Raw genomic sequence first — 56,190 nt, 5'->3', positions numbered from 1 at the left:
TCGCCGGACTCCGGCGTGAAGACCAGCGCGCCCTTGTCGGCCTTGCGCAGGCAGGCTCCGGACAGGAAACCGTCGAACGCCTTGCTCTTCATCATGTCCAGCACGTTGGTGCTGAGAAGCCGCATCTTTCTATGCATGACGGGGCTGGTCTCCGCTCTGGTGAACGGATCGCCGCAGGGCAACGGCATCGGTGAGCCAGGCGATCCACGGCTCCAGGCCATGGCCGGACTTCGCCGAAAGCTCCTGCACCGGAGTTCCCGGCCTCAGGGCATGGATCGCGGCGCGGGCGCGGCGGGCGTCGAACTCCGGCAGATGGACGGCCAGATCGGTCTTAGTGACGAGCACCCGGTCGGCCGCGCGGAACATCACCGGATATTTGGCCGGCTTGTCGTCCCCCTCGGTCACCGACAGCAACAGGACGTTGCTGTGCTGGCCGAGGTCGAAATTCGCCGGGCACACCAGATTGCCGACATTCTCGACGAACAGGATGTCGACGCCGCCCAGGTCGACTGCATGCAGCGCCTCGTGGACCATGTGAGCGTTGAGGTGGCAGGCGGTGCCCGTGACGATCTGGACGGCCGGCACGCCGTGGCGGCGGATGCGCTCGGCGTCGTTCTCGGTCTCCAGATCCCCTTCGATCACCGCCATCCGGATCCCCGGCGGCAGGGCGTGGATCGTCGCTTCCAGAAGGCTGGTCTTCCCGCTGCCCGGGGAGGACATGAGATTGACGACGAAGACCCCAGCCGTGTCGAAATGCTGCCGGTTGTGCGGCGCCGTATGGTCGTTCTCATGCAGCAGGTTTTCGAGAACCTCGATCGTGCGTCGGCCGTCGGCGGTCGATGCCAGCCGGTTGCCATCCTCGAACAGGTGGTGGTTGCCGGGGGGCACGGCGCATCCGCAATTGTCGCACATCGGTCGGGTCCTCGAAACTGGGGGTATCGGGTCGGGGGAACTGACGAGGGGCAGCGGCCCGCTTCGCGCTTATCCGGCCATCCCGTCGCTATGCTTGTGGCGGTGCTCATGGCAATGCTCGTGATGATGGGCATGGTGTCGGTGATGCCCATCATGATGGGCATGCCCGGAGAGCGGTTCCGGATCGCCGCCGAGCAGGTCGAGAAGGGCGGCCAGCGCATCGCCGGCCTGCGTCATGCGGGCCATCGCCTCCCGCAGGTTGGCGACGGCCTCCGGCCCGGTCTCGGCGGCGGCATCGAGCCAGCGCCGCATGTCCTCGACATGCCCGGCATTGTGCCCGATCCAGTGCGGGAGAATGACGCGCAAGCGGTCGCGCGTGTCGAAGGTGGCGGTCATGACGGGTCCTCCTCCAGATACACGTGGCCGGACAAGCAGTCTATCCTGCGGACTGAAAATCCAACCAGCGTTACCGTGTCTTCGAACAAAGGGAAAAGGGTGATTTCGCGACAATTCCCAGCATCGAGCTGGGCGATGTCACGGTGGATCGTCTCGCGGCCGTCCGCGTGACGGAGCGTGATCGTCATCTGGCACATGGCAGTTCCTGCGAGGCGATGAAGGCGACGAGCCGTTGCTTGATCGCCTTCACCTCGGTGACGGCAGCCGGGCTGACGTCATAGGCCGACACACCCTGCAGGTCAGCCTGTCGCACCGACGGGTCGAAGGACAGGAAGCCGAGCAGCCGGTCCGGGGGCAGGTTCCCGGCCATGAAGGCGCAGTCGTCCAGCCCCGTCACCTTGCTGCCGACGAAGGCGACGTGGCGGATGCCGATGTCGGCGGCGAGCCCCTCGATCTGCGCCGCCGTCTGCAGGCTGCGCCGGCCGGGTTCGACGACCACGACCAGCGCGTCCACCGATTCCGCGGTGGCGCGGCCGAGATGCTCGACCCCGGCCTCCATGTCCATGACCAGCGCGTCGTCCCGCTCGATCAGCAGATGCTTGACCAGGCTGCGGAGCAGCGTGTGTTCCGGGCAGACGCACCCCGAACCGCCATGGTCGACCGTTCCCATCAGCAGCAGGCGGACGCCGGCATGCGCGACGCTGAACCGGTCGGGCAGATCGTCCACCCGGGGGTTGAGGATGAACAGCGAGCCGTAGCCCGGAGCGGCCCCCGTCCGTTCGCGGGCGAGATCCTTCATGCGGGAAAAGGGCTGCACGCCGGCCAGCCGCTCCGCCGGCACGCCCAGCGCCGAGGCGAGGTTGGCGTCGGGATCGGCGTCGATGGCCAGCACCTTGCGCCCTTCCGCAGCGAAGGAGCGGGCCAACAGCCCGGCCAGCGTGGTTTTTCCGACACCGCCCTTGCCAGTGATTGCGACCTTCATGACGTCCTCCGGACCGGGGGGAGCGATGTCCCCCCGTCTTGTGGGTTTGGCCGGATCAGATGCCGAGCGCCTCGCGCCGCTCCTCGATGGCGCCGAGCAGCGTGTCGGCGGCGGCCTCCGGGTTGGGTTCGACGATGAAGTAGCCGCCGAACAGATCCGCGGCACCGCGGGTCAGCAGGTTGGTGACGACGGTCGAGCCGGTCACCTGCGGTACCGTGCCGATGTGGGTCGGCAGCCCGAGGCAGACGCTCCAGGTGCCGATGGCGACCGCCTTCTCGGACATCGCCTCGGGCGCGGAGGCGACCAGCGGCAACTCGTGCAGATCCACCCCCAGCCGGTCGGCGATCGCGGTGGCGACGGCGACGGCGCGGCTGTTGTCGACGCAGGAGCCCATGTGCAGCACCATCGGCAGCGGCCCGCCCAGCCCGGCGGCCTCGCCGACGGCGGTCAGCACCGCCTTCAGCGTGTCGCCCGCATAGGCGTCGGTCGCTTCCGGCGTCATCAGCCCGAGCTTGGCGAAGGCGCCGGCGCCACAGCCGGTCGCCAGCAGCAGCACGTTGTTCTTCGCCAGCCTCTTGGCGATGGTCTGGAAGCCGCCGTCCTGGGTGCTCTGGGTGTTGTTGCAGCCGGCGAACAGCGCGATGCCGCGGATGTTGCCGTTGACGATGTTGTCGACCAGCGGCTTCAGCGGGTCGTCCGGGTCGATCTTCGCCAGGGCGCCGATCACCGCCTCGGCGCTGAAGCCGACGACCGCCTTGCTGACCGCGCTGGAGATCCGGATGCGCTTGGGATCGCGCAGCGTGAAGGCGCCGATCGCCATGTCGACGATCGTCCGGGCGGTCTCCTCGGCATGCTCCTCATGGAAGCTGACATGGGTGGCGCCCGGCATCTTGTTCTCGTCCATGGTGGTGACGAGCCGGGTGTGGAAGCATTCGGCCACTTCGCCCAGCGACGGCATGATGCACTGCACGTCCACCACCATGGCGTCGAGCGCGCCGGTCAGGATCGCCAGTTCCTGCGACAGGTAGTTGGTGGCGAGCGGCACGCCGTGGCGCAGCATCACCTCGTTGCCGCTGCAGCAGATGCCGACGATGTTGATGCCGTCGCGGGCGCCGGCCGCCCTGGCCTTGTCCTGCATGGTGCGGGCGACGTCGCAGATGACCTCGCTCAGCAGCGGGTTGTGGCCGTTGACCGCGATGTTGACGCTGTCCTTGCGGATGACGCCCAGGTTGGCGGTGGTCACCACCGGCTGCGGCGTGCCGAACATCGCGTCGGACAATTCGGTCGCCAGACACATGCCGGTGAAGTCGGCGAGCGCGCCCTTGATGCCGCCGAGAACCACGTTCGTTGGGTCGGCGTCGCAGCCGACCGAGGTGCGCGCCATGATCTGGGCGACGGTGGCGTCGATGTTGTGCGGCAGCACGTCGAGCGCCCGCAGCTTGTCGACCCGCTTCTTCGGCAGGCTCGACGTGATCCAGTTGCAGGCTTGGTGGTGGTCCTGGTTCCGGTAGTCCTCCAGGGTCAGCGTCGCCACGTCGTAGGCGATGGGGCCGATGGCGCGCCCCTCGGTCGCGACGCCCAGCCGGTTGGCGACGGCGGTCAGCTTGGCCTCGTCGCGGATCCGGTAGGCCGGCAGTTCGTTGCGGCCGACCCGCTGCATGGCGAGCGCGATGTGCCGGCCATGTTCGGAATGGCCGGCGGCGCCGGCGGCCATCATGCGGCTGAGGTTGCGGGCGACGATGGTGTCGCGGTCGGCGCCGCAGATGCCGCGCTGCGGCCCCTTGCCGAAGGGGTCGATGCGGCACGGCCCCTTCCAGCAGATGCGGCAGCAGACGCCGAGCGAGCCGAACCCGCATTGCGGCTGCTGGGTGGCGTGGCGGTCCCACACGGTCGGAATGTCGGCCGCCGCCGCGACGGTGCAGAGTTCGGCGGCTGCGGGGTCGCAGGAATTGCAGGAGGTGCAGGAGCTCATGGAAAGGCCCTCGGCATGTGGCGATGGGAATGGGCGAGTTCGCGGGCGCGGGCCTGGATCAACGCCTTGCGGTAGTCTTCCAGATTGACGAGCTGGATCGCCCTGGTGGGGCAGGCGGCGACGCAGGCCGGATCGCCGTTGCCGGTGTCCGCCCGCCAGGATTCGCAGAGGTCGCATTTCAGCGCGACGCCACGGTTGGTCGGATCGTCGCCGCCGCGATGGCGGTCCGCCTGCACGGTGATGACGCCGAACGGGCAGACCATCACGCACAGCTTGCAGCCGACGCAGTTCTCCTCGACGATCTTCACCTGCCCGTCGGCCTGCCGGCAGGCGCCGGTCGGACAGACATGGGCGCAGGGCGCATCCTCGCACTGGCGGCACTGCATCGGCATCATGACGCCGTCGGCGACGATCACGGTGTTGCGCGGATGCAGAGGCAGGTTCAGCGCGACCGCCTCGTTCAGGGTGTGTCCGTCGCTGTGCGCCACCGCGCAGGCCAGTTCACAGCTGTGACAGCCGAGGCAGCGCTGGGCGTCCGCATAGATGATGGCATTCTCTTTTGGCGAGCTCATGCCTTGGGCCCTTTCCTGATTCTTGTCTTTCCGGTTTCCGGCCACTTGCCGGCCGGCCATTTCCCGGAGGCTAGGTCTCGAAGCTTTCGATGCGCAGTTCCTGGCCGCTCAGGATCGACAGGTCCCCGCCGCCGCAATCGGGGCAGTGGAAACGGAAGCGCTCCACCTCGAACTGCGCGCCGCAGCCGCCGCACCGGGCGCGCACCGGGACATGGTCGATGACCAGCTCCGCCCCCTCGGCGCAACTTCCCTCCGCGAACAGCTCGAAGCAGCCGCGGAGCTGTCCGGGCTCCACCGCCGTCAGCCGCCCGACCCTCAGGGTGACCCGCTTCACGGCCGTGACGCCGTGGCTGGCCGCCTGCTCGAGAAGGATTTCCATGAGACTGCTGACGATGGCCATCTCGTGCATGGTGCCGCCGCTTTCCGTCTGAACCTGAGGGGCAGGTTAGTGGCGGTCGGACAACGCGTCTGTCGGCCCCCTGACAGTTCCGGGGCGCGAGGCGGCCAAAACCGGCGCCGCGTCAATCCGCCACGGGCCGGAAGCGGCGTGGATGCGCGAACCGCCGTCCCGGCTGTCGGGCACCTGACAGACGGTCGCCGCCCCCGGTCCTAAAGTCCGGCCATACGCAATCGAGGCGCAGACGAAGAGGCTGGCCGATGGTTTATCAAAGCGCGATGGACGCCACGCTGCTGGCGTGGCTCGGCGCGGCCCTGCTCCTTGGCGGAGAGGTGCTGGCGCTGGCGCACTACAGGAATCTGCCGCGGGCACTGGCGTTGTCCGCCCTCGCGGAGACCGGATATGTGCTGCTCGGCCTCGGGGTCGGCGGCGCTGCCGGCGATACCGGCGCGATCCTGCATTTCGGTTTCCAGGCGGTCATGCGCGGCCTGGTGGTCGTGGCGGCCTGGTCGCTGATCCGCCGCAGCGGCGCCACCACGCTGGACGGGCTGGCCGGCTGCGGCGCGCGCTTCCCGCTGGCGGCGCTGCTGTTCGGCTTCGGCCTGTTCTCCGTGATGGGGCTGTCGCCCTTCAAGGGATCGTTCAGCAAGTTCCTCATCCTCTATGCCGCCATCGAGCGGGGGGACTGGCTGCTCGCCGCGGCCGGCACGCTCGCGAGCATGATCGCGGCCGCCTACTACGTCCTCATCATCCACGGGGTCTGCCTGACCAGGCCGTCCATCGACGCAGTTCCCGCCGCCACCGACCCGGAGGCGGAGCGCGGGACCGCCTGGACCGTCCCGGTCATGGCGGGGCTGGCGGCGCTCACCGTGGTCATGAGCCTGTGGCCCGAGCCGTTCCTGCATCTGGCGGAACGGCTCGCCGGTGCCGGCGGCGATGCGATCCCGGAATTCGAGGGACCGTGGTCGGCGCTGGTGCTGCTGCCCTATCTCGGCGGCTTCGCGCTCTACGGCGTCGGCCGCTTCAACGTCCGGGCGCGGGACTGGCTGGCGGTGCTGCTGGCGCTCGCCACCGCCGCCGCGGCGTGGAGCGCGCCCGACCTCGACCCGCTGTCGCGGCTGTTCGCCCTGCTGTTCGCCGGGATCGGCCTCGCGGTGACGGTCTATTCCACCGCCTACATGAAGCGGGACGGGAATGCCGGACGCTACTGGCTGCTGCTGTTCCTGATGATCGGCTCGCTGCTGGGCGTGGCGACGGCGCATGAGCTGGGCAATTTCTACGTCTTCTGGGAGCTGATGACCTGGACCTCCTATCTGCTGGTCATCCACGAGCAGACGGGCAAGGCGCTGCGGGCCGGCTTCATCTATTTCCTGATCTGCGCCTCGGGCGCCTACGTGATGCATTTCGGCATCCTGCTGCTGCATGCCGAACTCGGCACCTTCGCCATGGCGGAGATCGCCGCCCGCATCGGCGAGCTGCCGCCGACGGTCGGCGCGCTGGCCGCCTTCGCCTTCCTGACCGCCTTCGCGGCCAAGGCCGGGCTGGTGCCGCTGCATTCCTGGCTGCCGGAGGCGCATCCGGTCGCACCGTCCTCCATCTCCGCGCCGATGTCGGGCATCCTGACCAAGGCCGGCCTGTTCGGGATCGCCAAGATCCTGCTGCTGGTGTTCGGGGCCGGCGCGCTGGAGCGCTTCGGCGCCGTGTCGCTCGACATCGGCGCGGCGGTCAGCGTGCTCGGCTGCCTCACCCTGGTCTATGGCGAGGCGATGGCGGTCCGCGAGCGGACGGTGAAACGGATGCTCGCCTACTCCACCCTCGCGCAGATCGGCGAGATCGCCGCGATCCTCGGGCTCGGCACCCATCTCGCCCTGACCGGCGCCCTGATGCACATCGCCAACCACGCGGTGATGAAGAGCCTGCTGTTCCTGGCGGCCGGCGCCCTGCTGATGCGTGGGCACGGCAAGACGCTGGACGATCTGCGCGGCCTCGGGCGCGCCATGCCGGTGACGGCGGGCTGTCTGGCGGTCGGCGTCCTCGCCATCATGGGGCTGCCGCCCTTCAGCGGCTTCGTCAGCAAGTTCCTGATGATCTACGCCGCCGTCGCCGCCGGCCACACCGCGGTCGCCGCCCTGATCCTGCTGGGCAGCGTGGTCGGCGCCTTCTACTACCTGCGCCTCGTCCGCATCCTGTTCTTCGAGCCCTATGACGGCCCCGCCCTGGCGGAGGCGCCGCTGCCGATGCTCGCCGCCGTCGCCGCGCTGGCCGCGCTGGTGGTCCAGGGCGGGCTGTTCCCGGAGAGCGTGCTGGCGCTGGTCCGCCCGGCGGCCGACCTGCTGGCGGCACGGGGCGGCATCGCGCTGGCCGCGGTCCCCGACCTTGCCATGCACTGGCCGCTGGGGTCCGCCGTGGCGGCGCTGGGCGCGCTCGCCGTCTTCGCCGCCGGGCTGCGCTCGGCCCGGCTCTCGGGCATGCTCGCCGTCGCGGCGATGCTGGCGACGTTGGGCGCGGTTTGGCTGGAGGCCGACCGGTTCGACGGCCTGTCCTTCTGGTTCGCGGCGCTGACCGCCGGCGTCGCAGCGCTGAACCTCGTCTATGCCATCGGCTACATGGCGCACGGTCATGCCCAGGGGCGCTTCTACGCCGCCTTCACCCTGATGGTCGCCGGGCTGATCGGTCTGGCCGGCAACGACACCGGCTTCGGCTTCTTCGCCTTCTGGGAGCTGATGAGCAGCTGGACCCTCTACGCCGTCATCGCCCACGAGGAGACGCAGGACGCGCTGAAGGAGGGGTTCAAGTACTTCATCTTCAACTTCGTCGGCGCCAGCCTGATGTTCTTCGGCATCGTGGTCCTGGCGGTGGCGTCCGGCAGCTTCGCCTTCGCCGATCTGGCGAAGGCGGCGGCCGACGCGGCTGATGGCCGCATGGCCGCCGGTCCGCTCGCCGCCGGCCTCGTGCTGGTGCTGGCCGGGCTGCTGATGAAGGCGGCGATGCTGCCGGTCCGCATCGACTACCAGATGCACCCGGCGACCGCGCCGACGCCGGTCAGCGGCTACATCTCCGCCGTCCTGCTGAAGAGCGGCCCCTACGGCGTGCTCAAGCTGGTCACCGCCGTCGGCGGGGCTGCGGCGGCCGGCCGGCTGGGTGCCGCGGCGGGTCTGCCGGCCCTGAGCGACGCGCTGGCGTCGATCGCCGCGCTGACGATCCTCTATGCCGGGGCGATGGCGATGATCCAGACCGGGATCAAGCGGCTGCTGATCTACAGCACGGTCAGCCAGCTCGGCTACATCCTGCTCGGGCTGTCGCTCGGCACGCCGCTGGGCGTCGCCGGGGGGCTGATGCACCTCGTCAACCACATGCTGCTGAAGGACATCCTGTTCCTGGCGGCCGGCTGCATCCTGGCCCAGAGCCACGTCCACAGCCTGGACGAGCTGGGCGGCCTGGGGCGGCGGATGCCGGTGACGTTCGGGCTGTTCCTGTTCGCCGGCCTGTCGCTGTCGGGCATCCCGCCGCTGAACGGCTTCGCCTCGAAATGGCTGGTCTATCAGGCGGCCTTCGCGGCCGGGCACCCGCTGTTCGGCCTCGCGGCGCTGATGTCGAGCCTGTTCACCCTGGCCGCCGTGCTGAAGTTCGCGCATGCCGCCTTCATGGGAGCGGAAACGCCCAAGGCCGCGGAAATCCACGAAGCGCCGGCCGTCATGCTGGTGCCGATGGGCGTGCTGGCCGGTGCCAGCGTGCTCGCCGGCCTGTTCCCCGGCCTGCTGCTGGTCCCCATCGCCACCGTCCAGGCCGGCCTCGGGCTGGAGCCGGTGGCGGCGAGCTGGGCCGGCGGCCTGCCGGGCGGCTGGCATCCGGGCGTGATCGCCCTGCTGGCGGTGCCGCTGGCCCTGCTGTCCTGGTGGTACGGCCGTCCCGGACGCCATGCCGCGATCCGCACGCACGTCCATGCCTGCGGGGTCAGCGACATCGCCCCGGCTCTCTCCCACGTCACCGCGTCCAACCTTTACGAAACGCCGGAGCGGCTGATCCGGCGGGTCCTGCACGCCAAGCCGCAGGCTTGAGGAGGCCGCCCATGCCCGACATGCTCTCGTCCGACACGCTTTCGCTTCTCTTCGCCGTCCTCGTCTTTCCCGGCGGCCTGTTCGCCCTGTGCGTCGGGCTGGTCCTGAAGGGGCTGGACCGCCGGCTGGCGGCGCGTCTGCAGCGCCGCGTCGGCCCGCCGCTGCTTCAGCCGCTGTTCGACCTCGTCAAGCTGGCCCGCAAGCGCACGCTGGTTCCCGACATCGCCTGCAAGCCGGTCTTCCTGGCGGCGCCGATGGTCGGCTGCGTCAGCATGGCGCTGGCGGCGGCGCTGATCCCGATCCCCGGGGTCTATGATCCCGACCCGCTGCTGGGCGACCTGCTGGTCGTGCTCTATCTGCTGGCGGTGCCGGCGGTGGCGCTGATGATCGCCGGCTCGGCCTCCGGCTCGTCCTACGGCGCCATCGGCTTCTCGCGGGAGATGGCGCTGATGCTGGCCTACGAGGGGCCGCTGCTGATGGTCCTCGTCACGGTCGCCATCAAGACCGGGTTGGCCCAGGGCGGCGTCGTCACCTTCTCGCTGTCGGAGATCGTCCGCTATCAGCAGGAGCACGGTGCCTACCTCGCCGATCCCTGGATGTGGCCGGCTTTCCTCGCCTTCCTGGCCTTCTTCCCGGCCAATCTCGGCATCGCCCCCTTCGACATCCCGGAGGCGGAATCGGAGGTGCTGGAAGGCCCGCTGCTGGAATATTCGGGTCCGCCGCTCGGCCTGTTCAAGGTCATGTCGGCGCTGAAGGCGGTGGTGGTGCTGAGCCTCGGCATCGCCCTGTTCTTCCCGACCGCGCCGGCCGGAGCCCCCGGCCTGCTCGTCCATCTGCTGAAGCTGGGCGTCCTGAGCCTGGCCGGCGTCACCGTGCTGCGCACCGCGATCGGGCGCATGCGGATCGACCAGGCCGTCCTCTTCTATCTCAAATGGCCCGAGGCGCTGGCGATCGCCGGCCTCGCCGCCGTGCTGACGCTCGCTTGAAGGGGAACCGCCATGAGCTTCATCGCCCGCATCTCGCAGCGTTCGCCCTGGCTGTACCGGATCAATGCCGGCTCCTGCAACGGCTGCGACGTCGAACTGGCGACCACCGCCTGCATCCCGCGCTACGACGTCGAACGGCTCGGCTGCCAGTATTGCGGCAGTCCCAAGCACGCCGACATCGTGCTGATCACCGGCCCCCTGACCCTGCGGGTCAAGGACAAGGTGCTCCGCCTCTACGAGGAAATCCCCGATCCCAAGGTGACCGTCGCCGTCGGCATCTGCCCGATCTCCGGCGGCGTCTTCCGCAACAGCTACGCGGTGGCGGGGGCGATCGACCGCTACCTCCCGGTGGACGTCAACGTGCCCGGCTGCCCGCCGCGCCCGCAGGCGATCATCGAGGGAATCGCGAAGGCGATCGACGTCTGGCGCGAACGGCTTTGAGGGTACCGTCATGAACATGCTCATGCTTCTGCTGCGCAACCTCGCCCGGGGGCCGTCCACCGACGCCTTCCCCTTCGGCGACACCTTCACGCCCGAGCGCCTGCGCGGCCGCATCCGCTTCGATCCGGAACTCTGCACCGGCTGCCGCCTGTGCGCGCATGTCTGCGCCGGCGACGCGATCCATTTCGACGAGACGGACGAGGGGCTGCGCTTCACCCTATGGCACAACACCTGCACCTTCTGCGGGCTGTGCGAGCATTACTGCCAGACCAAGGCCATCCACCTGACCGACGACTGGCACCTCGCCCATCTCCAGCAGGACAAGTACGCGATGATCGAGCAGGGCGTGGTCGCCCCCGCCGCCTGTGCCGGATGCGGGTGCCGGATGACCGCACCGGTGCCGGCGCTGACCGCGCTCGCCTACCGCGCCGGCAACCGCCGGATCGAGCATCTGCAGACGCTCTGCCCCGATTGCCGCCGCAAGGCCGGCGTGACAGGAGGCCGCTCATGAAGGCCGAGCTCGGAAGCTTCATCGGCCGGCTCCAACCCGGCTGGATCGTCGAATGCGCCACCGACCGCTACGGCGTCACGGTCGGTTGGTGCGTGCTGGAGGCGGCCGGCGACCTGCTGCCCTTCGCCGCCGCGGTGAAGGAGGCCGGCGGGCGGCTCAGCACCATCACCGCCTACCAGCCCAAGGATCCCGACGCCGCGGTGCGGGAGATCGCCTATCATTTCGACCTGGACGGCGACACGCTGACCGCCACCGTCCGCCTGCCGCGCCGGGGGGCGGAGATCGACTCGCTGACCCCGCTTTTCCGCAACGCCGACTGGAACGAGCGGGAGTTCATGGAACTCTACGACATCCGGGTCCGCAACCACCCCGACCCGCGCCGCCTGTTCGTCGACGCAACGGTGGATCCGGCAGTCCTCGACCGGCTGATCCCTTTTTCCGCCATGGTCAACAGCGCCAGCACCAAGACGCTGTGGGAGCGGATCATGGCCAAGACCGGAGACGAACAATGACCACCTACACCATCCCGGTCGGTCCCCTCCACGTCGCTCTCGAAGAGCCGATGTACTTCAAGGTCGAGGTGAACGGCGAGACCGTCGCGTCGGTCGACATCAACGCCGGCCACGTCCACCGCGGCGTCGAATACCTGACGATGCAGCGGAATTTCTACCAGAACATCACCCTGACGGAGCGGCTCTGCTCGCTCTGCTCGAACAGCCACCCGACCACCTACTGCACGGCGCTGGAGACCATCGCCGGGATCCGCATCCCGGAGCGGGCGCACTACCTGCGCGTCATCGCCGACGAGATCAAGCGCGTCGCCTCCAACCTCTTCAACGTCGCCATCATGGCGCACATCATCGGCTTCGACTCGCTGTTCATGCATGTCATGGAAACGCGCGAGGTGGCGCAGGACGTCAAGGAGACCATCTTCGGCAACCGCATGGATCTGGGTGCCAACCGCATCGGCGGCGTGCGCTACGACCTCGATGCGAAGAACCAGGACTATCTGTCCCAGCAGATGGAGCGGATGAAGGCCGATCTGGCGGAGATCCTCGATATCTACCGCAACAACGCCATGATCGCCCTGCGCACCGTCGGGGTCGGCGTGCTGCCCCATGACAAGGCGCTGGACTACGCCGTCGTCGGGCCGGTCGCCCGCGGCTCGGGCATCGCCTACGATGTGCGGACCAAGGCGCCCTATGCCGCCTACGACCGGCTCGACGTGCCGGTGGTGACGGAGACCGGCGGCGACGTCCGGGCGCGGGCGCTGGTGCGGCTGCGCGAGGTGCAGGTCGCCATCGACCTCATCCAGCAATGCCTGCGCGACATGCCCGACGGTCCCATCGCCATCGGCGGCCTGCCGCGCATTCCGGCAGGCGAGGCCATCGCCAAGTCGGAAGCCCCGCGCGGCGAGCTGATCTACTACCTGCGCACCGACGGCTCCGACAAGCCGGAGCGGCTGAAATGGCGGGTGCCGAGCTACATGAACTGGGACGCCCTGCACGTCATGATGGAGGGCAACCGGATTTCCGACATCCCGCTGATCGTGAACAGCATCGACCCCTGCATCTCCTGCACCGAACGCTGATCCGCTCGGCCGCAGGCCGTCGTCCGTTTCGGCGGCGGGCTCTCTCAGACCATATAAGGATACACGCGATGAACAAGCTGCTCTCCGCCGGCCTCGCCGGCTTGGCGGTCGTGACGCTCGCCTTGCCGGCAGCCGCCCACACCGGCCATGCGGACGGGATGGGCTTTCTTGCCGGCTTCCTCCATCCGCTCGGCGGCCTGGACCATCTGTTGGCGATGGTTGCGGTTGGCCTCTGGGCCGCCCAGACGGGTGGCCGGGCCCTGTGGATGCTGCCGGTTGCCTTCGTCACCATGTTGACCGGCGGGGCCCTCGCCGGCATGAGTGGCATCGAAGTCCCGATGGTCGAAGCAGGCATTGCCGCATCCGTGGCGGTGCTGGGCCTGCTGGTCCTCCTGAACAAGCGGGTGCCGGTCTCCGCAGGCATGGCGCTGGTCGGTGTCTTCGCTGTGTTCCATGGCCATGCCCATGGCGCCGAGATGCCTGCAACCGCCCAGCCGATGCTGTTCGGCGCCGGATTCATCCTTTCCACCGTGTTGCTGCACGGCGCCGGCATTGCCGCCATGGCGATTGGGCGTGGTGTCGCCAGGCGTTCGGCGCGGCCGACGGCGGCGTAAACGGCGGCGATACATGCTTCGCCTTGCAGGCGATGCACGCTTCGTCCGGGGGAGGCGATCAGGCGGATTGATCAGGCGGATTTCCGGGACCGGCATGCCGAGACTGGTCATCTGGTTGATGAGCCATGCCGGATCTGCCGGAGATCGATTTGTCCAGGAGTCATCCGACACGCCGCGGGTGCGGGAATCCTGTTCGGTGAAGGCCAAATCCCGTCCCCGCAGACAAATCTTCGAAAAGCCTGCCGAGCCGACGCTTGGCAGGCTTTTTGCCGTCCCGATCCTTGTGCTCCCCTTGCCCAATTGCAGCGACTGTGACGGGGTTGCCGCGTCGGAAGACCGCCGACTCGATCGAAGGCCAGCGAACAAGGAGTGGCGATGAGTTTTTAACTGCCCCGCAAATCAACGGGCGCGCGAAATTAACGCCTCATAAACGCATTTACAATGAACCTGTTTGAGACAAAAGCCAGACAGGTGGAGGGCCGCCAAGCCGGGAAGGGGCTGGGGGCAATTTTCCTGTCGCGCGACCACGAGCCGTGTGCCGGCCTCCCCAGGAGACATAAATGTTCAATATTTTGACCGTCATTATTTCGGTCGCCCTCACGGCGGTGATGGGAGCCGCCGGTGTGTTCTACGTGGGTAGCGCCTTCACCACCGCCGGTCCGAAGGCGGCCGCGGTCGGCATCATCCAGGCGCTGTCGCAGGTCGACGCCGCCTGGACGCTGTATGGCAGCAACGGCAACACCACGACGCTCGGCGCCGCGGGCGCGACCTTCCCCACCATGTCCGGTGCGGCGACGCAGACCGACCTGATCAACACCGGCTATCTCGCCGCCGTGCCGACCGCGCCGACGATTTCCGCCACCTGGAACGGTGCCGCCGGCGCCTACACGCTCGACCTGACCAACACCGCGACGGCGACCGGCGTCACCCAGTTCACCAGCTTCGCCAACGGCGGCATCTTCCTGGTGCTCGGCACCACCGCCCTGTCGCAGTGCACGGAAATCGCCCGCGCCGGCGGCCAGATCAGCGCCACCGGCACGTTGGCCGTTCCCGGCACCGGCCTGACGCTGACGGTCGCCACCCCGGCGGCCTTCAACACCGCCTTCACCGGCTACAAGTTCGGCTGCGTCCAGGTGACCACGGCCACGGCGGTGACCTTCAACAACGTGACCGGCATCGCCGGCGACAACAACAAGTACATCGCCTACTACAAGTTCTAAGCAACGCCTGAATAGCCCTGTTCCCGACCGAAACGCCCCGGCCCCCACGGCCGGGGCGTTTCCGTGCCATTTTCGGGAGACGGCGGCAACGGGATTGGTCCGGGGCCCGGCCGCGGGATAGAGTGGGCCCGATTTGGAGGCCGTGCCATGACATCGCTGATCCTGATGGCCATCATGGCCATCTCGCTGGTGGCGACGACCGGCTACACCGCCTACACCATGGTCGAGGCGTCGAACCGGGTCAGCCAGGCGCAACGGAGCGCGGCGGACATGCACCGGCTGGCGGCCCTGGTCGAGGCGAATCTGCGTGTGCTCGACAATGACGGAGTCGCCAGCCCGCCGGCGCCGGAGGATCCGCCGTCGCGCCCGGCGACCGCATCATCCGCGAAGCCCGAGGCGGCGGGGCGCAAGGCCGCAGCGAAGGAACCGGCGCAACCGGCCGGCACTTTGCCACGCTGGCTGATGCCCGGCACCCGGACGCCCTGGGGGGCGGTCTATGGCTATTGCGTGTTCGCTCCGGCGGCGGATCGGGCGGCGGCACAACTGCGTACGGCTTCCTGGCCGGCGGGCGTGTCCGGCGGTGGACGCAGCTATGTGGCGGCGGCCCCGGCCCCTCCAGCGGAACTTGCCCGTGCCGGGGTGATCGCGGCGGTCGTGGCACCGCCGATCGGCTCGACGACCCTGCCGGACTGCGCCGCTCTGACCTTCCGCGATGGCAGGATCGAAGTTCCGGAGGGGAGCGCCGTCGCCGTCACCCGCGGGGCCTCGGCCGATCTCGCCGCCCTGGCCGCCTCGGCGACGGTCACGCGCCATGTCGCCCCGGCCGCGCAGGGCGATGCGACCGGGACCAGCCAGGGCGACGCCATGACGCTGTCGGCCGCGCTGGGGCATTGGCAGGCGACCCGGCCGGCGACGATGGTCCTGCGCCTCGCTCCCGGGCGGCATGAACTGCCGGCAGCGCAGGTGCAGGCGCTTGCCGCCGATCCGAACGGCGGCGGCCGGGCCTTGCGTCTGGTGCTGAAGGCGGAAGGCCCGGGCGTCGTGGTGGCGACCAACCCGCCGGATGTGGCGCTCCGGTTGCCGACCGACGTCCGGATCGAGAATATCGGCTTCGAAATGCCGGTGGAGGCGCTGCCCGGCACCCAGCTGACCTTCGTGGGCGACAACGCGATCTCCACCGGCCGGGCCGCCGGGCTGCGGGTGGCGCATGCACGGCTGGACGTCGCCGGCGGGCGGCTGGCGGTGTCGGCTCCCGGTGGCGACGGTGTCCTGGTGGATGGCGGCACCGCCTTGTTCCGCGACGCGACGGTCGAGGTCACGGTGGGGGCCGGGCGCAGCGCGCTGGTGTCCTCGCTGGGTGCCGGCGTCATCTTCACGGCGGAGACCCGGCGCCCCCGGCTGCAGGTCCATGGCCGGGGCCTGCCGATGGCGGCGCTGCGCAGCGGCGGTGGCCAAGCCATCCTCGACCGCACCGACGTCGCGGTGGACAACGGCACGCCCTTCGGCATCGTCATCGAGAACGGCCAGCTCGAGATGAAGTCCTCCGTCATCGGCGGCCCGGCGGCCCGGCCGGGCAGCGCCGGAGTCCTCGATCTCGGCGGGTCGCATGCCGTGGCGGATCCGAACAGCCACATCTGGTCGGCGCCGGGCGGCCGTTGCGCCCAGGGGGCGCTGTTCACCCAGCAGACGGGACAGCAGATGACGGCGGGCGAGGGCGCCCGTGCCGTTTCCGGGGCCGCCGCGTCGGGCGTGGCCATCCCCTCGGTCGCCAACCGTGCGAGCTGGACATGCCGGTCCTGAAGCCGTCCGCCGCCTTCCGCGAGGAACTGGCCGGCTACCTGCTGCGCAAGGGGCTGGTGACCCGCGGCATCCTCGACGCCGCGATGGCGGAGCAGAGGGTGACCGGCGAAAGCCTGGGCGCCATCCTGGTGCGGAACGGCTTCCTTGCCCGCGCGGACCTGGACGAGGCGAAGATCAGCCATGAGACGGCGCTGGAAACGCCGGAGGCGATGGGGGGGACGCCGATCCCCCTGCCGTTGCTGGAGCGCCATGCGATCATCGTCACCGGGCTCAGCGACGATGCGGTGCATGTCGCCACCCTGCATGAGGAATCGGTGGCCGGCCGGCTGGCTTCCCGCTATTACCCCGGACGGACGGTGCGCTTCAGCAGCTTCGTCCCCGACCAGTTCGACGAATTCCTCGACCGCGTCCGCCGTGCCCAGGCCGGGCTGGAGGACAGCGACCCGGTGGAACAGCTGGTGTCCCGTGCGGTGGAAGCCGGGGCATCCGACATCCACATCCTGCCGCGCCGCAAGACCTGCAGCATCTTCCTGCGGGTGGACGGGATCCGCCGCCTGATGGACGAGACGGCGGCCGGCACCGCCGCCACCATCGTCGCCAGGATCAAGGATCGCTCCGGCATGGATCTGGCGGAGCGCCGACTGCCGCAAGAGGGCCGCTTCGAGGTCGAGCATCGCGGCCGCCCGGTCGACCTGCGCGTGACGACCGTCCCGTCGGTGGACGGCGAGATCATCGTCCTGCGCATCCTGGATGTCGAGCGGGTGCAGCCGAACCTCGACACGCTCGGCATCAGCCATGTCGGCGACTGGCGCCGCGCGGTCGACCGGCGCCATGGGCTGTGCCTCGTCTGCGGGCCGACCGGCTCGGGCAAGTCCACCACCCTGACCGCGACCGTGCGCGAGATGGACCGGCTCGGCCGCGCCATCTACAGCATCGAGGATCCGGTGGAATACCGCATGGCCTATACGGGGCAAGTGAACGTCAACCCGGCGGTGAAGCTCGACTTCGCGCGGGTCGTCCGTACCTTCATGCGCGCCGACCCCGATGTGATCGTGCTGGGCGAGGTGCGCGACGAGGAGACGGCGCAGATCGCGGTGCGGGCGGCCGACACCGGGCATATGGTGCTGACCACCCTGCATACCGGATCGGTGAACGGGGCGATCGACCGGCTGCGCCATCTCGGCGTTCCGACCCACGACATCAAGTCGCTGCTGCGCGGCGTGCTGGTGCAGTCGCTGGTCCGCACCCTCTGCCGGGCCTGCCATGGCGCCGGCTGCGCGGCTTGCGGCAATGCCGGCTATGCCGGGCGGACGGCGGTCAGCGAATGCGCGGTGTTCGACGATCCCGCCGCCGTCGTCGCCGCGGCCAGAGGCGGGCGGAACTGGCCGTCGCTCTACGAGGATGCGGTCGCCAAGTTCCATGCCGGCATCACCACGGCGGCCGAACTGCGCCGGGTCTTCGGCAGCGAAGCCAAGGGCATGGAGCAGCGCATGCCGGCGCCGCGGCCGAAAAAGTGAGGCCGAAGGCGTGAGAGGCTGCGAGATTTCAGGGGGGCTTCTCGGCCGTCATCCCCGCGAAGGCGGGGTTCCAGGCGTCTCCGTGTCTGCACCCTTGAGTTTGCTGGATTCCTGCCTTCGCGGGAATGACGGCCGAGGAGAACTCGTGATCGGAGCGGATGCGATGCGCCTCAAGCCTCATGGAATTTCGCAAGCTCCGAGATCCATCAAGCGATGAACCTTATCCAGGCGATCTTCGCCCTTGCCCTGATGGGAATGGTGGTCGCGGGCGGCATCCAGTACGTCAACCCGTCGGCGATGACGAAAAGCCGCCTTGCCTCGCAGGCGGATGCCGGATTTTCCGTGCTGGAGGGCGCCTATCGCAGCCGGCAGGCCAGCGGCGGTACGGCGCCGCCCGCAGATGGATGGCAGGCGGCGCTGTTCCCGGCTTTCGGCACGTTGCCCGCCGCGGTCTCGGGATTGTCCTGGTCCTATGGCGTGCAGGCGGGGGGGATCTGGTTCTGCCTGTCCGGCCCGCTGTCCCGTGGGGCCGCCGATCCGGTGACGGGGGCGCTGACCTCCCTCGCCAGCCGCCGACCGGAGGGCCTGTACGAGGTGACGCGAAGCTGCGGCGGAGCGGGGGGAGAGCCGGCGGAAACCGTCGCCGCCACCCTTTGGATGCAGCGGGCGGCGCGCTAGGCCTGCGGTTCCGGCCCTGTTTGCGCCAAAGTTGTTTCGGCGGCGGCCATTGACCATGGGGCGCCGGCGGGCATAGACATGCTGCGGCGTCCTGCCCATGCGTGGTAGCTTGGGTGGAGGGTCGCCACCTCTTTCGATGAGTCGGGAAGGCAGGGGCGTTCTTGGGCAACGGCGGTCTCGCGACCAACGTCATGTACGGCTTCCTGGAAGGTGTGGAGCGCCGCGACGCCCTCGCCTATGCACGGTCGTTCGCCCGCAGGACGGTGGGAAGCTCCGAGCGCTGCTGGTATGCGGTCGAACCGCTGTGGACCGGATTCCTCTATGAAATTCACGAGGGCGGCCCCGGCCGCTCCTTCCTGCCCGATCTGGTGACGGAACTTGATGCCAATCCCGGCGGCATCGCGCTGGTGCCGTCGGGGCGGCGGGTCTTCGAGCTGACCGTGCGCAACGGGCGTCCGGTCGGCGGGCTGCTGCCCGAGGCCAAGAGCCGGCAGGTCCAGCTTCAGATGGCGGCGATCCGCCCGACGGTGCCGGTCGACGGCAAGCCCTACGGCGTGATGATCCCGCCCTGGGTGACCGCCGATCAGGTCCGGCTGCGCACCATCCGGGCGACCCGGCGGATGCGGCGCGTGTCGGTTCCGGTCTCGGTGCCGTTGGCCCTGTCCTCGGTCGGTTTCGCCGCAGGGCTGGGGCTGCTGACCACCGGCGGCGGGCTGTATTACTGGTCGCCCCACCGCGTGCCGCAACCGCAGGCGCTGACCCTGGAGCAGATGCCGCACCGGCAGTGGGAGGCGGCGCTGGCCGCCATCGGCCCCGACAATTACGTCAGCAAGCTGGAATACCGCGACGGCAAGTGGACCATCGAGATCGCGGGCCAGACTGCGGGTGCCCGCTGATGCTCCGGGGAGCCGCGAATTTACCCATTCTCAAGCATAGCGCTGGGAGTATTGCCGCCGGACCGGATGGTCGCAACCAGCGGGCGGGAATGATGGCGCACCGGGTTTCCGGAATGATCGGGCGGAGGACGGGATCGGCCTTGCTGGCGGCGGTCCTGTCGGCTGCCCTGCTGCTCCCTGCCGCCGCGCTGGCGGAGGAAAGTCCCTTCCTGCCGCCGAAAGAACGCCAGGACACTCTGGAACGGCGCCTGCAGCAGCGCATCGACACCGCCGTCTCCGGGCTGGAGGAGCGGGTCGCCAAGGCGATGGTCGATGCACTCGACGGACGGTCGCGCGACGGTGTCCTGCCGCGGGCGGTCGAGGATGCGCTGGCCCGCCGGATGACGTCACCCGGCGGCGCCTCTCCCGGAGTCCTGCCGCCGGGCGGGCGCCGGCAGGGGGTCGCCTTGGCCGGCAGCCCGGCGGGTGCGCCGCCGCTGCCGCCCTTGCCCAACATGCCGGGGTCCACCATGACGGCGGCCGATCTGGTGCCGTCGGGCGCCACCTTCGTCGGCTGCCTCAACGGCAGCGCCTTTTTCCAGGACCGCGCCGGCACGCCGTTCCTGATCGACCCGCGCGCCTTCCCGGCGACGGGCGGGGGACCCGCCACATGCGCAAGATGACCGCCGCCCGCAAGGCCGGCTCCCGTGCCGCCGCCGTGCTGGGGCTGCTGGCGGCCGGTTCGCTGGCCGGCTGCTCCCTGCCGGAAGTGGGCGAACTGCCGAAGCGCGAGACCGTGGTCGCCGCCGCCGAACAACGCCTGACCGAGGACAATTCCCCGGCGGTGACCGAGGTGCCGGTGGGGCAGGGGATGCTGGTCGCCCAATCCCTGCGCCAGCCATTGCCGGCCAGCCTCGCGGCGCGGCAGATCTCGGTCAGCTTCCCGTCGGGCGAGAACACGCTGGACCGGCTGACCAGCATGATGACCTATTCCGGCGTGCCGGTCGCCACCCGGTTCGAGGGCACCGACGGCGCCGCCATGCTGCGCCAGACCCTGCCGGTCCGCGCCTTCACCGGCAGCTTCGTCGATCTGGCCGGCGTGCTGGAGACCGGCATGGGCGTGGTGACGTGGTGGCAGAACGGCACGCTGTTCCTCAGCAACCGCGACCGCTTCGCCTTCACCGTCCCGCAGAACCAAGCGGTCATCGATTCGGTGATGACCGACCTGAAGACGCTGGGCGCCACCGACATCACCCAGTCCTTGCGCGGCGGGCAGGTGGTCTTCTCCGCCTCGCCCACCGTCTACCGTGAGGTGATCCAGCCCTATGTCGACCGGCTGCACCGCAACATGGCGATGGTGCGCATCCAGCTGGCGGTGGTCAGCCTGGGCCTGACCGACCAGTCGGCCAGCGGCTTCGACTGGAACGCGCTGGCCCTGCAGTTCAACCGGCTGCAATCGGGGACCACCACGACCACCACCGGGACGACGGTCAACGGCACCCTCGGCAACACGCCGTCGGCGGGTCAGGCGCCGATCTCCGTCAACATCGCCAGCCCCGGCACCCTGCTGGGGGTCAGCGGCGTGTTCAACGTCGCCGGCGCCATCTCCTTCCTGTCGAAGTTCGGCAACACCGACACCCGCCAGAACGTCGAGGTGCACACCCTGTCGGGGGCGGAGGTGACGCTGCGCAGCGGCCAGACCATCCCCTATGTCACCGGGGTCGGCGTCACCGCCGTCGGCGGGCTGGGCGCCGCGACCACCGCGACCGGGACCGCCGCGCTGAACTCGCCGGGGGTGGTGGGGTCGGCGCAGACCGGCACGGTGCAGACCGGGTTGACCATCAAGCTGACGCCGCATTTCGACGCCGACAACCAGATCGTCACCATCGACCTGAACCTGCTGCTGAACAATCTGATCGAGTTCCGCGACCTCAACGCCGGCAACCAGGTGGGCATCCTGACCCAGCCGGTGACGCAGGAGCAGGCGCTGAACGACATCGTCCGGGTGGTCGCCGGCAACACGGTGGTGCTGGGCGGCCTGCAGACCGACAGCCGCGGCTTCAGCGGCAACCAGCCGACGGTGACGCGCGGGGCGATCGACAAGGGGGTGATCGGCAAGCAGGCGCAGGACATAAACAAGGACGCGCTTTTCCTGATCCTGCGGCCGACCGTGACGGTTTTCCGCCCGGCGGCGCGCTGACGGGCGGCGGCGATGGTGTGGTTCGAGGTCAGGCTGCTCGCCGGCGGACGGGCCCGCTCCATCGAGGTCGAGGCCGCCGACGAACGCCGCGCGCGCGACGCCATCAGCGGCCGGGGCCGCGTGCTGTCGGTGCGCCGCCGCCTCAAGGTCGGCGGCTGGGGCCGCCCGCTCGACCGCAACGAGCGGCACATCCTGTTCATCCGGCTGGCGGCGATGCTGGATTCGCGGGTCGGGCTGGCCGAGGCGCTGCGCCGCATCGCCGCCGCCTTCCGCGGGCGCATCCGGCGCACCGCCGAACGCATGGCCGATTCGGTGGAACTGGGCGACGACCTCGCCGACGCCATGCTGCGCCAGCCGCGCAGCTTTCCGCCGGTGCTGGTGGCGCTGGTGCGGGCCGGCGGCTTCGGCGAGGGCACGCCGACGGCGCTGCGCACCGCCGCCGACTTCGAACGGCAGATCGCCGGAGCCCGCCAGGGCTTTCGCTCCGGGCTGGCGCTGGCCGTGCTCTATGTCGTGACGTCGGGCGTGGTGATGGTCGGCACCTCCTTCTTCCTGACCCCGCTCCTGCTCGACACCGAGGTGTTCCGGCGGGCGGGAGAGGAGGTGAATGTCGACTGGGTCTATCTGCTGTCCAACCTGACCACCGGGCTGGTCGCGGCGGTGCTGGCCGTGCTGGCATTGCTGGGCGGGCTGGCGACCATCGGCCGGCGGGCGGCGCCCGAGCGGGTCGACCGGCTGGTGATGCGGATGCCGCTCTACCGCGACATCGCGCTGGGCATCCAGCACCATGTGATCTTCCGCGAGCTGTCGCTGCTGGTCGCCGGCGGCGTGCCGATCGACCGGGCGTTGCGGCTGACTGCGGACGGCGCGCCTGCCGGTGCCCTGGCCGCCGACCTCAGGGGCGCGACGCGGGCGGTCGCCGCCGGATTGCCCTGGACCGACGCCATGCGGGCGCTGCCCGGTACCGACCGCGCCTCCATCGCCGCGGCGGAGAACCGGGTGGAACTGGCGCAGAGCCTGTCGGCCTTGGCCGAGCAGTACCGCGACCTCTACCTGCACGCCGTCACGGTGGCGGAACCGGTCCTGCGCGGCCTGTCGGTGGTGGTGGTCGGGGTGGCCGGCATCGTCATGTTCGGGCTGACCATCGTGCCCATCCTGCAGCTCGCCGAGCACATCGCCCGGCAACCCTTCTGACATCACGACAGGTCAACGCCATGCCCGGCCCCCTCTTCGCCCCCGGATCGGCCCGTACCGCCTGCATCGCCCTGTCGGTCTGCGGCGTCCTGTTCGCCGGAGTCGGAGCCGCCATGCATATCCGCAGCTATCTGCTGGGCGAGTCGGTGGCCGAGGGCGGCAGCCGGTCGGAGGCGGTCTGCCTGGCAACCGCCCGCCGGATGGGCGGAGAGTTGACGGTGATGCCGGAGGGACTGCGCGTCGTGCTGCCGGAGGCGGTCGACCAGCGGACCTCGCTGACCGATGCGTCCGGCCTGCTGGCCTTCTGTCCGGACATGACGCTGTCCTATTTCTGCATGGGCCTGTCCTGCGGTCCCGGCGGCCCAGGGGGCCCAGGGGGCAAGGTCAGCATGCAGGTGGAGCTGACGCGGAAATCGCTTTAGCCAAGCTCATTTGGGTTGGGCGGACAACGACTTGGCGGCTTCGATGACGCGCCGCAGGTAGCGGGCGTGGAACTCCGGCGTGCGGCTGTGGTAATTGCCGACGGCGGTCCAGAAATTCTCCCAGCCGACGGCGTCGATCTCCCGCCGCAGGATCCAGGCGGTGACCCGGATGTTGTAGCAGGGGTCGAAGGTCAGCGCCTGCTGCACCACCTCCGGCGGGACGCGGCCGGCGGCGATCACCGGAAACCAGATGCTGTTGATCTGCCCCGGTCCGCAATCCTTGGTGCCGTTGCTGTTGGCCGAGCAGGCGCCGGGCGTCCCCTGTTCCACCGCCAGGATCAGCCGCAGCGCGTCGGCCGGCACCTGCCATTCCACCGCCGCCATGTCCAGGCAGTGCGGCGGGACGGCGGCGATGCCCTTCGGCGGCCGGTCGGCCAGGGCCGGCAGGGCGGCCGTCAGCAGTGCCGCCGCCAACAATGCCTTGGACAGCATGCCGGCAAGATCGATCCGCACCCAGCGCTTCACCCGACGCCTCCCACACAATCCGACCGAGAAAGGAAGCGGCGCCGGCGCCTAACAACCGGTTAATCGGGCGAGGCCGTACCTGTCGCGGCAAACGCATTGCATGGTTTCAGATGCAACGATATGGTTGGCCCAACGGATCAATGAGGGCCGTCCACCCTTGAGGGTTGGAAGCGTCGGCCGCGCCTGTGGAGAGACCGCATGTCCAAGAACTTCGCCTCGCACGCCGACCTGGACGAGAAGACCATCAGTTTCGACAGGCTGTCGGACAACGCCTATGCCTATACGGCGGAGGGCGATCCCAACACCGGCGTCGTCATCGGCGACGATGCGGTGATGGTGATCGACACCCAGGCGACGCCGGTTATGGCGCAGGACGTCATCCGCCGCATCCGCGAGGTCACCGACAAGCCGATCCGCCATGTGGTGCTGTCGCACTACCATGCGGTGCGCGTGCTGGGCGCGTCGGGCTATGCGCCGGAGCAGATCATCGCCAGCGAGGACACCCGCGACCTGATCGTCGAGCGCGGCGAAGCCGACATGGCAAGCGAGATCGGCCGCTTCCCCCGCCTGTTCCGCGCCGTCGAATCCGTCCCAGGCCTGACCTGGCCGACCATCACCTTCCGCGGCCACATGACGCTATGGCTGGGAGCGCTGGAGGTGCAGTTGCTGCAACTCGGCCGTGGCCACAGCAAGGGCGACACGGTGGTGTGGCTGCCGCAGCAGAAGATCCTGTTCTCCGGCGATCTGGTCGAATATGGCGCCACCCCCTATTGCGGCGACGCCTATTTCACCCACTGGCCGGCGACGCTGGATGCCCTCGCCGCGCTGAAGCCGGAGAAGCTGGTGCCCGGCCGCGGCGCCGCCCTGACCACGGCGGAGCAGGTGCAGGAAGGGCTGCGCGGCACCCGCGCCTTCACCAGCGAACTGTTCGAGCTGGTCAAGCAGGGGGTCGCCGAGGAGAAGGATCTGCGGGCGATCTACAAGGACACCTATGCCGCGCTGAAGCCGAAGTTCGGCCATTGGGTGATCTTCGACCACTGCATGCCCTTCAACGTCACCCGCGCCTATGACGAGGCGACGCAGCATCCCGACCCCCGCATCTGGACCGCCGAGCGCGATCTGGAGATGTGGCGGCAATTGGAGGGTTGACGCCAGTTCCCCGGGTCAAGGGGCCTTACTCACAGGACTCCTGTCAGCCCCGCCTTTGCGAGGATGACGGGAGTCCTCATCCCGGGAACAACAATCCTGGACCCGACGACCCCGCCTCAGTTCCGGCCCATCATCTGCCGGCGGGCGAGCGCGCGGTGAAGCTTCATGCGTTGCGACACCGTGCGCAGGCGGGTGCCGCGGGCGCCGGGGGCGAAAAGCCCGTCGAGGTTCTGTCCGAACATCTCCCAACTGCGCAGCGGTCCGGTGTCGATGTGCAGGAAGTGGGAGCGCGGATACCAGCCGACGCCACCGCGCTTCAGGTCGAGCGCGCTGCGGTGGGCATCGGGCAGGCGCGACGGCAGGGTGACGTCGAGCGCGCGGCCCACCAGATGCTGGCTGTGCTCCGCCACGCCCAGGCTGCGGGCGGCCAGCATGGCGTTGGTTTCCGGCGTGCGGAAGGCGGACAGGACGGTCGCCTTGGACTGGCCCACCGCCTCCAGGATGTCGGCCAGGAAGTCCAGCGTGCCGACGTCGACCGGCCCTTCCTTGTTGGCGCGGTGGTCGCGCAGGAATTTGGCCAAATCGGCCATCGCGTCGGGCAGCGGGCCGTCGGCGTCGCGGTAGGGGCCGTCGAAGGTCTCGCCGGTGTTCTGGTTCCTGAGGCTGAGGCGGCGCGGGGCGGCGGGGGCGGCCAGCGCGCGGCCGGACATCAGCACCAGGGCGCCGCACCCGATCAGCAGGCTGCGGCGCTTCAGGGAGAGGGGCGAGGAGGACATGCGGTCGGTCGTTTCTTTCGGCGGGGCACCGTCAGGTCAACAAAATGGCGACCGATTCGCAAATGCAAAGTGGCGGCGCATGGCGCGGCTGCATGGCTGGCAGGGGAAGACCGACCTAAAGCAGCCGTTGCGCCTTGAAGCTGGTGTGCCGGCCGCCCTTGCCGATCACCAGATGGTCGTGCACGACGAGGCCGACGGCGTTGGCGGCGCGGACGATCTCCTTGGTCATCTCGATGTCGGCGCGGCTGGGGGTGGGATCGCCGGAGGGGTGGTTGTGGACCAGGATCACGGCGGCGGCCGACAGTTCCAGTGCGCGCTTCACCACCTCGCGCGGATAGACGGGGGTATGGTCGATGGTGCCGCGCTGCTGCACCTCGTCGGCGATCAGCGTGTTTTTGCGGTCGAGGAACAGCAGGCGGAACTGCTCCGTCGGCTCATGGGCCATGGCGGCGGAGCAATAGTCGATCAGCGCCTGCCAGGACGCCAGCACCGGCCGGTCGATCACCCGCTGCTGCAAGGCGCGCAGCGCCGCCGCGCCGACGATGCGCACGGTGGCGACGGCATTGTCGGTGCCGAGCGATACGCCTTCCGCCTTCAGGCCGCGCAGCCGTTCGGGAGGAGCGTTGACCACCCCCCACAGGTCGCCGAAGGTCCGGATCAGCAACTTGGCGAGCGGCTTGACGTCGCGCCGCGGGCTGGCGGCGAACAGCACCATTTCCAAAAGTTCGTAATCGTCCAGCGTGTCGGGCCCGCGGTCGAGGAAGCGGCGGCGGAGCCGTTCGCGATGGTCGAGGTAATGAGGATCGTCGTCGGCCGCCTCGTCGTTGCTTTCGCTGACCGGGGCTTCGGCGACCGGATGGTCGGCGGGGACTGTGTCCGCGGTGTTTTCCACCACGGTCCTGCCGGTCTCCGCAGCCGAGGTCGGCTGGTCGGGAAATGGCAGGATTCCGGTGCCCAGGCCGGCGTCGTCCATTTCCGTTCCGCTTCCCGCGCTTCCGGCATTCCGGCTGCGTCCTGTCGTCTTGCGTCCTGCCATCGGTCATCGCCATGCATATGTAAGGCGATGATTATATCCTCCCGATGCGCGAGCGGACAGGGGATGACGCTCGCGCCAGTGGAGAAATAACCCCTTGGTTCAGTCTGCGAGGCCGGCTTGGCTGTTTCCACCCCGCCCCGGCAGCATGCGGGTCAGGACGTTGTCGCGGCGGATGAAATGGTGCCACAACGCCGCCGCCGCATGCAGGGCGGCGAGGGCGAGGATCAGGTTGGCGCCAAGCTCGTGAATCTCCTTCACCGAGCGTCCGAGCTCGCGGTCGGCCGCCACCGGGGAGGGGATGGTGAACAGGCCGAAGAAGGACAGCGTGTCGCCGCGCAGCCAGGTCAGCCCGACCCCGACCAGCGGGATCGCCAGCATCAGGGCATAGAGCCCGAGATGGACGGCGTGGGAGGCGCCGCGTTCGACCGGCGTCATCTCCGGCGGCAGGGCGGGCGTGCCGCGGCTGAGGCGAAGCCCGATCCGCGCCAGCACCAATCCGAGGAGAGCCAGGCCGAAGGAGATGTGCAGCCACCAGATGGTGGCGCGCATCGGGTCGCCGCGCGGATAGAAATCCTCGCCGAAGGTCAGCAGATAGACGCCGACGATCAGAAGGGCGATCAGCCAGTGCAGGGTTTTCTGGGTCGCGCTGTAGGTGGTGGTCATCGGAAGAACTCCGGAGGAAAGGCAGCCGTGCCGCGCCGCCGTTCAGGCGGCGATGTCTCAGGCGGTGATGTCGAGGGTGCGGCTCCGGTTGGGATCCGCCGGACGGCTGGAGGTGGGGCCTCGCGACTCGGCGGCCCGGGCGGCGGCAGTCTCGAGGGTGTCGTTGTCGCGGTCGCCGTCGCTGTCGATGCCGGGCGCGGAGGCAGCGGCCGGCCGGCTCCGGAGAGGGGACGGCATCGGCGACAGGGAAGCGGAAGAGGCGGCGGACAGCATCGGCGGTTATCCAGGCTGGGGCGGGGGTTCCCCACCGGTCTATCCTGCCAAGCTTACATGTGGCTTACGGGGGGCCGACGGCAGCCGGAATCGGCCGGACTGCGTCGGTTCGCCGCGGCATGGGCGGAGCGTGCGGCGGAAAGCGCAGGGTGAAGGTAGCGCCGCCGCCGGGGGTGTCGTCGACCGCTATGCCGCCGCCATGCGCCGCCATGGTGCGCGCGACGATGGACAGCCCCAAGCCGGCCCCCCCGGTGCCTCCCGCGCCATCGTCACGGTCGCGGCTGCCCTGCCAGAACCGTTCGAACACGCGGGCACGCAGGGCCGGGGGGATGCCGGGGCCGTGGTCGACGACCCGCAGCAACGGCTCGCCCGCGGCGGAAACCGCCAGCTCGACGCTGACCGTGCTGCCGGATGGGGCATGGCATACGGCATTTTCCACCAGGTTGCGCAGGGCGCGGAACAGCGGGTCGTGGGCGCCGCGCACGGCCAGGGGCCGGTCGTCTCCGACCACCTCGATCAGCCGGCCCTTGCCCAGCGCCAGCGGGACGAGATGGGTCGAAACCTCGACGGCAAGCTGGGCGAGATCGACCGACGCGTCGGGGGCGATCCGCAGGGCGTCCAGCCGGGCCAGGTCGAGCAGCTGGTCGACCAGCCGCGCCATGCCGGCGACATCCGGGCGGATCGGAGCGCCCGGGGCGCCGATCAGCGCCAGATGGGCATCCAGCACCGCCAGCGGCGTGCGCAGCTCGTGCGCGGCGTCGGCGATGAAGCCGCGCTGGGCCTCGTAGCCGGCCTCCAGCCGATCCAGCGCCTGATTGACCGCGCGGACCAGCGGCAGCACCTCGCGCGGCATGTCCTGTTCCGGCAGCCGTTCGGACACGCTGTCCGGACCGATCGCGGCGGCACGGGCGGAAGCGCGGCGCAACGGCCGCAGGCCGCGATGGATGATCACGAGGTTGACCAGGATGAGGACCAGGGCGAAGGGCAGCCAGATCCAGCCGAAATGCTCGACGAACTCCTCCAGCAGCCATTCGATGTGCAGCTCCTCCTCGCCGGAGGCCACCTGGATCCAGTATGGCCGGCCGCCGACGACGATGCGGTGGCTGAGGCCGTAGAGGGGCGGTTCGCCATTCTGCGCCGGCACCCGGAAGACGCTGCGCGGCCGTTCCGTCGCGGTGGGATCGAGCGGGCTCTCCACCCCGACGGAGCCGAGCAGAAGCCGGCCGTCGCCGTCGATCACGGCGAAGGAGGCGGCGTTCACCCGCAGCATCGCCTGGACCGAGTCGGGCAGGGTGGTGTTCAGCCGGCCGTCGGTCCCGCCGCCGTCAGGCCCGCGAACCGCTTTTTCGATCACGCGGGCGACACCGGACAGGGTCCGCTGGCGCATGCGGTCGTGCGTGCCCTTGAACTCGACATACAGCAGCAGCGCCGTGGTGCCGACCGCCAGCAGCGTGACCAGCACCAGCCAGCCGGCGATGGATGCCAGGAGGGAGGGTGGGCGGGCCATCATGTCCCGGTTTCCGCCGGGACTTCGGTCAGGATATAGCCGATGCCGCGCAGGGTCTGGACGCCAGCGGTCGCCCCCGCGGCCTGCAGCCGCTTGCGCAGCCGGTGAATCAGAACCTCGACCGCATTCGACCCGACCTCGTCGCCGAAACCGTACAGGCCGTTTTCCAGGGCCGCCTTCGACACCACCCGGCCGGCGCGGCGCAGCAGCAGCTCCAGCGCGTCAAGCTCCCTCCGGCTGAGCTCCAGCGGCCGTCCGCCGACGGTCGCCAGCCGGGCGGCCGAATCGAAGGCGAGGTTCCCCTGTTGCAGCACCATGCCCAATGCCGCCCCCGGCCGGCGCAGCAGGGCGCGGATGCGGGCGACCAGTTCCTCCAGCGCGAAGGGCTTCAGCAGATAGTCGTCCGCCCCCAGGTTCAATCCCCTGACCCGGTCGTCCACGCCGTCGCGGGCGGTCAATATCAGCACCGGGGTGCTGTCGGCCCGCGCCCGCAGCGCCGACAGCAGCGTCAGCCCGTCGGCATCGGGAAGGCCGAGGTCGAGCAGCACGGCGTCGAAGCCGGCGACGGCCAGGGCCGCCGCCGCATCCTCGGCGTTGTGGACGAGGTCGACGGCGAAGCCGGCCTTGCGCAGCCCCTCGGCGGTCAAGGACGCCAGCCGTCGGTTGTCTTCGATCAGCAGCAGCCGCAAGTGGGTCACTTCCGGAATCGATGGGCGGGAGGCGGTGCCCGCGACTCTCCGCCTTTTGTCCGGCGACTGCAAGCCGGCCACGGAATGGGGCTCCCGGCTTGTGGCGGGCGAAATCCCGGGGGCGGTCCTGCCGGGACCATTCTTTCGCCGGTGGGCGTTTCCGGCGCAGCACCTTCGAAGCGGCTTTAAAAGTAGATCGAAATGAAAAATATACAATCAGCGATATTTTGTCGCTCGTCCGGCAACGGCTCTATGGATGATGATTGGCAATGGAGCGTCGCTGCGGTGGGGGGACGGAAAGAAGGCGGCCGATCATCGATCCCTTGGATCGGCAAAAAAGGACGCATCCGCATCGGGGCCGCTCCAAGATGGTTCCTGAAGGCGATCTCCAAGCCAGAATCTTGAGCGCAGTCCGGGCCACAGGGTGGAATCGAACCGAAGGAGGCGATGTATGGATATGAACGTGCATTCCGCCATACGGGATGGATCGACGGAATCGGCCGCCGCTGCACCCGGTATCGGCCGGTTCGGCGCCTTTTCGCGCGGACTGCGGCGGCTGGCGGCACGGCTGACGACACGGGGTGTGCTGGTTGCCGGGCTGACCGCATCCGCGATGGCGGCGACGGTCGGGCTGGGGGGACCGGGAATCGCCCGGGCCGCCTATCCGGAGAAGCCGATCAGCCTGATCGTCGGCTACGCCGCCGGCGGCGGATCCGATGTCATCGCCCGGTCGCTCGCTCCCTTCATCGAGCAGGAACTGGGCGGCAGCGCCAGGGTGATGGTGATGAACCGTCCGGGCGCCGGCGGCGAGATCGGCTTCGCCGCCATCGCCGATGCCGCTCCCGACGGCTACACCATCGGCCTCATCAACTCGCCCAACGTCGTGACGATCCCGATCGAACGGCACGCGCGCTTCTCGCTCGACCGGCTCGACCCGCTCTACAACCTGGTGGACGATCCCGGCTCCTTCGTCGTCCACATGGACAGCCCTTTCCAGTCGTTGGCCGATGTCGCCGCCTTTGCCAAGGCCAACCCCAACAATGTGACGGTCGGCACCACCGGCATCGGGTCCGACGACCACTTGGCGATGCTGATGTTCCAGCGTCTGACCCAGACCCAGTTGACCCATGTGCCCTTTCCGGGCAGCGCCGACGCTCACCGTGCGCTGCTGGGCCGGCATATCCAGGTCACCTCGATGAACATCGGCGAATCGGCACGGGCGCGCCAAGGCGATCCGATCCGCATCCTGGGGGTGATGACCGACCGGCGGTCGGAACAGGCGCCGGATGTCCCGACCTTCAAGGAGTTGGGGTTCGACGTGAAGATGTCGTCCCTGCGCGGCCTTGCCGCCCCGGCCGGCCTGCCGGCCGACATCCGCGCCAAGCTGGTCGATGCCATCGACAGGGCGGTGAAGCATCCGGAATTCCAGGACATCGCCCGCAAGGCCTACCAGCCGCTGCGCCTGCTGCCCCCCGACCGGTATGCGGCGGAGCTGAAGGCCCAGGAGGCCACCTTCCGCACGGTCTGGAGGGAAACGCCCTGGCTGAAGTGAGGGGCGACGTGATGCCGGTTGGGTGCGCTTTGCGATTTCCGCCTGCCGTATCCGCCATTTCCCCACGGTGGATGCTGCGGCGAAATCGGCTGGCGACGACCGCGGTTCGGGTCATTTCCGGGCGTTGACAGCCGGTGGGCACCGCACTATGGTGCGCGCCTTCAATCGAGCCGCCGAGCGTTCAGGAACAGCATCATGAAAATCGTCAACTCCCTGAAGTCGATGAAGACGCGCCACAAGGCCTGCCGCGTGATCCGCCGCAAGGGTCGCGTCTACGTCATCAACAAGCAGAACCCCCGCTTCAAGGCCCGCCAGGGCTGATCGATCCGTCAGGATCGATCGACTGCGAGGCCGGGCATCGCGCCCTGCCTCCCGGTCATCGGGTGTTTACGCAAGAGCCGCGCCTTCGGGTGCGGCTCTTGCGTTTTGGGCATCCCGCATCCCGAGCGCGCGCCTTGTGCTTCCACCGGGGCGAATGATACGTGTGGCGGACGAGTTCGCCACAACGGGATGAGGACCGCCCGCGATGAAGATGCCGGTGCCGGACAGCGGGGTGATCGCCCGCCGCCGCGAGATCGTGGAGGCGCTGCGCGCCATCGTGCCGGGCGAAGGCGTGATCGTCGATGAGAACGAGCTGCGCGCCTACGAGTGCGACGGCCTGACCGCCTACCGCCAGCTGCCGATGGTCGCCGTGCTGCCCGGCACGGTGGAGCAGGTGTCCCAAATCCTGAAGGCCTGCAAGGCGATGGGGGTGAAGGTGGTGCCGCGCGGGGCCGGCACCTCGCTGTCGGGCGGCGCCCTGCCGCTGGCCGACGGCGTGCTGCTGGGCATGGGCAAGTTCAAGCGCATCCTCGACATCGATTACGCCAACCGCTGCGTCACCGTGCAGCCGGGGGTCACCAACCTCGGCATCTCCAACGCGGTGGCGCATGAGGGCTTCTATTACGCCCCCGATCCGTCCAGCCAGATCGCCTGCACCATCGGCGGCAACATCGCCGAGAATTCCGGCGGCGTGCACTGCCTGAAATACGGGCTGACCACCAACAATGTGCTGGGGCTGGAACTGGTGCTGATGGACGGCACCATCTTGCGGCTGGGCGGCAAGCATCTGGATGCCGGCGGCTATGACCTGATGGGGATCGTCACCGGGTCGGAGGGGTTGCTGGGCGTGGTGACCGAGGTCACGGTGCGCATCCTGAAGAAGCCAGCCACCGCCCGCGCGGTGCTGCTGGGATTCCCCAGCAGCGAACAGGGCGGCGATTGCGTGGCCGCCATCATCGCCGCCGGCATCATCCCCGGCGGCATGGAGATGATGGACCGCCCCGCCATCCACGCCGCCGAAGCCTTCGTCCAGGCCGGCTATCCGCTGGACGTCGAGGCGCTGCTGATCGTCGAGCTGGACGGGCCGGCGGCGGAGGTCGACCACCTGATCGAGCGGGTCGAGGCCATCGCCCGTGACAAGGGCGCCTGCTATGCCCGCGTGTCCAACAGCGAGGAGGAGCGGCTGGCCTTCTGGGCCGGGCGCAAGGCCGCCTTCCCGGCGGTGGGGCGGATCAGCCCCGATTACTACTGCATGGACGGCACCATCCCGCGCAAGGCGCTGCCGCTGGTGCTGCAGCGGATGCAGGAGATGTCGGACCGCTGCGGCCTGCGCGTCGCCAACGTCTTCCATGCCGGCGACGGCAACCTGCATCCGCTGATCCTCTACGATGCCAACAAGCCGGGCGAGCTGGAGGCGGCGGAGGCCTTCGGCAACGACATCCTGCGCCTGTGCGTCGAGGTCGGCGGCGTGCTGACCGGCGAGCATGGGGTGGGGGTGGAGAAGCGCGACCTGATGACCGACCAGTTCGACGAGGCCGATCTGCAGCAGCAGCAGCGGTTGAAATGCGCCTTCGACCCCGACGGGCTGCTGAACCCGGGCAAGGTCTTTCCCACGCTGCACCGCTGCGCCGAACTCGGCCGGCTGCATGTCCACCAGGGGGAATTGCGCTTCCCCGACATCCCGCGTTTCTGAAGGGCCGCCCCCCGCCATGACCATCACCACCTTGAAGCCGGAAAGCGCCGCGCAGGCGGCCGATGCGGTGCGCTGGGCGCTGTCGGCCGGCGAGCCGCTGGAGATCCTGGGCAGCGGCAGCCGCCGCGGGCTGGGGCGCCCGGTGCAGGCCGGCCATGCGCTCGACCTGTCCGCCCTGTCGGGCGTGATCGCCTATGAGCCCGAGGAACTGGTGCTGACCGCGCTGGCCGGCACGCCGATGGAGACGATCCGCAGCATGCTGGCAGACCGCGGGCAACATCTGGCCTTCGAGCCGCCGGAAGGCGGAACGCTGGGTGGGCTGGTCGCCAGCGGACTGGCCGGGCCGCGCCGCATCTCGGCCGGATCCGCCCGCGACCACACGCTGGGGATATCCGGGGTCAGCGGCCGGGGGGAAGCCTACAAGGGCGGCGGCAAGGTGGTGAAGAACGTCACCGGCTATGATGTGCCCAAGCTGATGGCCGGGTCCTTCGGCACCCTGACCGCACTGACCGAGATCACGGTGAAGGTGCTGCCGGCACCGGAGGACACCGCGACGCTGCTGCTGTTCGGTCTGGACGACGCGGCGGCGGTGGCGATGCTCGACCGGGCGCTGCGCAGCCCCTACGAGGTGTCGGGCGCCGCCCATCTGCCGGCGGCGGTCGCCGCGCGGTCGGGGGTGTCCGCCGTGGCGGGAGCGGGCGGGGCGGTGACGCTGGTGCGGCTGGAGGGCTTCGGTCCGTCGGTCGCCGCGCGTGTGACCATGCTGCGCGAGGAGCTTCGGGCCGACGCCGTGCTGGCGCGCGACGAGTCGTTGGCGGTCTGGCGCGAGGTGAGGGATGGGGTGTGGTTCGGGGGAGTGGCTGCCGACGGCCCCCACCCTAACCCTCCCCCGCTGGGCGGGGGAGGGGACCACCGCGGCTCTCCCGTATCGGACCCTGACTCCCTCCCCCGCTCAGCGGGGGAGGGTCGGGGAGGGGGCAAGGACGACTCGCAGCTGTGGAAACTCTCGGTCCCGCCGTCGACCGGTCCCGCTACCGTCGCCGCCATCCGCCGCACGCTCGACGTCGAGGTCTTCTATGACTGGGGCGGCGGGCTGGTCTGGCTGGCGGCACCGCCCGACTCGAGCGGGACGATCCGTGGCGCGCTCTCCGCGGGCGGCCATGCCACGCTGGTGCGGGCGCCGGACGCCGTGCGGGCCGCGACCGACGTTTTCCAGCCCTTGGCGGAGCCACTGATGGCGCTGAGCCGCCGGGTCAAGGAAAGCTTCGATCCCAAGGGCATCCTCAACCCCGGCCGCATGTATGCGGGGCTGTAACGGGAAGACCGACCTCGATGCAAACGAACTTCTCGCTGGCCCAGCTGGCCGATGCCGCGATCCGCGACTCGGAGCAGATCCTGCGCAAATGCGTCCATTGCGGCTTCTGCACCGCCACCTGCCCGACCTACACCATCCTGGGCGACGAGCTGGACAGCCCGCGCGGCCGCATCTACCAGATCAAGGACATGCTGGAGAAGGGCGGCCCGCCGCCCGAGACCACGGTCAAGCACATCGACCGCTGCCTGTCCTGCCTGTCCTGCATGACGACCTGCCCGTCGGGCGTCCATTACATGCATCTGGTCGATCACGCCCGCGCCCACATCGAGGCGACCCACAGCCGTCCGCCGGCCGACCGGGCGGTGCGCGACCTGATCGCGCGGCTGCTGCCCAACCCGCGGCTGTTCCGGCTGGCCCTGCTCGGGGCGTCGCTCGGCGTCTCCCTGGGCCGCCCGTTCCGCGCCCTGCTGCCCAAGCGGCTGTCCGCCATGCTGGCGCTGACCCCGGCCAGCGTCCCGGCGCCGAGCTACAGCGACCGTCCGGGCATCCATCCGGCGCAGGGGCCGCGGAAGAAGCGGGTCGCCCTGCTGATCGGCTGCGCCCAGCAGGTGCTGGCGCCGCAGATCAACGAGGCGACGATCCGTCTGCTGACCCGGCATGGGGTCGAGGTGGTGGTGTCCAAGGGCGCCGACTGCTGCGGCGCCTTGACGCACCATATGGGCAAGGAGGACCTCGCCCACGCCGCCGCGAAGAAGACCATCGATGCCTGGACCAAGGAGATCGAGGGCGAGGGGCTGGACGCCATCGTCGTCAACGCCTCGGGCTGCGGCACCAGCGTCAAGGATTATGCCCACATGTTCCGCGAGGATGCCGCCTATGCCGCCAAGGCGGCGCGGGTGGCGAATCTCGCGAAGGACGTCACCGAACTGATGAACGGAATCGGGCTGGAGCGGCCGGTGGTGGAGACCGGGCAGGCGGTCGCCTACCATTCCGCCTGCTCGATGCAGCACGGCCAGCGCATCAAGGAACCGCCGCGCGCCCTGCTGCGCGCCGCCGGCTTTCTGGTGAAGGAGATCCCCGACGCGCATCTCTGCTGCGGGTCGGCCGGCACCTACAACATGCTGCAGCCCGAACTGGCGGAAGAGTTGCGGAACCGCAAGGTCGCGGCGATCGAAAGCACCCAGGCCCAGGCGGTGGCGGCCGGCAATCTCGGCTGCATCACCCAGATATCGTCCGGTACCGGATTGCCGGTGGTCCACACGGTGGAGCTGCTGGACTGGGCGACCGGCGGTCCGCTGCCCGACGCGGTGGCCGGCCGGGCGGCCTTCCGGCAGGGCAGGGGCGGGTGACCTCAAGGAGCGGCGCGGGCAGGAGGGCCTGAGACGGGGATGCACGCCAGCGTGGGCGGAACCGGGGGTTTCTTACCCCTACAATTCTGTGTTTATCTGCGTCCATCTGTGTCAGAAAATCCGCCCGCCTCTCGTTCCGGCCCCCGCCCCGTTCAGGTCATCGCCTTGTCATTGCCACCGACATCATTGCCACCCACGGAAACCGTCCGCATGAGCGCCGCCTACGGAATCACCCATCGGCTGTCGGCTTGGGGTGTTCACATCTTCACGGCCAGCGGCGCCGTGCTGGGGCTGCTCGGCCTGCTGGCGGCGGCGGCGGGCGACGCCAAGCTGTGCCTGATGTGGCTGGGCATCGCGCTGGTCGTCGACGGCGTCGACGGCACGCTGGCCCGCCGGGTCTCGGTCAAGCAGGTGCTGCCGGGGATCGACGGGTCTGCGCTGGACCTCGTCATCGATTACCTGACCTATGTCGTGGTGCCGGCGGTGTTCATGCACCGCTTCGGCCTGCTGCCGGATGGGTTGATCAGCATCGCCCTCGCCGCCTGGATCCTGCTGACGGCGCTCTATTGCTTCGCCAATGTCGGGATGAAGAGCGGCGACAACTATTTCGTCGGTTTTCCGGCGATCTGGAACGTCGTGGCCCTCTATCTGTGGCTGCTCGACCTCAGCCCCTGGTTCAATGCGGCCGTCGTGGTGGCGCTGGGGCTGCTGACCTTCACCACCGTCAAGTTCCTGCATCCCTTCCGCGTCAAGGCGCTGATGGCGCTGAACATCGGCGTGACCACGGTCTGGCTGTTGTGCTGCATCGCCCTGGTGGTGGTGGAGCCGGCGCGGCCGGGCTGGCTGTTCGGCCTGTGGCTGGCGACCTCGGTCTATTACGCCGCCGTTTGCGCCTGGCGGACGCTGCGCGGCCCTTGATGGCATCTCCCTCTCCCCCCCGGGGAGAGGGTCGGGGTGAGGGGGAGCCGCAGCGTGGCTTCGCCGGGAATCCGGAGCGCCGGCATCCCGACTGATCCTCGTCATGAATCCCCCTCACCCTAACCCTCTCCCCGGGGGGGAGAGGGGATTCTCAAGGGAACCGCTGCGATCGTCGGACGTTGCTCATGCGCAGTTCGGCATCCGCTCCAGCGAAGGGTTCCCGTTTTGGCCGAAGGCTCCACCAAGGTCGTGCTCGCAGCACTCGGCGGCAACCTGATGATCGCGCTGACCAAGTTCGTCGCCAGCGCGATGACCGGCAGCGCCGCCATGTTCAGCGAGGCGATCCATTCCATCGTCGACAGCGGCAACCAGCTGCTGCTGCTCTACGGCATCCGCCGCGCCCGTCGCCCGCCGACCCCGCAGCACCCCTTCGGCCACGGGCGCGAGGTGTATTTCTGGTCCTTCGTGGTCGCCGTCCTGCTGTTCGGCATCGGTGCCGGCCTGTCCATCTATGACGGCTGGCACGCCCTGTCCCATCCGGAACCGGTGGAAAGTCCCTGGGTGAATTTCGCCGTCCTGGGCTTCGCCGTGCTGTTCGAAGGCTTTTCCTGGTTCGTCGCGTTCCGCGAGTTCCGCCGAGGCCAGAGCGGCGTCGGCATCCTGTCGGCGGTCCATCGGTCGAAGAACCCGTCGGTCTTCGTCGTGCTGCTGGAGGATACCGCGGCGCTGACCGGCCTGCTTCTGGCCGGCATCGGCCTGATGCTGGGCGAAGTCACCGGCGACCCGATCTACGATGCCTACGCCTCCATCGCCATCGGCGTCGTGCTGGCGATCATCGCAGCGCTGCTGGCCTATGAGTCGAAGGGGCTGCTGATCGGCGAATCGGCCGACCGCCGCGTCGTCGAGGGCATCCGCCGCATCGTCGGCGAGGAGGCGCGGGTGAAGCGGCCGCTCGACGTGCTGACCATGCATATGGGACCGGACGATGTCTTGCTGAACCTGTCGGTGGAGTTCCAGGACAGCCTGAACGCCCGCGAGGTGGAGGGCGCCGTCTGCTCGCTGGAAAGCCGCATCCGCAGCCAATATCCGATCATCCGCCGCATCTTCGTCGAGGCCGAGTCGCTGCGCGCCCGCCGCGGCCGGCAGGGTGGTGACGGAGCGGCCCCGGCCGCGGGGCTTCCGGCCCAAGGATATTCGGCCCAAGGACATCCGGCCGAATGATGGAGGTATCCACGGCGCACCCGATCCGGATCGGCACCGCCGGCTGGAGCATCCCCAAGCTCTCGGCGCCGGCCTTTCCCGCCGAGGGCACCCATCTGGAGCGCACCGCCCGCGTCATGCCGATGACTGAGGTGAACAGCAGCTTCTACCGCCCGCACAAGCCGGAGACCTGGGCGCGCTGGGCCGCCTCCACCCCGCTCGGCTTCCGCTTCGCGGTGAAGTTGCCCAAGGCGATCAGCCACGAGGCCCGGCTGGTCGGCGTCGAGGCGGCGCTGGAGCGCTTCCTGGCGGAAGCGGGGATGCTGGGCGACCGCTTCGGTCCGCTGCTGGTGCAATTGCCACCCAGCCTGCGCTTCGACCCCGCGGTGGCGGAGGCGTTCTTCGCCGCCCTGCGCCACCGCTTCGACGGGGACGTGGTGTGCGAGCCGCGCCATGCTTCGTGGTTCGGCGATGAGGCGGAGGCCCTGCTGGTCACCCGGCGCGTCGCCCGCGTCGCCGCTGATCCCGCCCCGGTGCCGGGAGCCGGTGAGCCGGGCGGCTGGGACGGCCTGCGCTACTGGCGGCTGCACGGATCGCCGGTGATGTACCGTTCCGCCTATGAACCTGCCGTGCTGGACGCGCTGGCCGAACGCTTGGCAGCGGAGGCGGCGCTGCGGCCGGTCTGGTGCGTCTTCGACAACACCGCCGATTTCCACGCCGTCGACGACGCGCTGGCGACGATGGCGCGAGTGGAGGGCGGGCGGGGCGACGGCGGAGCGCGGCGGCCCTGAGCCCATCCCTGGCAGGATCTCCATCTTCGGCCGGTTCCACCAATGGGGGAACCTCCAGCACGACCGTGACGGTGCATTGTTGCGAGGCTATGCTGCCGCGAAACGCCTCCGATCGGGAGGCAACGGTGTGCAGGCGGTGTGGTCATGGAGTTCGTCGTCCTACTGCTGATCTTCGGCTTCCTCACCCACCGGCTGGACCGGCGGCTGAAGGCCCAGGCGGCGGAAATCGCGGCCTTGCGCGGCCGGCTGGACAAGGCGCTGGCCGGTACGCTGCCGCTTTCAACGACCGAGAGCGCTCCTGAGGCCGTCACCGGGGCCGCTTCCGTCGGCGCACCGGCCCCCGCATTGGATGTGCCGCCGGGCGAGGAGGCCGGCGAGCCGGTCTTCGCGTCGGATGCGGAAGGGCCTGTGCAATCTCCGCCACCGGCCCCGCCGCCCCTGTCGCCCCCGGAACCCGCGGTTCCGGCGGCGGCGCGGCCGGGATGGCGCGAGTTGGAGGAGTCGCTGGCCTCGCGCTGGCTGATCTGGCTCGGCGGCGCCACCATGGCGCTGGCGGCCGCCTTCTTCATCAAGCTGTCGGTCGACCATGGCTGGCTCGGGCCGAGCGTCCGCGTGGCGCTGGGGCTGCTCGCCGGATTCGGGCTGATGGTGGGAGGCGAATGGCTGCGCCGCCGGCCGGCCCAGCGTGCCGTTGCCGCGCTCCGGCCCGACTATGTGCCGCCGGCCCTGACCGCCGCCGGCCTGTTCACCGCCTTCGCCAGCGTCTATGGCGGCTTCGCCCTGTTCGATCTGTTCGCGCCGCTGGTCGCCTTCGCGCTGCTGGCGGCCCTGTCGCTGGTCGGCATCGGGCTGTCGCTGCTGCAGGGGCCGTTCATCGCGGCGCTCGGGTTGCTGGCCGGCTATGTCACGCCGATCCTGATTCCCTCCGATCATCCCGACGCCTGGGGGCTGTTCGCCTATCTGCTGGCGCTGAACGGGGCGGGCATGGCGGTCGTGCTGTATCGCGGCTGGGGCTGGCTCGGCTGGGGGGCGCTGGCCGGTGCGGCGCTGTGGCCGCTGATCTGGATGATCGACCCCTGGCGCAATGGCGACGCGCTGCCGACCGGCATCTATCTGCTGCTGACCACCGCGCTGTTCCTAGTGCCGGCGGTGCTGGGCGTGTTGGACCAGGCGCCGCCGGAACCCGCCCCCGCCACCGGCTGGCGCACGGCTTTGCCCGACTGGATCCGGCGCAAGCGGCGCCACCCGGCCGACCGGCTGGCGATGATGGCGATGCGGGTGTTCGGGGTGCTGGTCGCCGCCGTCACCTGGCTCGACTCACACGAATCGGTGTCGCTGATCGTGCTGGGCCTGTTCGCCCTGCTGGCGATGGTCGGCGGACGGCGGACGGAACGGATCGCCGGGGTGGCCTGGATCGCGGTGCTGGCGGTGCTGCTGGCGCTGGCGCCCTGGAGTCTGCCCTATGTGCCGTCCAGCCCGCCGCCGCTGAATGCGGACGGCCAGCCGCTGATCATCGCCGATCCGGCCGGCTTTCCGGCGGAGGTCGTGCGTTTCCTGTGGGTGGCGGCCGGCTTCGCCGCGCTGTTCGGCATCGGCGGCTTCATCGCGTTGTGGGAGGCGCGGCGGGCCGCCTTGTGGGCGTCGATCTCGGCGCTCGCCCCGCTGGCCCTGCTGACTCTGGCCTATGCTCAGGTGTCGGTGGCCTACGCGCCGGTGACGGCCGCCTATCCCCAGGTGATGATGCCGCAAACCGCCATCGGCTGGCCGGCCGCCGCCCTCGTGCTGGCGGCCCTGCTGGTCGGCGCCACCACGCCGCTGGCCCGCCATCGCCACCGTCCGGGCGCCGCGCTGGGCTTGGCCGCCTTCGCTGCCGGCGCCACCGGCGCCATCGCGCTCGGTGCCACCATGACCTTGCAGGAGGCGTGGCTGACCGTCGCGCTGGCGATGCAGGTGCCGGTGCTGGCGTGGTTGGAGCGTCAACTGGCCCTGCGCGAGTTGCGCGGCGTCACCCTGCTGGTGGCGGTCGCCGTGCTGGTCCGGCTGGCGGTCAACCCCTCCGTGCTGGAATATGAGGGCTATGGCTGGATCGGCTATGGCTACGGCCTGCCGGCGCTGGGCTTCCTGGCGGCGGCGCGCTGGATGCGGGCGGCGCCGGCCGGGAAAGAGGAAGGCCCGAAGGGCGATGATTTGGTGGTGATGGTGCTGGAGGCCGGTGCCCTGATCTTCACCACCTTGATGCTGTCGCTGGGCATCCACCGCTGGATGTCCGGCAGCCTGGAGGAGATGCCCTCCGATCTGGCGGAGGTGGCGCTGCACACCCTGTCCTGGCTTGGCCTCGCCCTGCTGCTGGCGGCAGACCGGCGGTGGAGCACGCGGGCGGTTGCGGTGTGGGGCCGGCGCCTGCTGGTCCTGCTGGCCGCGGCCAGCGCCCTCTTCCTGCATTTGCTGGTGCTGAACCCGCTGTGGAATTTCGAATGGGTCGGTACCTGGCCGGTGGTCAACCGGCTGCTGCTGGCCTATGGCGCGCCGGCCGTGCTGCTGCTGGTCTATCTCTGGTACGACCCGCCGCCGTCGCGCAGCCTGCGCAGCGCCGCTCCGGTGTTGGCGCTGCTGCTGATCGCCACCAATCTGGCCCTGGAGATCCGCCGCGCCTTCCAGGGGCCGGTCCTGGACGGCTACGACATGTCGGATGCCGAATGGTACAGCTATTCCGCCGGCTTCCTGCTGTTCGCGGTGGCGATGCTGGTGGCGGGCATCCGCTTCGGCTGGGGCTGGATGCGGCATGCCGGGCTGGTGCTGGTGCTGGCGGTGGTCGCCAAGGTGTTCCTCAGCGACATGTCCGACCTGGAGGGGATGTACCGCGTCGCCTCCTTCCTCGGTCTCGGCCTCTGCCTGGTCGGCACCGGCTGGCTCTACCAGCGGCTTCTGCGTCCGCCGTCGGCCGCGGCGCCTACGGAGCCGGAGCCGCCGCCGTCTCCCGTCGACGATCTGCCGACGGACAATCTGTTGGACCAACGGACTCATTGACAGGGCCGGCAGGGGGCGTTCCCATACGGTGAAGGATGGACCGGGATGAAACCCGGCCTCCCGCCACCGGAGGAGCAGCCCCCATGGACCGCGAGATGCACGGCAACGCCTATCCTATCCTGCCCGACGGCGAGGAGGGCTTCACCGTCGAAGCGGCGCGGATGAAGTTCGGTCCCGGCATGCTGGCCGAGCTGGGCGGCGACGCGCTGTCGCTGGGCATGACGCGGGTGGCGCTGTTCACCGATCCGCGGGTGGCGGCGACCGCACCCTTCGGCATGGCGCTCGACTCGCTGAAGCGGGCCGGCATGGACCCGGTGGTCTATGACCGCTGCCGGGTGGAGCCGACCAGCGCCTCCTTCCTCGACGCCGCCGATTTCGCGCGGGACGGCGGCTTCGACGGCTACGTCTCCATCGGCGGCGGATCGGTGATCGACACCGCCAAGGCGGCGAATCTCTACGCCACCCACCCGGCCGACTTCCTCGCCTACGTCAACAAGCCGCTGGGGGAGGGCATCCCGGTGCCCGGCCCGGTCAAGCCGCACATCGCCTGCCCGACCACCTGCGGCACCGGCAGCGAGACCACCGGCGTCGCCATCTTCGACCATGTGGAAAAACAGGTGAAGACCGGCATCTCGTCGCGCTACCTGCGGCCGAGCCTCGCCGTCGTCGACCCGCGCACCATTGACAGCCTGCCGCCGGGCGCCATCGCCGCCACCGGCTTCGACGTGCTGACCCACGCCATCGAGAGCCACACCGCGCGGCCCTTCCGCTCCCGTCCGCGCCCTGAATCGCCGACGGCCCGTCCGCCCTACCAGGGCGCCAATCCCTGGTCGGACATCGGCAGCCTCCAGGCGATCCGGCTGGGCGGGCAATGGCTGGAACGGGCGGTCAACGACCCGGACTGCGCGGAAGCGCGCGATGCGCTGATGTTCGCGGCGACGCTGGCCGGGCTGGCTTTCGGCAATGCCGGCGTCCATATCCCGCACGCCATGTCCTATTCGGTGGCGGGGATGAACCACAGCTTCACCGCGGCGGGCTACGAGGTGGTGGACCCGATGGTGCCGCACGGCATCTCGGTGGTGCTGAACGCCCCGGCCGCCTTCCGCTTCACCGGCCCGGCGGCTCCGGAGGCCCATCTGCGCGCCGCCGAGGCGCTGGGAGCGGATGTGCAAGGGGCCACCCCGGTCGATGGCGGCGAACTCCTGGCGACCCGGTTGATCTCCATGATGCGGGCGACCGGGCTGCCGAACGGGTTGTCGGCGCTCGGCTATGGCGAGGCCGACATTCCGGGGCTGGTCAGGGGCGCCGCCGCCCAGCAACGCCTGCTGACCATCGCGCCGCGCCCGGTTTCGGAGGACGACCTGCGCGGGCTGTACGCGGATGCGATGCGCTATTGGTGAGCCGGGCCGCTATTCAGCCATCGTTTCGCCGGAACCGCCGAACTCGGCCGGGAAGTCCTTCAGCTTCGGCAGACCGTCCTGCATCGGCAGCACGGTCTCGGCGTAGTTGACGTGGACGGCGGGGGCGAAGGCCAGGGTCGGCAAAGTCGCGGAGAAGACGTCCACGAGGCCGAGCGGCGGGTGGTTGTTCATCAGGTGCCCGCCGCACTTCGCGCAATACTGACGCTGGCTGAGCGGCGTCTTCTGGAAGGTCGCGACATGTTCGGCGCCCGCGGTCACCCGCACCGCGTCGGGCTTCCACAGGGTGAAGGCATTGACCGGACCGCCGGACCAGGAGCGGCAGGACCGGCAATGGCAATAGCCCATGGCCTCCGGTGCGCCGGTGACTTCCACCTCCACCGCGCCGCAGAAGCAGCGTCCCGTATGGGTCTCCGTGCTTGTCATGGCTTTTCGACTTCATCTTTGTTGGTGATGCGAACAATAAGACGCTATCACCGATACCAAGGATGTTCAGTTGGCCATTAGGACCATGCTCATTCGATAGGCGATAATAAAGCTCCTCGAAAAATCGGGGAGCTTTTGAAAGCTGACGGAAGGATCGGGGTGGTCCGTGCAGGAAAAGCCCCTCGCCCGCTTCGGGGAGAGGGGCCAGACATATCGGTCAGAACTGCTCTTCGCTGAGCGCCATCACCGTGCTGCGGGCGCTGGCGATGGTCGGCAGCAGGGCGGGGGCGGTCGCCAGAACCTGCTCGGCGTAGAAGCGCGCCACGATCAGCTTGGTTTCCAGGAAGGACGCGTTGGCGCCGGGCTGGCGCAGGCCCTCCATCGCCTTCATCGCCGAGCGGGCGAGCATCCAGCCGCCGGCGACATTGCCCCACAGCTTCAGATACGCCACCGCGCCGGCTGCGGCCCCTTGCAGATCGCCTTCCGCCTGGGTGGCGACCATCCAGTCGATGGCCCGGTCCAGCGCGTCGAGCCCGGCCGACAGCTCGGTCCTGATCACCGCGAGGTCGTCGCCGGGGGCGGACTCCAACTCCTGGACGGTGGCCCGCATGTCGGCGACGAAGGCCTTGGCCGCCGCCCCCTTGTCGCGGCCGGTCTTGCGGAAGGTCAGGTCGTTGCCGTGGATGCCGTTGGTGCCCTCGTAGATCGGGGTGATGCGGGCGTCGCGGTAATGCTGGGCGGCGCCCGTCTCCTCGATGAAGCCCATGCCGCCATGGATCTGCACGCCGGTCGAGGCGACCTCGCAGCCGATGTCGGTCGACCATGCCTTGACGATCGGGGTCAGCACGTCGACCCGCGCCGATGCTGCGGCGCGGATTCCCGCATCCTCGTGGTGGCGGGAGATGTCGAGCTGCGTGCCGGCATAGAGCGCCAGGGCGCGGGCGGCTTCCGTCTTGGCACGCATGTCCAGCAGCATGCGGCGGACGTCCGGATGCTTGATGATGGCGACGCCGGAACCCTTGGGATCGGCCAGATCCTTGCTCTGCACGCGGCTCTTGGCGTAGTCGCGGGCCTGCTGGTAGGCGCGTTCGGCGATCGCCACGCCCTGGATGCCGACGCCGAGCCGGGCGTTGTTCATCATGGTGAACATGTATTCGATGCCGCGGTTCTCCTCGCCCACCAGATAGCCGATGGCCCCGCCGTCGTCGCCATAGGCCATGACGGCGGTCGGGCTGGCCATGATGCCCAGCTTGTGCTCCAGGCTGGCGCAGCGCAGGTCGTTGCGCTGGCCCGGCGTACCGTCGGCGTTGGGCAGGAACTTCGGCACGATGAACAGGCTGATGCCCTTGATGCCGGCCGGGGCGTCGGGCAGGCGGGCCAGCACCAGATGGACGATGTTCTCCGTCAGGTCATGCTCGCCGTAGGTGATGAAGATCTTCTGGCCGGTGATGCGATAGCTGCCGTCGCCGGCGCGCACCGCCCTGGTCCGCACCGCGGCGAGGTCGCTGCCCGCCTGCGGCTCGGTCAGGTTCATCGTCCCGGTCCATTCGCCGGAGATCATCTTCGACAGGTAGACCGCCTTCTGCTCGTCGCTGGCATGCTCGGTCAGCAGATCCACGGCGCCCTGGGTCAGCAGCGGGCACAGGCCGAAGGACAGGTTGGCGGCCTGCCACATCTCGTTCACCGCGAAGGAGACGGTCCAGGGCAGACCCTGCCCGCCATACTCCGGCTCGAAGGGCAGGCTGTTCCAGCCGGCTTGCGCGAACTGGCCGTAGGCTTCCTTCCAGCCGGTGGCGGTGCGGACAACGCCGTTCTCCAGCTTCGCCCCTTCCTTGTCGCCCACCCGGTTCAGCGGAGCGAGCACGCCGGAAGCGAATTTGCCGGCCTCTTCCAGGATGGCGTCGACCAGGTCGGGGGCGGCGCTGTCGCAATGGGGCAGGGCGGCGATGGCGTCGAGGCCCACCACCTCGTTCAGGACGAAGCGCAGATCGTCGACCGGAGCGGTGTAGGTCATGGCAGGGCGGTTCTCCCGGGGCCGATTTATGGGGGCAGGATTGTTTTGTTTACCTATAGGTTAACATACAGCATCGGATGGAGCTTGGCGAGAGGATGGGATGAGGCGTCCTGGAAGGATAGCCCCGCCGAGGGGCGGTATCCCTCCTCCACCCGATTGGCACGCCGTCTGCATTGGAAGGCCTGCCTCCCATCGGGGCCTTCACACGGGGATCGACCCATGACCTATGCTTCCGCCCTCGGCAATCTCAGCAATGCCGCCAACCAGGCCGCAGGCGCATCCCGCGGGCCGGCCAATGTGGAGGCTGCGGTCCGCAATGCCAGCGCGAAGACGGGGGTCGATTTTTCCTACCTCATGGAAAAAGCTGCCGTGGAGAGCGGGTACCGCACGGACGTAAAGTCCTCGTCCTCCTCGGCGACCGGGCTCTACCAGTTCATCGACAGCACCTGGTTGCAGACGATGAAGGAGCATGGCGCCGACCATGGCTATGGCAAATACGCCAACGCCATCCAGACCCGCGGCGACGGCCGGCCCTATGTCGCCGATCCGGAGATGAAGAAGGAGATCCTGGAACTGCGTAAGGACCCGACCGCGTCGGCCCTGATGGCCGCGGAATACACCCGCGAGAACAAGGAGTATCTGGAGGAGACGGTGGACGGCAAGATCGGGTCGACCGAGCTGTACATGGCGCATTTCCTGGGGGCCGGCGGCGCCTCGAGGTTCCTGAACGCGATGCAGGAGAACCCCGGCCGCACCGCCCGCGACGTCTTCCCCGACGCGGCAGCGGCCAACAAGAACGTCTTCTACGACAAGGCCACCGGCAAGGCGAAGTCGTTGAAGGAGATCTACGACCGTTTCGCCTCCAAGTTCTCGGAGAACCCGCTGGCCAACTTCGCCCCGTCCCAGGTGGCGAACGACGCGGTGCGCAAGCAGGACATGCCGGACGGTTTCACCACCCAGGTGCCGATGGCGCCGGGCAAGGCGCTGAACGGCACGCCGCTGTCGATCTACCAGGTGCTGGCACTGAACGCGCTGGAGACGCCGGACGAGGTCGACAGCGTCAGCGGCCGTCCGGCCCGCCAGCGCGACAAGGAGCACCGCCGCATGCGCGATGAACCGGTGCGCACCGACCAGTCGTCGGGTACCGGTGTCGCCATGGGCTTCGGGCTGGGGCTTGGCCGGATCGTCGGGTCCGAATCGGCGACGCCGGTCGCGTCGGCCACCGCGGGCGCCGCCGGAACGGACACCGTCGCCAAGGCCGCCTGAACCGCATGGCAGGACGGGAAGTCGGGCGGGGAGGGGGCAAAATGCCCTACTCTGGCACTTTGACTTGAGGACCGGATGGGTGCAAGGTCGCGCCGTTTTTGGCGCTCTTTCGGCGCTCACCCCTCAGGACCGATCATGAGCAACCAGCAGCCCGCCGTCACCTTCGAGGAAATCCGCGCGCTCGTGCGCAACCTGCCCGGCCCCGACCTGGAGGCCGGCACCGCGGCCCTCCAGCGCGAACGGCAGCTGACCAAGCCGGCGGGCTCGCTCGGCCGGCTGGAGGAGATCGCGCAGTGGATGGCGACCTGGCAGGGCGAACATCCCGCCGACCTGCGCCGTCCGCGCGTCGCCGTCTTCGCCGGCAACCACGGCGTGGCCGCCCGCGGCGTCTCGGCCTATCCGGCCGAGGTGACGGCGCAGATGGTCGCCAACTTCCAGAATGGCGGCGCTGCGGTCAACCGGCTCTGCGAGGTGGCCGACGCCGACCTGCGCGTCTACGAGCTGGACCTGGAGAACCCGACCGCCGACTTCACCCAGGGACCGGCCATGGGGGAGGAGGACTGCTGCCGCACCATGGCCTACGGCATGATGGCGGTGGAGATGGGGGTCCAGCTGCTGGCGCTGGGCGAGATGGGCATCGCCAACTCGACCTCGGCGGCTGCGCTGTGCCTCGCGCTGTTCGGTGGCGAGGCGGCCGACTGGACCGGTCGCGGCACCGGCATCGACGACGCCGGGCTGGCCCGTAAGATCGCCGCGGTGGAAGCCGGCGTCGCCGCCAACCCGCAGGCCAAGGACGATCCGTTCGAGGCCCTGCGCCGCCTGGGCGGCTACGAGTTCGCCGCCATCGCCGGCGCCATCCTGGCCGCCCGCGTCGCCCGCGTGCCCGTCCTGCTCGACGGCTTCGCCTGCACCGCCGCCGCGGCCGTGCTCTACAAGGCCGACCGCCGCGCGCTCGACCATTGCATGGTCGCCCACCGCTCGGTCGAGCCGGGGCACAGCCGCCTTCTGCGGGAGATCGGCAAGGAGCCGCTGCTCGATCTCGGCATGCGGCTGGGCGAGGGCTCCGGCGCCGCGCTGGCGATCAACATCGTGAAGTCGGCCGTCGCCTGCCACGCCGGCATGGCGACCTTCGCCGAGGCGGGAGTCAGCACGCAGGGGTGATGGGGGTGTAAGACCCCCACCTTAATCCTCCCCCGCTGGGCGGGGGAGGAGACGGATGCTTATTCAGGAGCGTGGCGGCAGTCCCTCCCCCGCCCAGCGGGGGAGGATAGGTGGGGGCAACCGATGCCGAACTCCCTCACAGCATCCCGTCGGCCAGATCGCTGATCGCCGCCGACAGGAACAAATCCAGCATCACCAGGGCCGCCGCGGCCAGTCCCGACAGCGACAGGGCGGTGCGCAGCACGAACCACTGGTAGGTCAGCATCGCCATCATCACGCCGAAGACCAGCGCCTCGGACAGCGTCGACGGCAGCAGGCCGGTGGCGGACAGCACGATGACCGGCAGATAGATCGCCATCTGCACCACCGCCGACCAGTTGTAGGCGGTCAGCGCGCCGGGATAGAGCGGCTCCTTGCCCAGCAGCGACACGACGCGGAACAAAGCCAGCGGGAAGGCGGTCCAGCTGACGACGTAGGCGATCCCCTCCACCGTCACCAGCTGCAGGACCGGCGTGCCGTCCAACTGGTCCCACAGCCGGATCGCCAGCAGCAGCGCGTAGGCCGGCAGGACCACCAGGGCGGCGTAGAAGGAGTTCAACGCGCCGTCCGGCGTCCGGTCGAAGAACTCCATCCCCGTCCGGTCGAAGCGGGCCAGCCGCCAGGCGCCGGTCAGGGCGGACAGGATGGCGGGGGTGGTCAACGGCATCGTCTTGCCCCGGTCAGAATGTTCACCCGGCAAGGCGCGTGAACACGCCCTTCAGGATCGACTCGTAGATGGCGGTCAGCTGGCGCAGATCCTCCACCGAACAATACTCGTCCACCTTATGCATGGTCTGGCCGACCAGTCCGAACTCCACCACCGGGCAGATGTTCTTGATGAAGCGCGCGTCCGACGTGCCGCCGGTCGTCGAATATTCCGGCCGGCGCCCGGTCACCCCCTCCACCGCCTCGGCCACCAGTTCGGTCAGCGGGCCGGGCGGGGTGACGAAACTGTCGCCGGAGCAGTAGATTTCCAGCTCATAGGCGCCGCCGACGGCATCGAAGGTCCGGCGCAGCCAAGCCTCGATGCCGGCCGGGGTATGGGCGTCGTTGAAGCGGATGTTGAAGGTCGCCTTGCCCTGGGCCGGAATGACGTTGGTCGCCTTGTTGCCGACGTCGATGGTGGTCAGCGCCAGGGTGGAAGGCTGGAAATGCGCCGTGCCCTCGTCCAGCGGGTGTTCGGTGACGGCGGCCAGCATGCGGACCAGCCGCGGCAGCGGGTTGTCGGCCAGATGCGGGTAGGCGACGTGCCCTTGCGCACCGAACACGGTCAGGAAGCCGCTCAGGCTGCCGCGCCGGCCGATCTTGATCATGTCGCCCAGCGCCTTGGGGTTGGTCGGCTCCCCCACCACGCAGGCGTCGATGCGCTCGCCGCGCTCCGCCAGCCAGTCCAGCACCTTGCGGGTGCCGTTGATCGCCACTCCTTCCTCGTCGCCGGTGATCAGCAGGCTGATCGAGCCGGCGGGCGGCCCGTCCTGCAGCCGGCGGGAGACGGCGGCGACGAAGGCGGCGATGGCGCCCTTCATGTCCACGGCGCCGCGGCCGAACAGGCGGTCTCCCATTACCGCGCCGGCGAAGGGATCGACCGTCCAGCCCTTGTCGCCGGGCGGCACCACGTCGGTGTGGCCGGCGAAGCAGAAGTTGGGCCCCTTGGTGCCGAGCCGGGCATAGAGGTTCTCCACCGGCTCGGTGCCCTCCTGCTGGAAGCGCAGGCGGTGGCAGGTGAAGCCCATTGGCTCCAGCGCCGCCTCCAGCACACCGAGCGCACCGTCGTCGCGCGGGGTGACGCTGGGGCAGCGGATCAGGTCCTGGGCGAGGGCGACGGGGTCGATGGTCATTAGAGGTCCAGGTTCGCAAGTCATGGTCCCTCTCCCGTNTCCAGGTTCGCAAGTCATGGTCCCTCTCCCGTCCCGGGAGAGGGAAGGGGCCCAAGCGCAGCTTGGGAAGGGTGAGGGGTGATCCAGGGAACCGTGCGGTTCGGGATTCTTGGCCGCCCCCTCACCCTCCCCACTTCGTGGGTCCCCTCCCTCTCCCGGGGCGGGAGAGGGCTTATTGGTCCGATCAGTCCCGCAGCAGGTCGTTGATCGCGGTCTTGGACCGGGTCTTCTCGTCGACGCGCTTGATGATGACGCAGCAGTACAGGCTCGGGCCCGGGGTGCCGTCGGGCAGCGGCTTGCCGGGCAGCGAGCCGGGGACGACGACCGAATAGGCCGGGACGCGGCCCATGAAGACCTCGCCGGTGTGGCGGTCGATGATCTTGGTCGAGGCGCCGATGTAGCAGCCCATGGAAATGACCGCGCCCTGTTCGACGATCACGCCCTCGACGATCTCCGAACGGGCGCCGATGAAGCAGTTGTCCTCGATGATGACCGGGTCGGCTTGCAGCGGCTCCAGCACGCCGCCGATGCCGACGCCGCCCGACAGGTGGACGTTCTTGCCGATCTGGGCGCAGGAGCCGACGGTGACCCAGGTGTCGACCATGGTGCCGCTGTCGACATAGGCGCCGACATTGACGAAGCTCGGCATCAGGATGACGCCGGGGGCGACGTAGGACGACTTGCGGGCGATGGCGCCGGGCAGGGCGCGGAAGCCGGCGTTCTGGAACTGGCCCTCGGTCCAGCCTTCGAACTTCGGCGGCACCTTGTCGTACCAGGAGGAGCCGCCGGGGCCGCCGGGGATCATCTCGTTGGCGTTCAGGCGGAAGGACAGCAGCACCGCCTTCTTCAGCCACTGGTTGACCGTCCAGCCGCCGGCGGTCTTCTCCGCGACGCGCAGGTCGCCGGCGTCGAGCGCGTCGAGCGCCGAATTCACGGCGTCGCGGACGGATCCGGTGGTGGCGGTGGTGAGATCGGCGCGGTTTTCCCAGGCGGCGTCGATGGTGGCCTGCAGGCTGGCGTGGCTCATGGCGCGGTCGTTCTGCTGTCGATTGTCCAAGGGACGGCACCATGGAGCCGCATCGCGCCCCCTGTCAACCATACCCGCGGCCGGCAATAGCCGGTTTGCGACAAAGCCCTACAGGCCGGCAACCTTGGCCAGCCAGGCGGGCAGGTCGTCCACGGTGTGGTCGATGTGGACCCCGGCGCCGACGCCGGCCTTCTCGTACTCCTTCTCGCCGCGGACCCAGACGGTGGTCATGCCCAGCGCATGGGCGGGGGCGAGGTTGCGGGCGATGTCCTCCACCATGCAGGCATCGGTGGGGTCGACGCCGTAGCGCTCCACCAGCGTGGCGTAGGGACGCGGATCGGGTTTCGGCACATAGCCGCCGGCGGCGATGTCGAACACCGCGTCGAACCGGTCGAGGATGCCCAGCCGGCCGGCAACGTTCTCGGCATGGCGGACCGAGCCGTTGGTATAGATGATCTTGCGGCCCGGCAGCCCGCCCAGCGCGTCGGCCAGCAGGGCGGAGGGCTGGACGCCGGTCACGTCGATGTCGTGGACATAGTCCATGTAGGCGACCGGATCGACGTCGTGCTCCATCATCAGGCCGCGCAGCGTGGTGCCGTATTCGCGGAAGAAGTGCTTCTGCCGCACCCGTGCCTCGTCCATGCCGATGTTGAAATGGCCGGCAATGAACTCGTTGATCCGGCGGTCGACCTGGACGAACAGATTGCAGGCCGCCGGATACAGCGTGTTGTCGAGGTCGAAGATCCACACGGCGCGGTCGCGCAGGGTGGCCATGGCGTTCGTGGCGGAAGCGGGCGCCGGGGCGGCGGGGGAGGTCTGGACGGTCATCCCCCAAGAATGGGGCCGGCGCCGGTCGGCCGCAAGGCGCTTCACAAGGTCGCAGCCGCGGGGCCGCCCTTCGGCCAAGCCGCCGCTATGGGGAGTTCCCCGCTTCGTAGGTTGATTGAAGATTAACCCCTAAAGAGGTAGCATGGGCCAGACCTTCATCGGTTTGCTACCTAAGGTTTTTCGCCCTGTCCGCCATGTGGTCCACAAGCCATGTGGTTTGCCCCTCTGGGATCGCCGTGGACCTTCTTCTGACCACCGCTACCTCCGACTCCGCTTCCGCCACCACCGGCGGCCAGACCGGCACCGTGACGTTGGTCGCGCTGTATCCCGGCCCGGCCCTGCGGCTGGATTCCGCCCTGGCCGTCGCCGAAGCCAACGCCGAGGCGGAGGACATGATGGACAGCGACCCGCGCTGGCTGCCGGAGCTGCGCAGTTGGCTGTCGGCGTCCAGCGTGGCACCGGGCTTGCGGTCGGTGCCGGTGGAATCGCTGCGCGGGATCATGATCGTCGAATGGGCCGGCGTACCGCTGACCGAGGGCGGTTTCCTGCTGCTGGGCCGCGACGACACGCTGGAGCGGCAGCTGCGCCACACGCTGACCGAATCTCGGCGGCGTTATAAGGATCTGGTCGAGGTCTCCTCCGACTTCGCGTGGGAAACGGGACCGGACGGCACCTTCGTCTTCGTCAGCCACAAGGGCGCGCTGGGCTATCCGGCGGACGCGCTGATCGGCCGCGACCCGCGCAGGCTGGCACTGGACGAGGCGGAAGATCTGCCGATGCCCTTCGACTGCCGCCGCCCGGTCGATCAGACGGAGCTTTGGCTGAAAGGCGCCGACGGCGCGCCGGCCTGCGTCGTCGCCTCCGCCCTGCCGCTGTTCGGGCCGCAGGGCGATTGGATCGGCGCCCGCGGCGTCTGCCGCGACGTGACCGAACAGGTGCTGCGCTCCAACGAACTGGCACGCATCCGGAACCGCGAGCGGCTTCTGGGGCACATCGTCCACACCCTGCGCGACCGGCTCGACGCGGCGGAGGCGCTGGCCGTCGCCGCCGCGGAGACGGCACGGGCGCTCAGCGCCGACGGCTGCCGCATCTATCGGGCGGAGGAGGGCGGCGGGACCGCTGGCGCAGCGGGGGGGCGGGTGCCCTTGTCGCTGGTCGCCGAGTTCGGGGCAGCCCTGCCGGAGGTCGGAGCCGCGCTGCTCGACCGCATCGCCAACAGCGAGGGGCTGGTGACCGACCGGCTGGGCCATGTGCAGCTGATCGGCGAGCGGACGGAATACCGCCAGGCGGCGAACGGCGCGCTGCTGGTCTGGCGCGCCGGCAATTCGGAACCCTGGGACGACGACGACCGCCAGCTGATGTCGGGTGTGGCCGACCATATCGGCATCGCGCACGCCCACCTCGCCTACCAGGAGCGGCTGCGCCGTCTGTCGGAGCGCGACGGGCTGACCGGCCTGTTCAACCGCCGGACCTTCTTCGAGCGGCTGGACGAGTCGATCTCGCGGCCCGACAGCGGGCCGTCGGCCCTGCTCTATGTCGACCTGGACAATTTCAAGGCGGTCAACGACCTGCATGGGCACCAGCAGGGCGACGCGGTGCTGAAGGCCATCGGCACGCTGCTGACCACCGGGGTGCGGCCGGGCGACCTGCCTGGGCGGCTGGGCGGCGACGAGTTCGTGCTGTGGCTGGGCCGCACCGACGAGGCGAAGGCGCGTGTCGTCGCCGAACGGCTGCTGAACGGCATGCGCGAACTTGCCCATCTGTCGGCCAGCCCCGAAAAGCCGCTGGGCCTGTCGATCGGCATCGCCGTCCATGCTCCCGGCCGTGGCGAGACGGTGAGGGAATTGACCGATCGCGCCGATGCCGCCATGTACGACGCCAAGAAGAGCGGCAAGGGCCATTATGCCCTGGCTCCCGCTCATCAGGCGTCGTCGCCGGCGCCCTCGCCCGATGTTTCCGCTGCGGAGCCCACCCCTTGACCCCGCCTGCCACCCCGCGCCCCGAGACCTTCGACCCCGCCGACTACGAAGCCGCCAAGCGGATGGTGCAGAGCGAGGATCCGGCGATCCGCCGGAAGGTCGCCGAACATCCCAAGACGCGGCCGGAGCTGCTGTATTTCCTCGCCGCCGACGCCGCGGCCGAGGTGCGTCGCGCCATCGCCACCAATGCCGGCACGCCGCGGCAGGCCGACCTCCTGCTGGCCAAGGACCGCGAGGTCATGGTGCGGCAGGCGGTGGCGCGGAAGATCGCCCGCCTGTTGCCGGAGCTGTCGGCGGACCAGGCGACGCAGATCGAGCGGCTGACGGTGGAATGCCTGGAGACGCTGGCGCGCGACCAGGCGACGGAAGTGCGCGGCATCCTGGCCGAAGCGCTGAAGGATCTGCCCAACGCCCCGCACGGCGTCATCAACCGGCTGGCCCGCGACGTGGAGCTGTCGGTCTGCTCGCCGGTCCTGCAGCACTCCCCGATCCTCACCGAAGAGGATCTGACCGACATCATCATGAAGGGGCCGGTGCGCGGCGCGATGACCGCCATCGCCAGCCGGCAGAACGTCACCGCTTCCGTCGCCGACGCCATCGCGCGGTCGGACGACGAGGCGGCGGTGACGACGCTGCTCGGCAACCCGTCGGCCCAGATCCGTGAAGAGACGCTCGACCGCATCCTCGACCAGGCGCCGCAGCACGAACCCTGGCATTCGCCCCTGGTGCGCCGTCCGCGGCTGCCGGCGCGGGCGGTGATGCGGCTGGCCAGCTTCGTCGCCGACAATCTGCTGAAGGTCCTGCAGGACCGCGACGACCTCGCCCCCGACGCGGCGCGCGGGCTGGTGGAGGCGGTGCGCCAGCGGGTGGAGCAGGCGGCCGGCACCGCGCCCGGCCTGCCGCTCGGCCCGGTCGATTTCGGCGAGGAGGCGGCCGGCGGTGCCGCCGCCGGGCCGGAGAAGCCGGTCGAACGCCCCAGCGACAAGGCGGCGCGCCTGAACAAGGAAGGCAAGCTGACCGAGAAGCTGATCGAAGGCTCGATGGTGGAGGGCGACCGCGGCTTCGTCATGGCGGCGCTGGCGGAGCTGTCGCAGATTCCGCTGCCGGTGGTGGACCGCATCGTCGCCACCCATGCGCCGCGTGCCGTCACCGCTCTCGTCTGGCGCGCCGGCCTGACCATGCGCTTCGCCCGGCAGGTCCAGTTGCGGCTTGCCCAGATTCCGCCAAAAACGGCGCTTAATGCTCGCGACGGCACGCACTACCCGATGACCGATGAAGAGATGCGCTGGCAGCTCGAATTTTTCGGCGTCGAGGAGAAGGCGTGACGTTCCCCACCGTTTTCGGGTTGTCTCCGGCATGCGTGTCGCCTTTCTCGCTTTCTTCATCGTCCTGATCGCCGCCGCCACCAGCTTCGCCGCTCCGCCGCGCGAAACGCCGGAGGAGCGCGAGGTCGCCGCCACCTTCGATGCCGCCCGCACGGCGCTGGCGGAAAAGCGGGGATCGGCGGTGATCCCCCTGCTCACCCGCAATTCCGTCAGGACGCTGGAGTCGGTGCGCGAGGCCGCGCGCCAGCCCGGCGATGCGCCGCTGCAGCGGCTGGAGCCGGCCGAACGGTTCGCCGCCATGGGGCTGCGCCGCTATCTCGGCCCGGCGGAGCTGCGCCGCATGTCGGTCGGCGACATCGCCAACCATGCGCTGGCGGCCGGCTGGCTCGGCCCCAACGTCATCTCCCGCAGTGCGCTGGGGCCGGTGCGGGTCAAGGGCGACCGGGCGTCGGGCCTGCTGATGGTCGACAACCGGCCGGCGCTGTTGCCTGCCGATTTCGTGCGCGAAGGCGGGTCCTGGCGCATCGACCTCGCCAGCGTCTTCACCTTCGGCGGCCAGATGCTGAAGGGCTTCGCCGCCATGGCCGGCAAGGACGAGACCGCCTATATCGGCGAACTGCTCGACCGGTTGCCGGCCAAGCCCGGAGCCTTGAAAGCGCGCTGAGCGGGAAGGGGAGCGTCCGCCCGCCCCGATGCGCCGGCCGCATT

The 56,190-nt window shown here is 69.5% G+C and carries 53 protein-coding genes (1 of these 53 running past the window's edge); 32 read left to right on the top strand and 21 right to left on the bottom strand.

The annotated features are described in order from the left end of the window. The 8 genes from JHL17_RS26820 to hypA all read right to left on the bottom strand — a co-directional run. Positions 1-125 carry the 5' portion of a Crp/Fnr family transcriptional regulator gene (locus JHL17_RS26820; RefSeq protein WP_200197735.1) on the bottom strand. Its footprint begins 526 nt before the window's first position, so 125 of the gene's 651 nt are visible here — the first part of the coding sequence; its start codon is at positions 123-125; its stop codon lies beyond the left edge, outside the window. 4 nt (positions 126-129) lie between these two features. Next, the gene (gene hypB, locus JHL17_RS26815; RefSeq protein ID WP_200197734.1) at positions 130-912 is read right to left on the bottom strand and encodes a hydrogenase nickel incorporation protein HypB; all 783 of its coding nucleotides are present in this window, start codon (positions 910-912) and stop codon (positions 130-132) included. A 69-nt stretch (positions 913-981) separates the two neighbouring features. Then, entirely contained in the window at positions 982-1,308 is a 327-nt protein-coding gene (locus JHL17_RS26810; protein ID WP_200197733.1) for a DUF8180 domain-containing protein, read from the bottom strand. Further along, a complete protein-coding gene (locus JHL17_RS26805) occupies positions 1,305-1,496 on the bottom strand; it encodes a hypothetical protein (RefSeq protein ID WP_200197732.1) in 192 nt (63 codons plus the stop codon). Before JHL17_RS26805 ends, JHL17_RS26810 begins: the two co-directional genes overlap by 4 nt. After that, positions 1,493-2,290, bottom strand: a complete 798-nt coding sequence (locus JHL17_RS26800) for an ATP-binding protein (protein WP_200197731.1) — start codon at positions 2,288-2,290, stop codon at positions 1,493-1,495. The genes JHL17_RS26805 and JHL17_RS26800 overlap by 4 nt, the downstream gene beginning before the upstream one ends. 55 nt (positions 2,291-2,345) lie before the next feature. Continuing rightward, positions 2,346-4,262 carry an anaerobic carbon-monoxide dehydrogenase catalytic subunit gene (gene cooS, locus JHL17_RS26795; RefSeq protein WP_200197730.1) on the bottom strand — a complete coding sequence of 639 codons (1,917 nt, stop codon included), beginning with the start codon at positions 4,260-4,262 and terminating at the stop codon, positions 2,346-2,348. After that, positions 4,259-4,834 (bottom strand): 4Fe-4S dicluster domain-containing protein, encoded by a 576-nt coding sequence (locus tag JHL17_RS26790; protein WP_200197729.1) that lies wholly within the window; start codon positions 4,832-4,834, stop codon positions 4,259-4,261. Before JHL17_RS26790 ends, cooS begins: the two co-directional genes overlap by 4 nt. A gap of 70 nt (positions 4,835-4,904) precedes the next feature. After that, entirely contained in the window at positions 4,905-5,243 is a 339-nt protein-coding gene (hypA, locus tag JHL17_RS26785) for a hydrogenase maturation nickel metallochaperone HypA (RefSeq protein WP_200197728.1), read from the bottom strand. Between the two features lie 248 nt (positions 5,244-5,491). Between hypA and JHL17_RS26780 the strand changes: the two genes are divergently transcribed. From JHL17_RS26780 to JHL17_RS26705, 16 genes are all read left to right on the top strand, one after another. Beyond that, positions 5,492-9,289: a proton-conducting transporter transmembrane domain-containing protein gene (locus JHL17_RS26780; protein WP_247893843.1), complete on the top strand. Its 3,798-nt coding sequence runs from the start codon at positions 5,492-5,494 to the stop codon at positions 9,287-9,289. An 11-nt stretch (positions 9,290-9,300) separates the two neighbouring features. Continuing rightward, positions 9,301-10,275 (top strand): respiratory chain complex I subunit 1 family protein, encoded by a 975-nt coding sequence (locus tag JHL17_RS26775; RefSeq protein WP_247893842.1) that lies wholly within the window; start codon positions 9,301-9,303, stop codon positions 10,273-10,275. Positions 10,276-10,287: 12 nt separating this feature from the next. Beyond that, a complete protein-coding gene (locus tag JHL17_RS26770; protein ID WP_200197727.1) occupies positions 10,288-10,716 on the top strand; it encodes an NADH-quinone oxidoreductase subunit B family protein in 429 nt (142 codons plus the stop codon). 10 nt (positions 10,717-10,726) lie between these two features. Next, on the top strand, positions 10,727-11,227 hold the full coding sequence (locus tag JHL17_RS26765; RefSeq protein ID WP_200197726.1) for a 4Fe-4S binding protein: 501 nt from the start codon (positions 10,727-10,729) through the stop codon (positions 11,225-11,227). After that, positions 11,224-11,739, top strand: a complete 516-nt coding sequence (locus JHL17_RS26760; RefSeq protein WP_200197725.1) for an NADH-quinone oxidoreductase subunit C — start codon at positions 11,224-11,226, stop codon at positions 11,737-11,739. Before JHL17_RS26765 ends, JHL17_RS26760 begins: the two co-directional genes overlap by 4 nt. Next, entirely contained in the window at positions 11,736-12,818 is a 1,083-nt protein-coding gene (locus JHL17_RS26755) for a hydrogenase large subunit (RefSeq protein ID WP_200197724.1), read from the top strand. Before JHL17_RS26760 ends, JHL17_RS26755 begins: the two co-directional genes overlap by 4 nt. A gap of 68 nt (positions 12,819-12,886) precedes the next feature. Beyond that, complete coding sequence (locus JHL17_RS26750) at positions 12,887-13,432, top strand: HupE/UreJ family protein (protein ID WP_200197723.1); 546 nt, start codon at positions 12,887-12,889, stop codon at positions 13,430-13,432. 560 nt (positions 13,433-13,992) lie between these two features. Further along, complete coding sequence (locus JHL17_RS26745) at positions 13,993-14,652, top strand: hypothetical protein (protein WP_200197722.1); 660 nt, start codon at positions 13,993-13,995, stop codon at positions 14,650-14,652. 147 nt (positions 14,653-14,799) lie between these two features. Further along, positions 14,800-16,452, top strand: coding sequence for a hypothetical protein (locus JHL17_RS26740; RefSeq protein WP_200197721.1), 1,653 nt, complete (start codon positions 14,800-14,802; stop codon positions 16,450-16,452). Beyond that, positions 16,440-17,969, top strand: coding sequence for a GspE/PulE family protein (locus JHL17_RS26735; RefSeq protein WP_200197720.1), 1,530 nt, complete (start codon positions 16,440-16,442; stop codon positions 17,967-17,969). Before JHL17_RS26740 ends, JHL17_RS26735 begins: the two co-directional genes overlap by 13 nt. A gap of 213 nt (positions 17,970-18,182) precedes the next feature. After that, positions 18,183-18,647 (top strand): hypothetical protein, encoded by a 465-nt coding sequence (locus tag JHL17_RS26730; protein WP_200197719.1) that lies wholly within the window; start codon positions 18,183-18,185, stop codon positions 18,645-18,647. A gap of 161 nt (positions 18,648-18,808) precedes the next feature. Next, positions 18,809-19,543, top strand: a complete 735-nt coding sequence (locus JHL17_RS26725) for a hypothetical protein (protein WP_247893841.1) — start codon at positions 18,809-18,811, stop codon at positions 19,541-19,543. A 140-nt stretch (positions 19,544-19,683) separates the two neighbouring features. Continuing rightward, the gene (locus tag JHL17_RS26720; RefSeq protein WP_247893840.1) at positions 19,684-20,205 is read left to right on the top strand and encodes a hypothetical protein; all 522 of its coding nucleotides are present in this window, start codon (positions 19,684-19,686) and stop codon (positions 20,203-20,205) included. Further along, entirely contained in the window at positions 20,193-21,722 is a 1,530-nt protein-coding gene (locus JHL17_RS26715; protein ID WP_200197717.1) for a type II secretion system protein GspD, read from the top strand. Before JHL17_RS26720 ends, JHL17_RS26715 begins: the two co-directional genes overlap by 13 nt. Positions 21,723-21,734: 12 nt before the next feature. Next, positions 21,735-22,916 (top strand): type II secretion system F family protein, encoded by a 1,182-nt coding sequence (locus JHL17_RS26710; RefSeq protein ID WP_200197716.1) that lies wholly within the window; start codon positions 21,735-21,737, stop codon positions 22,914-22,916. Positions 22,917-22,936: 20 nt separating this feature from the next. Beyond that, positions 22,937-23,338 (top strand): hypothetical protein, encoded by a 402-nt coding sequence (locus JHL17_RS26705; RefSeq protein ID WP_200197715.1) that lies wholly within the window; start codon positions 22,937-22,939, stop codon positions 23,336-23,338. A 6-nt stretch (positions 23,339-23,344) separates the two neighbouring features. Here the strand turns inward: JHL17_RS26705 and JHL17_RS26700 are convergent, their stop codons facing one another. Next, positions 23,345-23,863, bottom strand: coding sequence for a lysozyme family protein (locus JHL17_RS26700; RefSeq protein ID WP_200197714.1), 519 nt, complete (start codon positions 23,861-23,863; stop codon positions 23,345-23,347). Between the two features lie 198 nt (positions 23,864-24,061). Between JHL17_RS26700 and JHL17_RS26695 the strand changes: the two genes are divergently transcribed. Next, the gene (locus tag JHL17_RS26695) at positions 24,062-25,012 is read left to right on the top strand and encodes an MBL fold metallo-hydrolase (protein ID WP_200197713.1); all 951 of its coding nucleotides are present in this window, start codon (positions 24,062-24,064) and stop codon (positions 25,010-25,012) included. Between the two features lie 116 nt (positions 25,013-25,128). Here JHL17_RS26695 and JHL17_RS26690 read toward each other — a convergent pair whose 3' ends face one another. The 6 genes from JHL17_RS26690 to JHL17_RS26665 all read right to left on the bottom strand — a co-directional run bounded on the left by JHL17_RS26690 (position 25,129) and on the right by JHL17_RS26665 (position 29,965). Next, positions 25,129-25,788 carry a YcbK family protein gene (locus tag JHL17_RS26690; protein WP_200197712.1) on the bottom strand — a complete coding sequence of 220 codons (660 nt, stop codon included), beginning with the start codon at positions 25,786-25,788 and terminating at the stop codon, positions 25,129-25,131. A gap of 115 nt (positions 25,789-25,903) precedes the next feature. Further along, entirely contained in the window at positions 25,904-26,761 is an 858-nt protein-coding gene (gene radC, locus JHL17_RS26685) for a RadC family protein (protein ID WP_425599656.1), read from the bottom strand. Between the two features lie 162 nt (positions 26,762-26,923). Beyond that, entirely contained in the window at positions 26,924-27,487 is a 564-nt protein-coding gene (locus tag JHL17_RS26680) for a cytochrome b (RefSeq protein WP_200197710.1), read from the bottom strand. Positions 27,488-27,544: 57 nt separating this feature from the next. Next, on the bottom strand, positions 27,545-27,760 hold the full coding sequence (locus JHL17_RS26675; RefSeq protein ID WP_200197709.1) for a hypothetical protein: 216 nt from the start codon (positions 27,758-27,760) through the stop codon (positions 27,545-27,547). A gap of 64 nt (positions 27,761-27,824) precedes the next feature. Next, the gene (locus JHL17_RS26670; protein ID WP_200197708.1) at positions 27,825-29,270 is read right to left on the bottom strand and encodes a sensor histidine kinase; all 1,446 of its coding nucleotides are present in this window, start codon (positions 29,268-29,270) and stop codon (positions 27,825-27,827) included. Beyond that, positions 29,267-29,965 carry a response regulator transcription factor gene (locus JHL17_RS26665; protein WP_345773885.1) on the bottom strand — a complete coding sequence of 233 codons (699 nt, stop codon included), beginning with the start codon at positions 29,963-29,965 and terminating at the stop codon, positions 29,267-29,269. The genes JHL17_RS26670 and JHL17_RS26665 overlap by 4 nt, the downstream gene beginning before the upstream one ends. A gap of 442 nt (positions 29,966-30,407) precedes the next feature. Here JHL17_RS26665 and JHL17_RS26660 point away from each other — a divergent pair, with 442 nt between their 5' ends. The 10 genes from JHL17_RS26660 (at position 30,408) to JHL17_RS26615 (ending at position 43,522) form a co-directional block, all read left to right on the top strand. Continuing rightward, positions 30,408-31,508 (top strand): tripartite tricarboxylate transporter substrate binding protein, encoded by a 1,101-nt coding sequence (locus JHL17_RS26660; protein WP_200197707.1) that lies wholly within the window; start codon positions 30,408-30,410, stop codon positions 31,506-31,508. 195 nt (positions 31,509-31,703) lie between these two features. Continuing rightward, on the top strand, positions 31,704-31,829 hold the full coding sequence (gene ykgO, locus JHL17_RS26655) for a type B 50S ribosomal protein L36 (RefSeq protein ID WP_012973122.1): 126 nt from the start codon (positions 31,704-31,706) through the stop codon (positions 31,827-31,829). Positions 31,830-32,034: 205 nt separating this feature from the next. Beyond that, positions 32,035-33,522, top strand: coding sequence for an FAD-linked oxidase C-terminal domain-containing protein (locus JHL17_RS26650; protein ID WP_200197706.1), 1,488 nt, complete (start codon positions 32,035-32,037; stop codon positions 33,520-33,522). A gap of 16 nt (positions 33,523-33,538) precedes the next feature. Next, positions 33,539-34,837 carry an FAD-binding protein gene (locus JHL17_RS26645; protein ID WP_200197705.1) on the top strand — a complete coding sequence of 433 codons (1,299 nt, stop codon included), beginning with the start codon at positions 33,539-33,541 and terminating at the stop codon, positions 34,835-34,837. Between the two features lie 17 nt (positions 34,838-34,854). Continuing rightward, positions 34,855-36,186 (top strand): glycolate oxidase subunit GlcF, encoded by a 1,332-nt coding sequence (gene glcF / locus JHL17_RS26640; RefSeq protein ID WP_200197704.1) that lies wholly within the window; start codon positions 34,855-34,857, stop codon positions 36,184-36,186. Between the two features lie 210 nt (positions 36,187-36,396). Next, complete coding sequence (gene pcsA, locus JHL17_RS26635) at positions 36,397-37,104, top strand: phosphatidylcholine synthase (RefSeq protein ID WP_200197703.1); 708 nt, start codon at positions 36,397-36,399, stop codon at positions 37,102-37,104. Between the two features lie 225 nt (positions 37,105-37,329). Then, positions 37,330-38,325 (top strand): cation diffusion facilitator family transporter, encoded by a 996-nt coding sequence (locus JHL17_RS26630; RefSeq protein WP_200197702.1) that lies wholly within the window; start codon positions 37,330-37,332, stop codon positions 38,323-38,325. Next, entirely contained in the window at positions 38,322-39,095 is a 774-nt protein-coding gene (locus tag JHL17_RS26625; RefSeq protein ID WP_247893839.1) for a DUF72 domain-containing protein, read from the top strand. Before JHL17_RS26630 ends, JHL17_RS26625 begins: the two co-directional genes overlap by 4 nt. A 144-nt stretch (positions 39,096-39,239) precedes the next feature. Beyond that, positions 39,240-42,122: a DUF2339 domain-containing protein gene (locus JHL17_RS26620; RefSeq protein ID WP_200197701.1), complete on the top strand. Its 2,883-nt coding sequence runs from the start codon at positions 39,240-39,242 to the stop codon at positions 42,120-42,122. Positions 42,123-42,205: 83 nt separating this feature from the next. Continuing rightward, positions 42,206-43,522, top strand: a complete 1,317-nt coding sequence (locus JHL17_RS26615; protein WP_200197700.1) for a hydroxyacid-oxoacid transhydrogenase — start codon at positions 42,206-42,208, stop codon at positions 43,520-43,522. 9 nt (positions 43,523-43,531) lie between these two features. Here JHL17_RS26615 and JHL17_RS26610 read toward each other — a convergent pair whose 3' ends face one another. Together JHL17_RS26610 and JHL17_RS26605 are read right to left on the bottom strand one after the other, a co-directional pair. Then, on the bottom strand, positions 43,532-43,966 hold the full coding sequence (locus tag JHL17_RS26610; RefSeq protein ID WP_200197699.1) for a GFA family protein: 435 nt from the start codon (positions 43,964-43,966) through the stop codon (positions 43,532-43,534). 217 nt (positions 43,967-44,183) lie between these two features. Next, complete coding sequence (locus JHL17_RS26605; RefSeq protein WP_200197698.1) at positions 44,184-45,980, bottom strand: acyl-CoA dehydrogenase; 1,797 nt, start codon at positions 45,978-45,980, stop codon at positions 44,184-44,186. Positions 45,981-46,199: 219 nt separating this feature from the next. Here JHL17_RS26605 and JHL17_RS26600 point away from each other — a divergent pair, with 219 nt between their 5' ends. Both JHL17_RS26600 and cobT read left to right on the top strand, forming a co-directional pair. Then, positions 46,200-47,246 carry a transglycosylase SLT domain-containing protein gene (locus JHL17_RS26600; protein WP_200197697.1) on the top strand — a complete coding sequence of 349 codons (1,047 nt, stop codon included), beginning with the start codon at positions 46,200-46,202 and terminating at the stop codon, positions 47,244-47,246. 135 nt (positions 47,247-47,381) lie between these two features. Continuing rightward, positions 47,382-48,407: a nicotinate-nucleotide--dimethylbenzimidazole phosphoribosyltransferase gene (gene cobT, locus JHL17_RS26595; protein WP_200197696.1), complete on the top strand. Its 1,026-nt coding sequence runs from the start codon at positions 47,382-47,384 to the stop codon at positions 48,405-48,407. Positions 48,408-48,543: 136 nt separating this feature from the next. Here cobT and JHL17_RS26590 read toward each other — a convergent pair whose 3' ends face one another. The 4 genes from JHL17_RS26590 to JHL17_RS26575 form a co-directional block, all read right to left on the bottom strand. Next, complete coding sequence (locus JHL17_RS26590; protein ID WP_200197695.1) at positions 48,544-49,113, bottom strand: hypothetical protein; 570 nt, start codon at positions 49,111-49,113, stop codon at positions 48,544-48,546. A 22-nt stretch (positions 49,114-49,135) separates the two neighbouring features. After that, positions 49,136-50,284 carry a succinyl-diaminopimelate desuccinylase gene (gene dapE, locus JHL17_RS26585; protein WP_200197694.1) on the bottom strand — a complete coding sequence of 383 codons (1,149 nt, stop codon included), beginning with the start codon at positions 50,282-50,284 and terminating at the stop codon, positions 49,136-49,138. A 223-nt stretch (positions 50,285-50,507) separates the two neighbouring features. After that, a complete protein-coding gene (dapD, locus tag JHL17_RS26580; RefSeq protein ID WP_200197742.1) occupies positions 50,508-51,350 on the bottom strand; it encodes a 2,3,4,5-tetrahydropyridine-2,6-dicarboxylate N-succinyltransferase in 843 nt (280 codons plus the stop codon). Positions 51,351-51,458: 108 nt separating this feature from the next. Further along, a complete protein-coding gene (locus JHL17_RS26575) occupies positions 51,459-52,178 on the bottom strand; it encodes a pyrimidine 5'-nucleotidase (protein ID WP_200197693.1) in 720 nt (239 codons plus the stop codon). Positions 52,179-52,414: 236 nt separating this feature from the next. On the opposite strand from JHL17_RS26575, the gene JHL17_RS26570 reads away from it, so the two are divergent. From JHL17_RS26570 to JHL17_RS26560, 3 genes are read left to right on the top strand one after another with little or no spacing between them, the layout of a single operon-like run. After that, positions 52,415-54,157 carry a diguanylate cyclase domain-containing protein gene (locus JHL17_RS26570; RefSeq protein WP_200197692.1) on the top strand — a complete coding sequence of 581 codons (1,743 nt, stop codon included), beginning with the start codon at positions 52,415-52,417 and terminating at the stop codon, positions 54,155-54,157. After that, positions 54,154-55,482 (top strand): DUF2336 domain-containing protein, encoded by a 1,329-nt coding sequence (locus JHL17_RS26565; RefSeq protein WP_200197691.1) that lies wholly within the window; start codon positions 54,154-54,156, stop codon positions 55,480-55,482. The genes JHL17_RS26570 and JHL17_RS26565 overlap by 4 nt, the downstream gene beginning before the upstream one ends. A gap of 31 nt (positions 55,483-55,513) precedes the next feature. Continuing rightward, on the top strand, positions 55,514-56,146 hold the full coding sequence (locus JHL17_RS26560) for a hypothetical protein (protein ID WP_200197690.1): 633 nt from the start codon (positions 55,514-55,516) through the stop codon (positions 56,144-56,146). Positions 56,147-56,190: the final 44 nt, after the last annotated feature.

The organism is Azospirillum endophyticum (genome assembly GCF_016595245.1).
GTDB classification, from domain to species: Bacteria; Pseudomonadota; Alphaproteobacteria; order Azospirillales; family Azospirillaceae; genus Azospirillum; species Azospirillum endophyticum.
The sequence above is the reverse complement of the archived record's forward strand: the minus strand, read 5'-3'. Positions and strand labels throughout refer to the sequence as shown.

Bases quoted from the DNA above. Each gene is read 5' to 3' on its own strand.
- hypB (WP_200197734.1), bottom strand. From the start codon at position 912: ATGTGCGACAATTGCGGATGCGCCGTGCCCCCCGGCAACCACCACCTG.
- JHL17_RS26810 (WP_200197733.1), bottom strand. From the start codon at position 1,308: ATGACCGCCACCTTCGACACGCGCGACCGCTTGCGCGTCATTCTCCCG.
- JHL17_RS26805 (WP_200197732.1), bottom strand. From the start codon at position 1,496: ATGACGATCACGCTCCGTCACGCGGACGGCCGCGAGACGATCCACCGT.
- JHL17_RS26800 (WP_200197731.1), bottom strand. From the start codon at position 2,290: ATGAAGGTCGCAATCACTGGCAAGGGCGGTGTCGGAAAAACCACGCTG.
- cooS (WP_200197730.1), bottom strand. From the start codon at position 4,262: ATGAGCTCCTGCACCTCCTGCAATTCCTGCGACCCCGCAGCCGCCGAA.
- JHL17_RS26790 (WP_200197729.1), bottom strand. From the start codon at position 4,834: ATGAGCTCGCCAAAAGAGAATGCCATCATCTATGCGGACGCCCAGCGC.
- hypA (WP_200197728.1), bottom strand. From the start codon at position 5,243: ATGCACGAGATGGCCATCGTCAGCAGTCTCATGGAAATCCTTCTCGAG.
- JHL17_RS26780 (WP_247893843.1), top strand. From the start codon at position 5,492: ATGGTTTATCAAAGCGCGATGGACGCCACGCTGCTGGCGTGGCTCGGC.
- JHL17_RS26775 (WP_247893842.1), top strand. From the start codon at position 9,301: ATGCCCGACATGCTCTCGTCCGACACGCTTTCGCTTCTCTTCGCCGTC.
- JHL17_RS26770 (WP_200197727.1), top strand. From the start codon at position 10,288: ATGAGCTTCATCGCCCGCATCTCGCAGCGTTCGCCCTGGCTGTACCGG.
- JHL17_RS26765 (WP_200197726.1), top strand. From the start codon at position 10,727: ATGAACATGCTCATGCTTCTGCTGCGCAACCTCGCCCGGGGGCCGTCC.
- JHL17_RS26760 (WP_200197725.1), top strand. From the start codon at position 11,224: ATGAAGGCCGAGCTCGGAAGCTTCATCGGCCGGCTCCAACCCGGCTGG.
- JHL17_RS26755 (WP_200197724.1), top strand. From the start codon at position 11,736: ATGACCACCTACACCATCCCGGTCGGTCCCCTCCACGTCGCTCTCGAA.
- JHL17_RS26750 (WP_200197723.1), top strand. From the start codon at position 12,887: ATGAACAAGCTGCTCTCCGCCGGCCTCGCCGGCTTGGCGGTCGTGACG.
- JHL17_RS26745 (WP_200197722.1), top strand. From the start codon at position 13,993: ATGTTCAATATTTTGACCGTCATTATTTCGGTCGCCCTCACGGCGGTG.
- JHL17_RS26740 (WP_200197721.1), top strand. From the start codon at position 14,800: ATGACATCGCTGATCCTGATGGCCATCATGGCCATCTCGCTGGTGGCG.
- JHL17_RS26735 (WP_200197720.1), top strand. From the start codon at position 16,440: ATGCCGGTCCTGAAGCCGTCCGCCGCCTTCCGCGAGGAACTGGCCGGC.
- JHL17_RS26730 (WP_200197719.1), top strand. From the start codon at position 18,183: ATGAACCTTATCCAGGCGATCTTCGCCCTTGCCCTGATGGGAATGGTG.
- JHL17_RS26715 (WP_200197717.1), top strand. From the start codon at position 20,193: ATGCGCAAGATGACCGCCGCCCGCAAGGCCGGCTCCCGTGCCGCCGCC.
- JHL17_RS26710 (WP_200197716.1), top strand. From the start codon at position 21,735: ATGGTGTGGTTCGAGGTCAGGCTGCTCGCCGGCGGACGGGCCCGCTCC.
- JHL17_RS26705 (WP_200197715.1), top strand. From the start codon at position 22,937: ATGCCCGGCCCCCTCTTCGCCCCCGGATCGGCCCGTACCGCCTGCATC.
- JHL17_RS26695 (WP_200197713.1), top strand. From the start codon at position 24,062: ATGTCCAAGAACTTCGCCTCGCACGCCGACCTGGACGAGAAGACCATC.
- JHL17_RS26690 (WP_200197712.1), bottom strand. From the start codon at position 25,788: ATGTCCTCCTCGCCCCTCTCCCTGAAGCGCCGCAGCCTGCTGATCGGG.
- radC (WP_425599656.1), bottom strand. From the start codon at position 26,761: ATGGACGACGCCGGCCTGGGCACCGGAATCCTGCCATTTCCCGACCAG.
- JHL17_RS26680 (WP_200197710.1), bottom strand. From the start codon at position 27,487: ATGACCACCACCTACAGCGCGACCCAGAAAACCCTGCACTGGCTGATC.
- JHL17_RS26675 (WP_200197709.1), bottom strand. From the start codon at position 27,760: ATGCTGTCCGCCGCCTCTTCCGCTTCCCTGTCGCCGATGCCGTCCCCT.
- JHL17_RS26670 (WP_200197708.1), bottom strand. From the start codon at position 29,270: ATGATGGCCCGCCCACCCTCCCTCCTGGCATCCATCGCCGGCTGGCTG.
- JHL17_RS26660 (WP_200197707.1), top strand. From the start codon at position 30,408: ATGGATATGAACGTGCATTCCGCCATACGGGATGGATCGACGGAATCG.
- ykgO (WP_012973122.1), top strand. From the start codon at position 31,704: ATGAAAATCGTCAACTCCCTGAAGTCGATGAAGACGCGCCACAAGGCC.
- JHL17_RS26650 (WP_200197706.1), top strand. From the start codon at position 32,035: ATGAAGATGCCGGTGCCGGACAGCGGGGTGATCGCCCGCCGCCGCGAG.
- JHL17_RS26645 (WP_200197705.1), top strand. From the start codon at position 33,539: ATGACCATCACCACCTTGAAGCCGGAAAGCGCCGCGCAGGCGGCCGAT.
- glcF (WP_200197704.1), top strand. From the start codon at position 34,855: ATGCAAACGAACTTCTCGCTGGCCCAGCTGGCCGATGCCGCGATCCGC.
- pcsA (WP_200197703.1), top strand. From the start codon at position 36,397: ATGAGCGCCGCCTACGGAATCACCCATCGGCTGTCGGCTTGGGGTGTT.
- JHL17_RS26625 (WP_247893839.1), top strand. From the start codon at position 38,322: ATGATGGAGGTATCCACGGCGCACCCGATCCGGATCGGCACCGCCGGC.
- JHL17_RS26620 (WP_200197701.1), top strand. From the start codon at position 39,240: ATGGAGTTCGTCGTCCTACTGCTGATCTTCGGCTTCCTCACCCACCGG.
- JHL17_RS26615 (WP_200197700.1), top strand. From the start codon at position 42,206: ATGGACCGCGAGATGCACGGCAACGCCTATCCTATCCTGCCCGACGGC.
- JHL17_RS26610 (WP_200197699.1), bottom strand. From the start codon at position 43,966: ATGACAAGCACGGAGACCCATACGGGACGCTGCTTCTGCGGCGCGGTG.
- JHL17_RS26605 (WP_200197698.1), bottom strand. From the start codon at position 45,980: ATGACCTACACCGCTCCGGTCGACGATCTGCGCTTCGTCCTGAACGAG.
- JHL17_RS26600 (WP_200197697.1), top strand. From the start codon at position 46,200: ATGACCTATGCTTCCGCCCTCGGCAATCTCAGCAATGCCGCCAACCAG.
- cobT (WP_200197696.1), top strand. From the start codon at position 47,382: ATGAGCAACCAGCAGCCCGCCGTCACCTTCGAGGAAATCCGCGCGCTC.
- JHL17_RS26590 (WP_200197695.1), bottom strand. From the start codon at position 49,113: ATGCCGTTGACCACCCCCGCCATCCTGTCCGCCCTGACCGGCGCCTGG.
- dapE (WP_200197694.1), bottom strand. From the start codon at position 50,284: ATGACCATCGACCCCGTCGCCCTCGCCCAGGACCTGATCCGCTGCCCC.
- dapD (WP_200197742.1), bottom strand. From the start codon at position 51,350: ATGAGCCACGCCAGCCTGCAGGCCACCATCGACGCCGCCTGGGAAAAC.
- JHL17_RS26575 (WP_200197693.1), bottom strand. From the start codon at position 52,178: ATGACCGTCCAGACCTCCCCCGCCGCCCCGGCGCCCGCTTCCGCCACG.
- JHL17_RS26560 (WP_200197690.1), top strand. From the start codon at position 55,514: ATGCGTGTCGCCTTTCTCGCTTTCTTCATCGTCCTGATCGCCGCCGCC.